At 75.9% G+C, this 57,438-nt stretch carries 48 protein-coding genes (2 of these 48 running past the window's edge); 14 read left to right on the forward strand and 34 right to left on the reverse strand.

What is annotated here, in order from left to right; all coding sequences use genetic code 11:
* The 3 genes from U5M74_RS03620 to U5M74_RS03630 all read right to left on the reverse strand — a co-directional run.
* Positions 1-347: the 5' portion of a ComEC/Rec2 family competence protein gene (locus U5M74_RS03620; RefSeq protein WP_410906226.1), read on the reverse strand. 2,200 nt of this gene lie to the left of the window's left edge; 347 of the gene's 2,547 nt are visible here — the first part of the coding sequence; its start codon is at positions 345-347; its stop codon lies off the left edge, out of view.
* Positions 344-1,504: a ComEA family DNA-binding protein gene (locus U5M74_RS03625; protein WP_410906228.1), complete on the reverse strand. Its 1,161-nt coding sequence runs from the start codon at positions 1,502-1,504 to the stop codon at positions 344-346. Before U5M74_RS03625 ends, U5M74_RS03620 begins: the two co-directional genes overlap by 4 nt.
* A 122-nt stretch (positions 1,505-1,626) precedes the next feature.
* A complete protein-coding gene (locus U5M74_RS03630; RefSeq protein WP_410906230.1) occupies positions 1,627-2,508 on the reverse strand; it encodes a DegV family protein in 882 nt (293 codons plus the stop codon).
* A gap of 69 nt (positions 2,509-2,577) precedes the next feature.
* Between U5M74_RS03630 and U5M74_RS03635 the strand changes: the two genes are divergently transcribed.
* Positions 2,578-4,425 carry a helicase HerA-like domain-containing protein gene (locus U5M74_RS03635; protein WP_410906232.1) on the forward strand — a complete coding sequence of 616 codons (1,848 nt, stop codon included), beginning with the start codon at positions 2,578-2,580 and terminating at the stop codon, positions 4,423-4,425.
* A 68-nt stretch (positions 4,426-4,493) separates the two neighbouring features.
* On the opposite strand, the gene aztD is transcribed toward U5M74_RS03635, so the two are convergent.
* The 21 genes from aztD to uxaC all read right to left on the reverse strand — a co-directional run bounded on the left by aztD (position 4,494) and on the right by uxaC (position 34,696).
* A complete protein-coding gene (gene aztD, locus U5M74_RS03640; protein ID WP_410906234.1) occupies positions 4,494-5,852 on the reverse strand; it encodes a zinc metallochaperone AztD in 1,359 nt (452 codons plus the stop codon).
* Positions 5,853-6,064: 212 nt separating this feature from the next.
* Positions 6,065-6,337 (reverse strand): type B 50S ribosomal protein L31, encoded by a 273-nt coding sequence (locus U5M74_RS03645; protein WP_410906236.1) that lies wholly within the window; start codon positions 6,335-6,337, stop codon positions 6,065-6,067.
* Positions 6,338-6,534: 197 nt separating this feature from the next.
* Positions 6,535-7,890, reverse strand: a complete 1,356-nt coding sequence (locus U5M74_RS03650; RefSeq protein ID WP_410906238.1) for a dipeptidase — start codon at positions 7,888-7,890, stop codon at positions 6,535-6,537.
* Complete coding sequence (locus U5M74_RS03655) at positions 7,887-8,387, reverse strand: hypothetical protein (RefSeq protein ID WP_410906240.1); 501 nt, start codon at positions 8,385-8,387, stop codon at positions 7,887-7,889. Before U5M74_RS03655 ends, U5M74_RS03650 begins: the two co-directional genes overlap by 4 nt.
* The gene (locus U5M74_RS03660; RefSeq protein WP_410906242.1) at positions 8,384-9,886 is read right to left on the reverse strand and encodes an APC family permease; all 1,503 of its coding nucleotides are present in this window, start codon (positions 9,884-9,886) and stop codon (positions 8,384-8,386) included. The genes U5M74_RS03655 and U5M74_RS03660 overlap by 4 nt, the downstream gene beginning before the upstream one ends.
* Before the next feature lie 173 nt (positions 9,887-10,059).
* Positions 10,060-11,193, reverse strand: a complete 1,134-nt coding sequence (locus U5M74_RS03665; RefSeq protein WP_410906244.1) for an aminopeptidase P family protein — start codon at positions 11,191-11,193, stop codon at positions 10,060-10,062.
* A gap of 12 nt (positions 11,194-11,205) precedes the next feature.
* Positions 11,206-12,744, reverse strand: a complete 1,539-nt coding sequence (locus U5M74_RS03670) for an MFS transporter (protein ID WP_410906246.1) — start codon at positions 12,742-12,744, stop codon at positions 11,206-11,208.
* Positions 12,745-12,831: 87 nt separating this feature from the next.
* Complete coding sequence (locus U5M74_RS03675; RefSeq protein WP_410906248.1) at positions 12,832-15,309, reverse strand: glycogen/starch/alpha-glucan phosphorylase; 2,478 nt, start codon at positions 15,307-15,309, stop codon at positions 12,832-12,834.
* A gap of 43 nt (positions 15,310-15,352) precedes the next feature.
* Positions 15,353-15,640, reverse strand: a complete 288-nt coding sequence (locus U5M74_RS03680) for a hypothetical protein (protein WP_410906250.1) — start codon at positions 15,638-15,640, stop codon at positions 15,353-15,355.
* Between the two features lie 57 nt (positions 15,641-15,697).
* On the reverse strand, positions 15,698-19,081 hold the full coding sequence (locus U5M74_RS03685; protein WP_410906387.1) for an ATP-binding protein: 3,384 nt from the start codon (positions 19,079-19,081) through the stop codon (positions 15,698-15,700).
* Positions 19,082-19,086: 5 nt separating this feature from the next.
* Positions 19,087-19,926 carry a DUF4194 domain-containing protein gene (locus tag U5M74_RS03690; RefSeq protein WP_410906252.1) on the reverse strand — a complete coding sequence of 280 codons (840 nt, stop codon included), beginning with the start codon at positions 19,924-19,926 and terminating at the stop codon, positions 19,087-19,089.
* Positions 19,923-21,509 (reverse strand): DUF3375 domain-containing protein, encoded by a 1,587-nt coding sequence (locus tag U5M74_RS03695; RefSeq protein WP_410906253.1) that lies wholly within the window; start codon positions 21,507-21,509, stop codon positions 19,923-19,925. Before U5M74_RS03695 ends, U5M74_RS03690 begins: the two co-directional genes overlap by 4 nt.
* Before the next feature lie 10 nt (positions 21,510-21,519).
* Positions 21,520-24,483 (reverse strand): leucine--tRNA ligase, encoded by a 2,964-nt coding sequence (gene leuS, locus U5M74_RS03700; RefSeq protein ID WP_410906254.1) that lies wholly within the window; start codon positions 24,481-24,483, stop codon positions 21,520-21,522.
* A 54-nt stretch (positions 24,484-24,537) separates the two neighbouring features.
* Complete coding sequence (locus U5M74_RS03705; protein WP_410906256.1) at positions 24,538-25,221, reverse strand: vitamin K epoxide reductase family protein; 684 nt, start codon at positions 25,219-25,221, stop codon at positions 24,538-24,540.
* A 74-nt stretch (positions 25,222-25,295) separates the two neighbouring features.
* Entirely contained in the window at positions 25,296-26,513 is a 1,218-nt protein-coding gene (locus tag U5M74_RS03710) for an MFS transporter (RefSeq protein ID WP_410906257.1), read from the reverse strand.
* An 83-nt stretch (positions 26,514-26,596) separates the two neighbouring features.
* The gene (locus U5M74_RS03715) at positions 26,597-27,334 is read right to left on the reverse strand and encodes a metal-dependent transcriptional regulator (protein ID WP_410906258.1); all 738 of its coding nucleotides are present in this window, start codon (positions 27,332-27,334) and stop codon (positions 26,597-26,599) included.
* Between the two features lie 10 nt (positions 27,335-27,344).
* Positions 27,345-29,081: a metallophosphoesterase family protein gene (locus U5M74_RS03720; RefSeq protein WP_410906260.1), complete on the reverse strand. Its 1,737-nt coding sequence runs from the start codon at positions 29,079-29,081 to the stop codon at positions 27,345-27,347.
* 51 nt (positions 29,082-29,132) lie between these two features.
* On the reverse strand, positions 29,133-30,200 hold the full coding sequence (locus tag U5M74_RS03725; RefSeq protein WP_410906261.1) for a Ku protein: 1,068 nt from the start codon (positions 30,198-30,200) through the stop codon (positions 29,133-29,135).
* Positions 30,201-30,204: 4 nt separating this feature from the next.
* Positions 30,205-31,695 (reverse strand): tagaturonate reductase, encoded by a 1,491-nt coding sequence (locus U5M74_RS03730; RefSeq protein WP_410906263.1) that lies wholly within the window; start codon positions 31,693-31,695, stop codon positions 30,205-30,207.
* A complete protein-coding gene (locus U5M74_RS03735) occupies positions 31,692-33,236 on the reverse strand; it encodes a UxaA family hydrolase (protein ID WP_410906264.1) in 1,545 nt (514 codons plus the stop codon). Before U5M74_RS03735 ends, U5M74_RS03730 begins: the two co-directional genes overlap by 4 nt.
* Positions 33,233-34,696 (reverse strand): glucuronate isomerase, encoded by a 1,464-nt coding sequence (gene uxaC, locus U5M74_RS03740; RefSeq protein ID WP_410906266.1) that lies wholly within the window; start codon positions 34,694-34,696, stop codon positions 33,233-33,235. Before uxaC ends, U5M74_RS03735 begins: the two co-directional genes overlap by 4 nt.
* Positions 34,697-34,837: 141 nt before the next feature.
* Here uxaC and U5M74_RS03745 point away from each other — a divergent pair, with 141 nt between their 5' ends.
* On the forward strand, positions 34,838-35,869 hold the full coding sequence (locus U5M74_RS03745; RefSeq protein WP_410906268.1) for a LacI family DNA-binding transcriptional regulator: 1,032 nt from the start codon (positions 34,838-34,840) through the stop codon (positions 35,867-35,869).
* Between the two features lie 4 nt (positions 35,870-35,873).
* Here U5M74_RS03745 and U5M74_RS03750 read toward each other — a convergent pair whose 3' ends face one another.
* From U5M74_RS03750 to U5M74_RS03760, 3 genes are all read right to left on the reverse strand, one after another.
* Positions 35,874-36,092: an SCO4848 family membrane protein gene (locus U5M74_RS03750; RefSeq protein WP_410906270.1), complete on the reverse strand. Its 219-nt coding sequence runs from the start codon at positions 36,090-36,092 to the stop codon at positions 35,874-35,876.
* An 8-nt stretch (positions 36,093-36,100) separates the two neighbouring features.
* A complete protein-coding gene (locus U5M74_RS03755; protein WP_410906272.1) occupies positions 36,101-36,376 on the reverse strand; it encodes a glutaredoxin family protein in 276 nt (91 codons plus the stop codon).
* A 103-nt stretch (positions 36,377-36,479) separates the two neighbouring features.
* Positions 36,480-37,205: a GTP pyrophosphokinase family protein gene (locus tag U5M74_RS03760; RefSeq protein ID WP_410906388.1), complete on the reverse strand. Its 726-nt coding sequence runs from the start codon at positions 37,203-37,205 to the stop codon at positions 36,480-36,482.
* A gap of 212 nt (positions 37,206-37,417) precedes the next feature.
* Here U5M74_RS03760 and U5M74_RS03765 point away from each other — a divergent pair, with 212 nt between their 5' ends.
* The 3 genes from U5M74_RS03765 to U5M74_RS03775 all read left to right on the forward strand — a co-directional run bounded on the left by U5M74_RS03765 (position 37,418) and on the right by U5M74_RS03775 (position 41,600).
* Positions 37,418-40,012, forward strand: coding sequence for an ATP-dependent DNA ligase (locus U5M74_RS03765; protein WP_410906274.1), 2,595 nt, complete (start codon positions 37,418-37,420; stop codon positions 40,010-40,012).
* A gap of 101 nt (positions 40,013-40,113) precedes the next feature.
* Complete coding sequence (locus U5M74_RS03770) at positions 40,114-40,632, forward strand: VOC family protein (RefSeq protein WP_410906276.1); 519 nt, start codon at positions 40,114-40,116, stop codon at positions 40,630-40,632.
* 44 nt (positions 40,633-40,676) lie between these two features.
* Complete coding sequence (locus U5M74_RS03775; RefSeq protein WP_410906278.1) at positions 40,677-41,600, forward strand: NADP-dependent oxidoreductase; 924 nt, start codon at positions 40,677-40,679, stop codon at positions 41,598-41,600.
* 67 nt (positions 41,601-41,667) lie between these two features.
* On the opposite strand, the gene U5M74_RS03780 is transcribed toward U5M74_RS03775, so the two are convergent.
* On the reverse strand, positions 41,668-42,084 hold the full coding sequence (locus U5M74_RS03780; protein WP_410906280.1) for an MFS transporter: 417 nt from the start codon (positions 42,082-42,084) through the stop codon (positions 41,668-41,670).
* A gap of 288 nt (positions 42,085-42,372) precedes the next feature.
* Between U5M74_RS03780 and U5M74_RS03785 the strand changes: the two genes are divergently transcribed.
* Positions 42,373-42,837, forward strand: coding sequence for a hypothetical protein (locus U5M74_RS03785; protein WP_410906282.1), 465 nt, complete (start codon positions 42,373-42,375; stop codon positions 42,835-42,837).
* An 18-nt stretch (positions 42,838-42,855) separates the two neighbouring features.
* Here U5M74_RS03785 and U5M74_RS03790 read toward each other — a convergent pair whose 3' ends face one another.
* Together U5M74_RS03790 and U5M74_RS03795 are read right to left on the reverse strand one after the other, a co-directional pair.
* On the reverse strand, positions 42,856-44,265 hold the full coding sequence (locus tag U5M74_RS03790) for a hypothetical protein (protein ID WP_410906284.1): 1,410 nt from the start codon (positions 44,263-44,265) through the stop codon (positions 42,856-42,858).
* A gap of 57 nt (positions 44,266-44,322) precedes the next feature.
* Positions 44,323-44,700 (reverse strand): PLDc N-terminal domain-containing protein, encoded by a 378-nt coding sequence (locus U5M74_RS03795; RefSeq protein WP_410906286.1) that lies wholly within the window; start codon positions 44,698-44,700, stop codon positions 44,323-44,325.
* Positions 44,701-44,986: 286 nt separating this feature from the next.
* On the opposite strand from U5M74_RS03795, the gene U5M74_RS03800 reads away from it, so the two are divergent.
* Positions 44,987-47,791 (forward strand): cation-translocating P-type ATPase, encoded by a 2,805-nt coding sequence (locus U5M74_RS03800; RefSeq protein WP_410906288.1) that lies wholly within the window; start codon positions 44,987-44,989, stop codon positions 47,789-47,791.
* A 19-nt stretch (positions 47,792-47,810) separates the two neighbouring features.
* Here U5M74_RS03800 and U5M74_RS03805 read toward each other — a convergent pair whose 3' ends face one another.
* Positions 47,811-50,471 carry a LuxR C-terminal-related transcriptional regulator gene (locus U5M74_RS03805; RefSeq protein ID WP_410906290.1) on the reverse strand — a complete coding sequence of 887 codons (2,661 nt, stop codon included), beginning with the start codon at positions 50,469-50,471 and terminating at the stop codon, positions 47,811-47,813.
* 126 nt (positions 50,472-50,597) lie between these two features.
* Between U5M74_RS03805 and U5M74_RS03810 the strand changes: the two genes are divergently transcribed.
* From U5M74_RS03810 to U5M74_RS03820, 3 genes are all read left to right on the forward strand, one after another.
* Positions 50,598-51,059 carry a hypothetical protein gene (locus U5M74_RS03810; RefSeq protein ID WP_410906292.1) on the forward strand — a complete coding sequence of 154 codons (462 nt, stop codon included), beginning with the start codon at positions 50,598-50,600 and terminating at the stop codon, positions 51,057-51,059.
* 141 nt (positions 51,060-51,200) lie between these two features.
* On the forward strand, positions 51,201-52,112 hold the full coding sequence (locus U5M74_RS03815; protein WP_410906294.1) for a DUF6325 family protein: 912 nt from the start codon (positions 51,201-51,203) through the stop codon (positions 52,110-52,112).
* A 49-nt stretch (positions 52,113-52,161) separates the two neighbouring features.
* Complete coding sequence (locus tag U5M74_RS03820; RefSeq protein ID WP_410906296.1) at positions 52,162-52,521, forward strand: SHOCT domain-containing protein; 360 nt, start codon at positions 52,162-52,164, stop codon at positions 52,519-52,521.
* Between the two features lie 22 nt (positions 52,522-52,543).
* Here U5M74_RS03820 and U5M74_RS03825 read toward each other — a convergent pair whose 3' ends face one another.
* Positions 52,544-53,029, reverse strand: a complete 486-nt coding sequence (locus tag U5M74_RS03825) for a DUF1269 domain-containing protein (RefSeq protein ID WP_410906298.1) — start codon at positions 53,027-53,029, stop codon at positions 52,544-52,546.
* Positions 53,030-53,142: 113 nt separating this feature from the next.
* Here U5M74_RS03825 and U5M74_RS03830 point away from each other — a divergent pair, with 113 nt between their 5' ends.
* Both U5M74_RS03830 and U5M74_RS03835 read left to right on the forward strand, forming a co-directional pair.
* Positions 53,143-53,655 (forward strand): hypothetical protein, encoded by a 513-nt coding sequence (locus U5M74_RS03830; protein WP_410906300.1) that lies wholly within the window; start codon positions 53,143-53,145, stop codon positions 53,653-53,655.
* Between the two features lie 41 nt (positions 53,656-53,696).
* Positions 53,697-54,167: a GNAT family N-acetyltransferase gene (locus U5M74_RS03835; protein WP_410906302.1), complete on the forward strand. Its 471-nt coding sequence runs from the start codon at positions 53,697-53,699 to the stop codon at positions 54,165-54,167.
* A gap of 26 nt (positions 54,168-54,193) precedes the next feature.
* Here U5M74_RS03835 and U5M74_RS03840 read toward each other — a convergent pair whose 3' ends face one another.
* Complete coding sequence (locus tag U5M74_RS03840) at positions 54,194-54,754, reverse strand: YbhB/YbcL family Raf kinase inhibitor-like protein (protein ID WP_410906304.1); 561 nt, start codon at positions 54,752-54,754, stop codon at positions 54,194-54,196.
* A gap of 168 nt (positions 54,755-54,922) precedes the next feature.
* Here U5M74_RS03840 and U5M74_RS03845 point away from each other — a divergent pair, with 168 nt between their 5' ends.
* Positions 54,923-55,492, forward strand: a complete 570-nt coding sequence (locus tag U5M74_RS03845; RefSeq protein ID WP_410906306.1) for a GNAT family N-acetyltransferase — start codon at positions 54,923-54,925, stop codon at positions 55,490-55,492.
* A 17-nt stretch (positions 55,493-55,509) separates the two neighbouring features.
* On the opposite strand, the gene U5M74_RS03850 is transcribed toward U5M74_RS03845, so the two are convergent.
* Positions 55,510-57,042 carry a SulP family inorganic anion transporter gene (locus U5M74_RS03850; protein ID WP_410906308.1) on the reverse strand — a complete coding sequence of 511 codons (1,533 nt, stop codon included), beginning with the start codon at positions 57,040-57,042 and terminating at the stop codon, positions 55,510-55,512.
* Positions 57,043-57,108: 66 nt separating this feature from the next.
* On the opposite strand from U5M74_RS03850, the gene U5M74_RS03855 reads away from it, so the two are divergent.
* Positions 57,109-57,438, forward strand: partial view of a MerR family transcriptional regulator gene (locus U5M74_RS03855; protein WP_410906310.1) — the 5' portion only. The gene runs 84 nt beyond the window's last position; 330 of the gene's 414 nt are visible here — the first part of the coding sequence; its start codon is at positions 57,109-57,111; its stop codon lies off the right edge, out of view.

Genomic DNA, 57,438 nt, shown 5'->3' on the forward strand with positions numbered 1-57,438 from the left:
GCCTCCGAGGCGACGCGGCCGGTGAGCTCGGCGACCGGCTGCTGCTCGGCCCACCGGGCCAGCGGCGCGCGTCCCGCGGTCTGCACGTGGGCGGACAGCACGACGGCCGCCGCGCACGCGGCGGCGAGCAGGACGTGCGCGGCGACGACACGGGTGGCCCGAGCCCCCGGACGGGCCCGGCGGGCGGTCCGGCGGGCGGTCACGGCGAGCACCGCGGCGCAGGCCACCACCGTGGCGGCGGCCAGCACCGCCGCCGTCCACGGCTCCGCGGGCCCGGTCGCGGCCCACGCCGCGGCCCAGGCGACGAGCACCGCCGGCGCGAGACGCAGGTCGACCGCGCCGCTCACACGCGGACCAGGTCGCGCAGGCGCTCGAGCACCGCCGGCCCGATCCCCGACACCTCGTCGAGCTCGCCGACCGAGGTGAACGGCCCGTTCTCCTCGCGCCAGGCGAGGATCCGCCCGGCGAGCGCCGGGCCGATGCCCGGCAGCGTGTCGAGGGTGGCCTCGTCGGCGCTGTTGAGGTCGACGACGGCGCCGCCCGCCGCGGCCTCGCCGCCGGTGCCGCCTCCGCCGCCTGTACCGGCCGGGGCCGCCGGCACCTCCTCGCCGGGCGCGAGGACCCGCAGCTGCTCGCCGTCGACGACGGTGCGCGCGAGGTTGAGCGCGGACAGGTCCGCCTCGTCCGTGGGGCCGCCGGCCGCGTCGACGGCGTCGGCCACGCGGGCACCGTCGGGCAGCGTGACCAGGCCCGGTGCGGTGACCTGCCCGACGACGTGCACGACGACGCCGGCTTCGCCCGCACCGGCGGGCGGCGCGGTCCCGGCGGCCTCCGACGCGGCGGACGCCGCCGGTGTGCCCGCTCCCGGCACCTCGACGGCGGCCGGACCGGGCGCGGCGGCGCCCGCCGACGTCGTGGTGAGCGGTTCGACGGCGCCGCCGCCGGGCCACGCCAGCAGCGCCGTCCCGACGGCGACGGCCAGCACCGCCACCGCGGCGACGAGCGCGGTGCGGCCGCGCAGCGCCCACCGGCGCGCCCGGCCCGCGTCGCCCTCGCCGAGGACGTGGCCGTGCGTGGCGGCGTAGGCGGTGGCTGCGTGCCGCGCCGCTGCCCCGGCGGCGCGGCGGGCGACGAGGCGCGTGGCGAGCTCGTCGGCCGCCGGGTCCTCGCTCGCGGGCGCCCCCGCGGAGGGCGGCGGGCCTGGCTCGTCCCCCGCCTGCTCCGGGGGCCCTCCCTCCATCAGCTCTCCCGTCAGCTCTCCCGGCAGCTCTCCCGGCAGCTGCCCCGGCGGGAGCTCGGCCGGGTGCACCGCCGGCGGCGCCGCCGGGCCCGCCGAGCCCCGGGCGGCGTCCCAGCGGGCGAGCGCGGCGGCCAGCGGGTCGCGGCCGTCGTCCGGCGCGCCCAGCGGCGTCGGCTGCCACGCCGGCGGCGACGACGGCAGCAGCGCCGGCTGCGGGCCGGGACGCGGCCCGGCGGGCGGCCCGGGCGGGACGGAGGTGCTCACGTCCGGGACGCTACGGACCACCTGCACCGCGCCGTCGCCCTGCGGCGGCGGCTGTGGACCTGCGCCGCGGAGCCGCTCCTGGGGGCGGCCTCCCGGTCGCGGTCGTCGGCGGTCGCGGCCCGTCAGTGCGGGTGCCCGCCCAGGTCGGCGATCACCACCGCGAGCGCCCCGGGCCCGGCGTGCGCACCGAGCACCGCGCTGACCGGCGTGACCACCGGGGCCAGGTCCAGCTCGTCGGCGAGCCGCTGCGCGACGGCATCGGCGCGGTCCTCGGCGCCGAGGTGGTGCACCGCGACGGCGGGCGCCTCGCAGCGGCCCGCGTGCTCGACGGCGAGCGCGACGAGCCGGTCGAGCGCCGCGGCGCGGGTGCGGACCCGCTGGACCGTCTGGATCCGCCCGTCGCGGATCTCGAGCAGGGGACGCACCCCGAGCGCCGTCCCGAGCGCCGCGGCGCCCGCCGACAGGCGACCTCCCCGCCGCAGGTGGTCGAGCGAGTCGACGAGGAACAGCGTCCGGCTGGAGCCGGCGACCTGCGCGGCTCGGTCGGCCACGTGCGCGGCGTCGGCGCCCGCGGCGGCGCACGCCGCCGCGGCCTGCGCGGCGAACCCGAGGCCCATCGCGACGGTGCGCGAGTCGACGACCCGCACCGGCACCATGGCGCGCTGCCCGGCCCGCGCGGCGGCGTCCACGGTGCCCGACAGGGCGCCCGACAGGTGCACCGCGACGACGGCGCGGGCCCCGGAGGCCACCGCGTCGCGGTAGGCGACGGCGAGGTCCTCGGGAGGCGGCTGGGACGTGGTGAGCCGCTCGCCGGCCTCGATCCGCTCCGCGACGGCGGCCGGGGCGAGGTCGACGCCCTCGCGGTGCTCGCCGTCGGGCGCCAGCACGCGCAGCGGGACGACGACGGGCCCGGCGGTGCCGGGCGCCGCCGGGGGCAGGCACGCCGTCGAGTCGGTCACCACCCGCACCGGGGGCAGGGGCGTGGAGGGGCGGGCGTCGGTCATGGCAGGGTCACCCTACCGACGCCCGGCGCTCGCGCGGCGCCGTCGGAGGGCGCGCGCTACGTTGCGACCATGTCGGACGACGCCCGGTCCCCCGCCCCGTCCGCCGCCGAGCTCGCGGCGCTGCGCGCGGCGGCCGCGCAGGCCGCCGCGGAGGCGGCCGAGGCCAGGGCGGCGGCCGCGCAGGCGGCGCTCGACGCCGCCGAGGCCGCGGCCGGCGTCACGCCGCCGCCCCCCGCGGTGAATGCGGCTGCCAGCACGGCGGCGGGCACCGCGGACGCCGCACCGATACCGGACGCCGCACCGGGCCTGACCGGGTACGCGGCTGAGGTCGCGGCCGCGTACGCCTCCCCCGGCGGCACGCTGCCGCTCGGCGCGCTGCTGGAGGGCGAGGTGGGCGGCGATCCCCGCCCGAACGCCGGCGCCCAGGTGGGCCTCGCGCTGCGGATGCTCAACCGCCACGGGCTCGTCGCGGGCGCGACCGGCACCGGCAAGACGAAGACCCTCCAGGGCATGGCCGAGGGGCTCTCGGACGCGGGCGTGCCGGTGTTCCTCGCCGACGTCAAGGGCGACCTGTCCGGCCTGGCCGTCCCGGGCGAGCACAGCGACGCGATCGCGCGCCGGGCGCAGGGCATCGGCCAGCCGTGGCGCCCCACCGCCTACCCGGTGGAGCTGTACTCGCTGGGCGGCCTCGGCACGGGCGCGCCGATCCGCACCACGGTCACGGACTTCGGGCCGCTGCTGCTCAGCAAGGTGCTGGACCTCAACGCCACCCAGGAGTCGAGCCTGGGCCTGGTCTTCCACTGGGCGGACTCCCAGGGCCTGGCGCTGCTCGACCTCGAGGACCTGCGGGCCGCGATCGCCCACCTCGCCTCGGACGACGGGAAGGCCGAGCTCAAGGGCATCGGTGGCGTCTCCTCGGCCACCGCCGGGGTGATCCTGCGCGAGATCGTGGCGCTGCAGGCGCAGGGCGCCGACGTGTTCTTCGGCGAGCCGGCCTTCGCGACGTCGGACCTGCTGCGCACCACCGCCGACGGCAAGGGCGTGATCTCCTGCCTCGAGCTGCCCGCCGTCGCCGACCGCCCGGCGCTCTTCTCGACGTTCCTCATGTGGCTGCTCGCCGACCTGTTCCAGGAGCTGCCCGAGGTGGGCGACCCCGACCGGCCGCGGCTGGTGTTCTTCTTCGACGAGGCGCACCTGCTGTTCACCGGCGCCTCGAAGGAGTTCCTCCAGCAGGTCACGCAGACGGTGCGGCTGGTCCGGTCCAAGGGGGTGGGCGTCTTCTTCGTCACTCAGTCACCCAAGGACGTGCCGGCCGACGTCCTCGCCCAGCTCGGCAACCGGGTGCAGCACGCGCTGCGGGCGTTCACCCCTGACGACGCGACCGCCCTGCGCCGGGCGGTGCGCACGTTCCCCGAGTCCCCCTACGACCTCGAGCGGCTGCTGCAGTCGCTCGGCACGGGCGAGGCCGTGGTCACCGTGCTCACCGAGGCGGGCACCCCTGCCCCGGTCGCGTGGACGCGCGTCCGGGCCCCGCAGTCGGCCATGGCGCCCGCGCCGCCGGACGTCGCCGAGCGGATCGTGGCCGCCTCCCCAGGACAGCGGGCCTACGGCACGGCGGTCGACCGGGAGTCCGCGGCCGAGCTGCTCCAGGTCCGCGCCCAGGAGCAGGCCGCCGCGCGGGCCGCGGCGGAGGCGGCGGCCGAGCGCGCCGAGGAGGCGGAGCGGGCGCGCAAGGAGCAGGCCGAGCTGGCGGAGCGGCGCGCCCGTCTCGAGCGCGAGGCGGCCCGCGGGCGCTCGCGCGGCACGCGCACCACCTCGCGCCGGTCCGGCAGCCCGCTGGACGCGCTCCTGCGCTCGGCGGGGACCGCGCTCGCGCGGGAGATCACCCGGACCGTCTTCGGCACCCGCCGGCGCTGACCGCCGGCGCGCACCGTGCGCGACGACGGCGGCGTCGCACCCGTGGTGCGGCGCCGCCGTCGCGGGGGTCACTCGGCGTGGTCGTGCTCGCCCTCCGCGTGCTCGCCCTCCGCGTGCTCGTGCTCGTGCTCGTGGTCGTGCTCGTGGCCGTGCTCCGCGGCGACGTCGCCGGTGACGCCGCTGATCTCGTTCGGCGTGACGTCCAGCTGCGCGCTCTTCCAGACCTCGCCGGACTCGACGTCCACGGCGTGGACCGACTGCGTGGCGGGGTCGGTCACGTAGACCGAGCCGTCGAGGGTGAGCACCGCCGGGCGCGGCTCCTGCCACTCGAGCGGCTCCTCCCAGGCGTCGATCACCGGGATGGACCTCACGAGCGTGCCGGCCTCGGGGTCGATGACGTGCAGCTGCCCGTCGGTGCCGAGCACGAGCGCCTCGCCGTCCTCGCCCCGCGCGAGGGAGCGGAACGTGTAGCTCGAGGGGAGGTCGACCAGCGTGAGCGACGCGTCGCGGGTGTCGACGAGGGAGACGCGCGTGGGGCGCTCCAGCTCCGCCTCGGGGTCGGTCTTGTAGTCGCCGAGCACGACGGGCGACGCCTCGCTGCCCGCCTGGTTGCCGATGCGGCCGTAGGCGTCGGGCGCCTGCACCTTGGTGATGGTGCCGCCGGCGTAGACCAGCGCGCCGTCCTCGCAGCCGATGACCACGGCCTCCTCGGCGGCGACGGCCTCGCCGTGCACCCCGGGGCACTGGTCGCTCGCCGCGACCTCGGCGCCGTCGGCGTCGAGCACACGGATGCCGGTGCGGGCGTCGGCCGTGCCCTCGGAGACGACCATGGTGTCGTCGGACAGCGGCACCGCGACGCCGTGGTGCGCGGCCGGGAGGGTGAGCCGGTCGACGACGGCGTCGGCGGGCTCGGCGACGTGGGCCGGGTCGAGCACGGTGACCTCGCCGGTGCCGTCGGCGAAGAGCGCGGTGCGGCCGGCGTGGTGGACGGCGTGCCCGGGCTCCTCCGCGGCGTAGGTGACGTCCAGCAGGGCCGGCGCGGACGTCCAGTAGTGCGCGTGGTCGCCGTGCGCCTCGGCCCACGTGCCGGCGTCGAGCACGCGGAAGCCGCCGGTCGTGGACACCAGCAGGTGCCGGCCGTCCCCGGCCGGGTTGAGGCGGGTGAAGCCGTCGACCTCGAGGTCACCGACCTCCTCGAGCGTCATCGCGTCGAGCACGCGGACGCCGCCGTCGTAGGTCACCGCGATGCGGGGCGTGCGGGCCTGCTCCTCGGTGGCGGCCGGGGCCTCGGCGGACGAGGAGGCGGCGGAGGGCGCTGCGGAGGACGCGGCGCCGTCGGAGCCGGGGCCGGCACAGGCCGCGAGCGCGAGCGCCCCGAGCGGTACGAGGGCGAGCGCCGACAGGCGGCGGGGGGTCGTGCGATGCATGCGTGGTCCTTCTGCGTCGTCGGATTGTGAGAACAGTTCTCACGTGCAAACCACAGCGAACCAGAAGTGAGAACGATTATCAACCGCATGTCGCCGCGCCCTGACCTGGCGCGACACCGTCGAGACCCCTGGACACGGCGAGGGGCGCGGCACCCTGCGGTGCCGCGCCCCTCGCGCGCCTCTGTCCCGGGCCGCCGGCCCGGGCGGGGTCCTCAGCGCTTGCCGTAGCGCTGGCGGAACTTCTCCACGCGCCCGGCGGTGTCGACCACGCGCGCGCTGCCCGTCCAGAACGGGTGGCTCGCGCTGGAGATCTCCACGTCGACGACCGGGTAGGTGTTGCCGTCCTCCCACTCGATCGTCTTCGTCGGCCGGCCCGGGCCCGCGGCGGTGTCGCCGGCCAGGGTCGAGCGGGTCAGGAAGGCGAAGCCGGCGCTAGCGTCGCGGAACACGACCAGGCCGTAGGTGGGGTGGATGTCCTTCTTCATCTGAGCGCTCCTCGCGGATGTCGACGTGCTGTCGTGAGAACTGTTCTCATAAGGAGGGGCGACGTCCTGGTATTCCCGGCCCGGCGGCCACTCCCCGGTGGTCGTCCCGCCGGTGACCGCCCCTCCCAGGGGACGCCGACGGCGCGCCACCCGCCAGGCGGGGCGCGCCGCCGGTGCGGGGCATCCCGCGGCCGGCGCTACGCCGCGCCCCCGCGGTAGTCCTGCAGGAAGAGGCCGACGGCCACGGCGAGCCGCTCGATCTCGTGCGGGTCGACGCTCTCGTTCGGGGCGTGGATCAGCGCGAGCGGCTCCTCCACGCCCATCAGCACCACCTCGGCGTCGGGGTAGGTCTCGGCGAAGACCGTGCACAGCGGGATGGACCCGCCCTGGCCGAGCAGCACCATGTCGTGCCCGAACGCCTCCCGCATCGCCGCGGCCATGGCCGCGTACGCGGGCCCGTCGGTGGCGGCTCGGAAGGGTGCTCCCTTCGACTCGGGCCGGACGGCCACCCGCACGCCCCACGGCGCGGCCTTGTGCAGGTGCTCGGTCAGGGCGGTCTCGGCCTGGTCCGGCGCCGTGCCCGGCGGGATGCGGAGGTTCAGCCGGGCGCTCGCCCTCGGCACGATCGAGGCGGACGACCCGACGACCGGCGGGCAGTCGATGCCCAGGACGGTGAGCGCCGGGCGCGCCCACAGCATGTCCGAGACGGTGCCCGAGCCCAGGAGCGACTCGGCCGGGGCGACGCCGGCGTCGCGGCGGAACGCGTCGGGGTCGTAGGGCGCACCGGGCCAGGTCTGGGTGTGGTCGAGGCCGAGGACCGTCGTGTCGCCGTCGGCGTCGCGCAGCGAGGCGAGCATGGCCAGGAGCGCGGCGAGCGCGTCCGGGGCCGGCCCCCCGAACATGCCGGAGTGCAGCTCCGACGGGAGGGCCTCGACGTCGACGACGACGTTCACCATGCCCCGCAGGCTCACGGTGGCCGCGGGCCGGCCGACGGCCGCGTTCCCGGTGTCGCAGACGAGGATCGCGTCGGCCCGCAGCAGGTCGGCGTTCCGGGGCAGGAAGTCCTCGAGCCCGCCGGTCCCCTGCTCCTCCGAGCCCTCCACGACCAGGCGGAGGTTCACCGGCACGTCGCCTCCGAGGGCACGCAGGGCGGTGAGGAGCATGACGATGTTGCCCTTGCAGTCGGCCGCCCCGCGCCCGAACCACCGGCCGCCCACCTCGGTCAGCTCGAACGGCGGCGTGCGCCAGGCCGCGTCGTCGAGCGGCGGCTGCACGTCGTAGTGGGCGTACAGGAGCACCGTCGGGGCGCCGGGGCCGCCGCCCGGCCGGGACCCGATCACCGCCTGGCTGCCGTCGGGCGTGTCGTGCAGCGCGACGTCGGCGAACCCGAGCTCCCGGAACGCCTCGAGCACCCAGCGCGCCGCGCGGGAGCACTCCTCGGGCGGGAACTGCCGGGCGTCCGCGACCGACCGCATCGCGACCAGGTCGGCCAGGTCGGACCGGGCCCGCGGCATCTGCGCGCGGACCCGCGCCCCGAGGCCGGCGGCGGTCATCCGTCCACCACCACGTCGGCCAGCTCGAGGCCGGCGACGGTCTCCTGGAAGTCCTCCAGCTCCTCGGGGCAGTAGATCTCGACGATGAGCAGCTCGCCCTGCACCACCCGGCTGTCGGCGAGCACGGGCCGCACCCCCGGGCCCGAGGCGCCGTTCGTCAGCTGGGAGAACAGGGTGGCCTTGCGCAGCGCGTTGCCCGGGTCCTGGCAGGCCGCGCCGCCGTCGTCGCCGAGCACCCGCACGATCTGCTCGCGCGACGGGGGCGTGGCGCCGGCGTCCTCCAGGGCGGCGACGAGCTGGTCCGCCTTCTCCTGCGCCTGCGTGGTCGACCGGGCCGCCTCGAACGTCAGCAGCGCGACCACCGCCAGCAGGACGAGCAGCCCGAGCGCGACCCAGTAGACGACCCGGCGCCAGGGGTCCGGGCGCTCCGCTGCCGCGCTCCCCACCTCGTCGGCGCTGCGGACCGGCCCGTCGCCGGTCCCGTTGTCCTGTCTCATGACGACGACACCTCCTCCCCGGCCGGGGCCGGCTGCTTCCACGACGGCTTGCGGAACCGGTAGAACAAGAACGGCACGAGGAGCCCCAGCCCGAGCGCCCCGCCGCCGACGATCAGCAGGTAGACGAACGGGTTGCTCCCGCCGAACTGCGACGGCGGGATGAAGCCCACCAGCAGCGCGGCCAGGGAGGCGACGAACCCGACGACGCAGATGGTGACGAGCATCGGCGCCCGGTACCCGCGCGGGTGGTCCGGGTCGTTGCGCCGCAGCCGCGCGGCGGCGACGAACATCAGCAAGTACATGATCAGGTACACCTGCGTGGTGATCACCGAGAAGATCCAGTAGGCGCTGGAGACGTTCGGGATCAGCGCGTACCCGAGGGCGATGACGGTGGTGATGACGCCCTGGGTGACGAGGATGTTCTGCTGCACCCCGTGCTTGTTGAGGCGCTGCAGGAACGGCGGGAGATAGCCCTCCTGCCGGGAGATGAGCAGCAGGCCCTTGGACGGTCCGGCCAGCCAGGTGAGCATGCCGCCGAGGGACGCGGCCACCAGCATGACGCCGAAGACCGGCGTCAGCCACTGCGTGCCGAACTGGGCGAACACCGCGTCGAACGCCTGCATCACGCCGGCGGTCAGGGACAGCTGCTCGGCGGGGACGACCCAGCTGATCGCCAGCGCCGGCAGGATGAAGATCAGCAGCACCAGCCCCATCGCCAGGAACATCGACCTCGGGAACTCCTTGCCGGGGTTGCGCAGGGAGCCGACGTGGACGGCGTTCATCTCCATGCCGGAGTAGGACAGGAAGTTGTTCACGATCAGCACCAGGCTCGCCAGCCCGGCCCACTGGGGCAGCAGGTGCGAGGCGTCCATCGGCGCGGCCGACGGGTTGCCCTGGCCGAGGAACACGGCCCCGAGCGTCACGAGCACGACGCCGGGGATCAGCGTCCCGATGATCAGCCCGCCGCTCGCCAGGCCCGCGACGCCCGAGGTGCCGCGCGAGGAGACCCAGACCCCGGTCCAGTAGACGACCACGATCACCAGCGCCGTCCAGACGCCGCTGGCGGCCAGCGCCGGGTTGATCACGTACGCGAGGGTGCTCGCCACGAACCCGAGCAGGCTCGGGTAGTAGAAGATCGTCATCGCGAACTGGCACCAGACGGCGAGGAACCCCATCGGCGCGGAGATTCCCTGCGACACCCACCGGTAGACCCCGCCCTTCCAGCCCGAGGCCAGCTCGGCCGAGACCAGCGAGGTCGGGATGAGGAAGATGATCGCCGGGACGATGTACAGGAAGACGCACGCCAGGCCGTAGACCGCCATCGTCGGCGCCGCGCGGAGGCTGGCCACCGAGCTCGTCGTCATCAGCGCCAGCGCGACCCAGGAGATCACCGTCGTGGTCGCCGCGGTCTTCATCGCCGCCGGTGCCGCCGGGCGCGACGTCGGCTGGGACGCGCGCCCGGGGACCGGTCGGTCGGCCGGCAGGTCCATCGCGCTCATCGGGCCCCACCTCCCGGCTCGGTGCCCGGCCCCTGGGGCAGGGTCTCGCAGTGCACGGACATGGCAGGACTCCTCACCGTCGAGCAACCCGCGGGCCGCACGGCCCATGGTCATGCTGGGTCCCGCCCCCCGGCCCGTGCCTCACTCGCGGCGGGTAGTCGGCCGGGAGCGGCTCAAGCGACCGTGCGCAGCCCGCGGTTCGTGGTGTTCAGGCGCCGGCCGCCGTCCTCGGTGACGGTGACGATGTCCTCGATGCGCACGCCGAAGCGGCCCGGGAGGTAGACCCCGGGCTCGACGGAGAAGCACATGCCCGGCACCATCGGCCGCTCCTCGCCCTCGATCATGTACGGCGGCTCGTGCGTCGTGAGCCCGATGCCGTGCCCCGTGCGGTGGATGAACCGCTCGCCGTAGCCCGCCTCGGCGATCACCCGGCGTGCGGCGCGGTCGACCTCCTGGCAGGCGACCCCCGGCCGGACGGCCGCCACGCCGGCCTGCTGGGCCTGCCGGACGACCTCGTGCACCTCGCGGACCTCGTCGGTGGGCTCGCCCACGCACACGGTACGGCTGGTGTCGGAGCCGTAGCCGGACATCAGCCCGCCGAAGTCGAGCACGACGCAGTCGCCGGGCTCGATGACCCGCTCCCCCGCCTCGTGGTGCGGGTTGGCGCCGTTCGGTCCCGAGCCCACCACGGTGAAGTCCACCTGCTCGTGCCCGAAGCCGCGCAGCAGGTCGGCGAGGTCGGCGGCCACCTCCGTCTCCCGGCGCCCGGCGAACCGCACGCCGAGGATCTCCTCGTACGTCGCGTCGGCGGCCCGGGCCGCGGCGTCCAGCCGGGCGAGCTCGTCGGCGTCCTTGACCGCCCGCAGCATCGGCAGCCGCGCCGTCATCGCGTGGTACCGGCTGGCAGGCAGCGCCGCCTGCAGGCCGAGGAGGTGCATGGCCCAGGCGCTGTCGGACACGGCGTAGCGCCCGTCCGGGCGCAGCAGGGCGCTCGCGGCGGCGTACGGGTCGGCGCCGTCGGTCCAGTCGACGAGGGTCGCCGCCGCAGCCCCCTCGGCGGCCTCGGCGTCGGGGCGCTCCAGGGTGGGCACCAAGAGGGTCGGCTCCCGGTCGGCCGTCAGCACGAGCGCGGTGAGGCGCTCGGTGAGCGCCGTCGGCCGGTAGCCGGTGAGCCACACGAGGTCCGGCCCGGGCGTGACGAGCAGCCCGTCGAGCCCGGCGGCACGGGCCGCGTCGACGGCCCGGCGCATCCGGGCGGCGTAGTCGTCACGCGTGAACGGGGCCGGGACGGCCGCGGTCGCGGTCATCGCCGCCTCCTCTCAGGTCGTCTGGTGGGCGGGGCGCTCCCGACGGCGGTGCCGTCCCGGCGCGGACGGGGGGATCGTGTGCAGGTGGGCGGCGGCCGCGGCGGCGGAGTCCTCCAGCGTGGCGCGCCCCGCCGCCCGCTGGCGCCGGATCGCGACGACGGCGAGCAGGAGCCCCAGCACGCACATCACCGCCATCACCCACGACGCGGCGGCCAGGCCGGTCGCGAGCGCGTCCGCCGCGGGTGCGCCCCGCGCCTGCCGCCCGGCGGTCACCGAGCCGTAGATCGTCGCGGCGAGCGCGGTCGCCACCGCGGCACCGACGTAGCGCGCCATGTTGGAGACCCCGGACGCCTCGCCCACCTGCCGCTCGGGCACCGAGGCGGTCGCCGCGGCCGAGGCCGGGCCGTTGGTCAGGCCCATGCCGACGGCGATCGCGACCAGGGGCAGCAGGAACGCCGCGTACCGCCAGGAGCCCTGCGCGAAGCCGACGGCGACGAAACCGGCCGCGGTGAGGGCGAAGCCGGCGCCGATCGTCTGGCGGGGGCCGATGCGCGCCGCGACCTGCGGCACGAGCGGGGCGACCACCACGAGGCCGACCGTGGCCGGGAGCGTGGCGAGGCCCGCCTGCAGCGGGGTGAACCCGAGCGTGGCCGGGTCCTGGAAGTACAGGCTGAGCAGGTACATCAGCGCGTTGATGGTGCCGGCACCGATGAGGATGACGAGCGTGGAGCCGACCAGCACGCGGTTGCGCAGCAGCGCCAGGTCGAGCAGCGGGACGCGTACCCGCCGCTCGACCGCCACGAAGGCCAGGCCGGCCGCGACGGTGACCACGAGGCAGGCGACCGTCCCCACCGACAGCCAGCCCCACTCGCCGCTCTGGCTGACCCCCAGGATGAGCGGCACGAGGGTGAGGGCGACCAGGACCGTGCCGGCGTAGTCGATGGACCGGGGCCGGCCGGGGTCGCGCGACTCGGCGACCGTGGCGTAGGTGAGCAGCATGCACGCCACGGCGACCACCGCGTCGATCCAGAACAGGCCCTGCCACCCGGTGAGGTCGACGAGCACGCCGCCGAGCAGCGGTCCCGCCGCGGCACCGACCGCGGCCGCGGCGCCCCACAGCGACACGGCGCGCAGCCGGGCCTTCTCGTCGGCGATCCCCACCGAGAGCAGGCTCAGTCCGCAGGCCAGGATCGTCGCGCCGGCGGCGCCCTGGACGACGCGGCCGGCGATGACCATCGCCCCCGACTGCGCCAGGGCGATGAGCACGCAGGAGGCGACGAACAGCAGCAGGCCGAGCTGGAAGATCCGCTTCCGGCCGAACACGTCGCCGAGCGAGCCGGAGGTGACGATCACCGCCGCACCGACCAGCGAGTATCCGGTGACCGCCCACTGCAGGGTCTGCACCGAGGTGCCGGTGTCCTCGCTGATGGCCGGGAGCAGGATGCTCACGGCCGAGGTGTTGGCGTTGACCACCAGCGTCGACAGGCAGGTCGCCGCCAGGACGCCCCTGGCGGTCGTCCCGGCAGACGTCCCCGTGCTCGTCCCGACCATGCGGCCACCTCCGCTGCGAACGATGGCCGCCACGCTAGGGCCCGCCCGGCCCGGTCGGCTCACCCGTGCCGGGCGAGCCGGGGCCGCTCAGGCGGTCATCGCCACCGGGCGGGCGTGCCAGATCCGGTCGAGGTAGTCGCGCATCGAGCGGTCGGAGGAGAAGAAGCCCGAGCGGGCCACGTTGAGCACCGCCGACCGGCTCCAGGCGTCGGCGTCGGCGTACGCCGCCTCCACCCGGTCCTGGGCGTCGAGGTAGGACTGGAAGTCCGCCAGCACCATGAAGCGGTCCTCGTGCAGCAGGTTCGAGACGATCGGCTCGAACACGCTGCGGTCCCCGCCGGAGAACTCCCCCGACGCGACCAGGTCGAGCGCCCGGCGCAGGGTCGGGTCCTGCTCGTAGTAGGCACCGGGCCGGTAGCCCGCCTCCTGGATGGCGCTGGCCTCCGGCTCGGTGAGGCCGAAGAGGAAGAAGTTGTCGTCGCCGACGAGCTGGCGGATCTCGACGTTCGCGCCGTCGTCGGTGCCGATCGTCAGGGCGCCGTTGAGGGCGAACTTCATGTTGCCGGTGCCGGACGCCTCCTTGCCGGCCAGGGAGATCTGCTCGGACAGGTCGGCGGCCGGGATGAGGGTCTCGGCGACGGTGATGTTGTAGTTCGCCGGGAAGGCGACCCGCAGCACCTGCGAGACCACGGGGTCGGTGTTGACGCGTGCCGCGACGTGGTTGATCAGCGCGATGATCTCCTTGGCCATCCGGTAGCCGGGCGCGGCCTTGGCGCCGAAGACGACGGTGCGCGGCGTGACCCGGGCCGGGTCGAGCTCGCCGGAGCGGATCCGCTCGTAGAGCGACACCACGTGCAGGAGCTTCAGGTGCTGGCGCTTGTACTCGTGCAGCCGCTTGACCATGACGTCGAGCATCGTGGCCGGGTCGATCTGGATCCCGTCCCGCGCGGCGAGGAAGCCCACGAGGCGGGCCTTGTTCGCGGCCTTGACCTCGCGGAAGCGGCGGCGGAACTCGGCGTCGTCGGCGAGCGGCTCCAGCTCGCGCAGGCGGTCCAGGTCGGTGACCCAGCCGTCGCCGATGGCCTCGGTGATGAGGCCCGACAGGCCGGGGTTGGCGAGCCGCACGAACCGGCGCGGGGTGATGCCGTTGGTGACGTTGATGAACTTCTCCGGGAAGAACGCGGCGAAGTCCTGCAGCACCTTGTCGCGCAGCAGCTGGGAGTGCAGCTCCGCGACGCCGTTGACCTTGGTGGACGCCACCGTGGCGAGGTAGGCCATGCGCACCGCGCGCTCGGGGTGCTCGGCCACGATCGACATGCGGCGCGCGAGCATCTCGTCGCCGCCCGAGCGCTCCCGCACCTGGGCCAGGAACTCCTCGTTGATGCGGTAGATGATCTCGAGGTGGCGCGGCAGCAGCCGCCCGAGCAGCTCGACCGACCACACCTCGAGCGCCTCCGGCAGCAGCGTGTGGCAGGTGTACGCGAAGCACTGCTGGGTGATCGCCCACGCCTCGTCCCAGCCGAAGCCCTTCTCGTCCACGAGCAGGCGCATGAGCTCGGGGACCGCGATGACGGGGTGCGTGTCGTTGAGCTGGAAGATGATCCGCTCGGGCAGGCGGTGCAGGTCGAAGCCCTCGCCCAGCACGGTGTCGATGAAGTCGCGCAGCGAGCAGGCCACGAAGAAGTACTGCTGCTGCAGCCGCAGCTCCTTGCCCTGGGGCGTGGAGTCCTCCGGGTACAGGACCTTGGAGATGTTCTCCGCGAACGTCTGGGAGCGCACGGCCTCGGTGTAGTCGCCGTAGTTGAAGATCCGCAGGTCGAAGGCGCGCGTGGCCCGCGCGCTCCACAGCCGCAGCGTGTTCACGCGCCCGTTCTGGAAGCCGGGGACCATGTAGTTGTGGGGCACGCCGAGCACCTCCCAGCCGGGCACCCAGCGCGAGCGCTCCGTGCCGTCGTCGGCGGTGTACGTCTCGGTGTGCCCGCCGAAGCCGACGGTGACCTCCTGCTGCGGGGCGGCGAACTCCCACGGCGAGCCGTTGTCGAGCCAGTTGTCCGGCTCCTCGACCTGGCGGCCGTCGACGAAGGTCTGGCGGAAGATGCCGTACTCGTACCGGATGCCGTAGCCGATGGCCGGCACGTCCATCGTGGCCAGCGAGTCCAGGAAGCACGCGGCCAGGCGGCCCAGGCCGCCGTTGCCCAGCCCGGGCTCGACCTCGGCGGCGCGCAGCTCGTCGAGGGAGATGCCCAGGCGCGCCAGGGCCTCGGCGGCGATGTCCTGCAGGTCGGAGGCCAGCAGCGCGTTGTCGAGCTGGCGGCCCAGCAGGTACTCCGCCGACAGGTAGGCGACGCCGCGGGAGTCGTCGCTGGAGAGGAAGCTGTCCACCGTGCGGTTCCAGCGGGAGATGAGGTAGTCCCGCACGGTGCGCGCGAGCGCGAGGTACTTGTCGTGGGTCGTGGCGCGCTCGAGCGTGGTGCCCTGCGAGTACGTCAGCTCCCGCAGGTACTGCCGGACGAAGCCGTCGACGGAGTGCTCGGGCGTGGCGATGACTGGGGTCGAGTCGGTCACGTCACGACATTACAAGCGAACGACGAGCCACGTCAGACGGGTGTCAGACAGGTGTGGCGGTCCCGAGCAGCACCATGCCGGGCGGGAACTGGCCGTCCGCCACCTGCTGCACCCGGCGCTCCGCGTCGTCCGCGTCGGCGGCCTCGACCCGCAGCTCGAACGTGGCCGGGCCCGGGTCGGGCCGCGCCGCGTCGTCCTGCGCCTCGTCGTCCGGCACGCCGACGAGCTCGGCGGTCAGGCCCGCCGTGCGCAGCGCGTCCTGGAACGAGCCGGCGTCGCGGGTGGCGGTGTCGAGGTTCGGGAACGTCACGGGGACGATGAAGGTGTCCATGGCTCCATGCTGCGGGCGGGCGCCGGCCTGGCAACCGGGACAGGCGACCGGGCGGGGTCAGCCGACGACGTCCGGCAGGCCCTCCGCCAGCCCCTCCTCCGCCAGCCCCACCACAGGCACGGCGCGCGAGCGGCCGCCCTCGTCCTTGACCACCACGTACTCGGCGTCGACGTGCGGCTCCAGCGCGCTGACCTTGTCCAGCGGGGCGCCGATCACCAGCTGGAAGCCCAGCCCGCGCCACGCCCGCACGGCCCGCCCGGAGAACTGGGCGTCGGCCTTGATGAGCGCCTCGTCGAGGAACACCGGCGCGTACCGCGGCCGCTGCGCGCCGGCGTCCCCGAGCTGGTAGCGCAGCGCGGCGCCGACGATGAACGCGACGAGCTCCTGCGACTCGCCGCCGGACTTCTCGCCGATGTGGTCGTACAGGGCCACGTGGGTGCCGGCCAGGTCGACCTTCTCGGCGCTGATGCGCACGTGCCGGCGCACGTCCACCAGGTCGGTGAAGTCCGGGCTGGTGCGCCGGATGCGGTCGATGACGCGCTCCATGCGGGCGAACCGGGCCTCGCGCTCGGCGTCCGTGGCGTCCGGGCCGAGCGAGCCGCGCGCCTCGCGCAGGTCGCGCCGGAACCGGGCGATGACGGCGGACTGCACCGGGCGCGGGTCGATGCGCAGGCGGTGGTCGTCGTCGGCGAACGGCAGCTGGCCGAGGATCTCGTTGACCGGGTCGATGCGCTCGGAGATCTCCCGCAGGGCGCGGCTGATCGCGGCGTCGAGCGCCGTGAGGTCGTCGCCGGACAGCCGCGCGAGGTTGCGCGACCAGTGCGCCTCGAGCTCGTGCAGCCGCTCCGTCTCCAGCGCGGTGAGCACCCGCTCGAAGTCCGGGTAGGACGCGTCGGGGTCCGTGCCGAGGTTGGGGTCCGGCCACTGGCGGGTGAACGTCTCGAACACGGCGCGCAGGGCGTCCAGGCCCGCGGCCGCGGCGCTCGCGGCCTGCTCGCGGTCGAACACGAGCCGCTGCCCCACCGACTGCAGCGCGGCGTCGAACGCCGGGAGCGTGAGGCCGGCGTCCCCGCGCCCGTCGCCGCCCGACGCGCGCCCCAGCAGCTCGTCCAGGTAGGCCCGGTGCGCGGGGGCCAGCGCCGTGCCGCGCGCCTCGGCGGCGTCGAGGGCCGCCTGCGCGACGTCGACCGCCTCGGACACCTCCTCCCAGCGGGCGTCGAGCGCGGCCTGCGCGTCACGGGCGCGCACGAGCTGAGAGTGCAGCTCGTCGGCCGCGGCGGACTGCGTCGCCACCCGGTCGCGCAGGTCGCGCACGTCGGTGTCGCCGTCCTGCAGATCGGCCAGCACGGTCTCCCACTGCTCGAGCTCGGCCTGGGCCGCCGCCACGTCGACGTGCTCCCAGACCAGCTCCACCACGCGCTCGTGCGCCGCGGTCTGCTCGGCCAGGGCGGCGTCGCGCAGCTCGGCGCCGGCGCGCGCCTCCGCCGCCCGGCGCTCCGCCTCGCGGGCGGCCGCCAGCCGGTCGTCGAGGTCGGCGAGGCGGCGGGAGTTGGTGAACCCGAGCACGTTCTCGCGCCCGTGGCCGCCGTGCGCGCCGCGGGCGCCGTCCGACGCCTGGCCCGTGCGGGTCAGGGCCTTGGCGTGCCGGCCGAGGTCGGCCGGGTCGTCGACGCAGACGTAGTCGTACGCGGTGGCCAGCCGGCCGGCGAGCCACCCCGCGAAGGGCCCGGGCTTGACGTCGAGGCGCCCCGGCAGCGTCCGCTCGTCGAGCGCGACGTCGTCGGCCAGGTCCACCGGGACGCCCTCGTACCGCAGGCGCACCGCCGACGGCACCCGGTCGACGGCGGCGCGGAAGCCGGCCAGCCGCCGCTCGCCGACCAGCAGGGTGAGCGCGAACCCGCCGAGGGCCAGGTTGGCCGCCTCGCGCCAGTGCTCGTGCTCGGGGCGCACCTCGAGCAGCTCAGCCACGAACGGCAGGTCCTCGACCTCCAGCCCCGCCGCCTGGGCGAGCGCCACGCGGGCGCGGTGGTGGCCGTCCGGCACGTTGCCGCGGCGCCGGGCGAACGACTCGCGCTCGCGCTCGAGCCGCTCGACCTCCTGGCGCGCCTCGCGGGCGGTGTCGCTCGCGGCGTAGAGCGCGTCGAGCGAGCGGCGCCGGGCGCCGGCGACGTCGTCCAGCGCCGCGCGGGACGCCGCGGCCTGCCGGTCGAAGTCGGCGCGCGTGCCGACGGTGGCGCCGAGGCGCTCGAGGGCGCCGTCGAGCACCGCGCGGGCGCGGCGCACCTCGGCGACCCGGGCGCGGGCGGCGGCGATCTCCCGCTCGGCCGTGGCGGCGCGCTCGCCGCCGGCGGCCCACAGGGCCTGGCGCAGCCCGTCGAGCGCGGCGGCCTGCGTCTCGTGCGCGGCCTGCAGCGACGCCACGTCGGCCTTGGCCTCGCGCGCCCGCCGGCGCACGTCCTCCTCGGCGGAGCGCAGCAGCCCCAGCCGCCGCTCGTGCCGCCACAGGCTCGCCGGGGACGCCGCGTCGTCGAACGTGCCGACCTCGGCGATGACGGCGAGCCGCTCGCGGGCGGCGTCGACGGCGGCGCGGTGCTTGCGGATCGGCGACAGCACGCGGACCTGGTCCTTGGCGACGAGCATGCGGGTGCGCGTGCCGGCGAGGTCGTCGAAGTGCGCCACGGCGGCGTCGGCGACGGCGAGCGTCTCCGGCTCCTCGAGCACCATCGACTTGTAGAGCGCGTCGACCGTGGTGATCTGCTGGCCGGCCTGGATGCGCCCGAGCAGCGCCACGGCCTTGGCACCGCCGCCGGCCGCGCCGATGCCGAGCGTGCTGTGCAGGCGGGCGGTGAAGTCGCGGTCGGTGTCGTGCAGCGTCAGCCCGAGGTCGGCGAGGGCGCCGCGGGCGAGCCGGCGACCGGCGGCGGCCTCCAGGTCCCGGGCGTCGAACGCGCCGTCCACGGTGGCCCGCACGGCCACGAGGTCCTCGGTGCGCTGGGCGTCCGCGGGCACGTACCAGGCCCGCAGCGCGGTGAAGAGGCTCCCGGCCTGGTCGGCCCACGTCATCGCGATGGCCGACCACGTGTCGGTGCCGTCGCCGCGCAGCACCGTCTCGCGGGTGCCCTCGGCCGTGCGCGACTCGTCGACCTTGCCGCGGGAGTAGGAGATGACGTTGCGCTGGTCCTTGCCGCGCGGCCGCCCGACGACGCCGCCGTTGGAGGCGCCGTTGAACGGCGTCGTGTGCGGCATGAGCAGGGCGATGTAGGCGTCCAGCAGCGTGGACTTGCCCGAGCCCGACGCGCCGGACAGCAGCGTGGCCGTCGCGGCGAACCGCACCTGGTGCCAGCCGGAGTACCCGCCCCAGTTGACGAGCTGCAGGTCGCGCGCCACCCACTGCTGGCCCGTCGAGGCCGCGGGGATCAGCCCGAAGAGGGTGTCGGCCATGAGCGTCACAGGTCGCCCTCCTCGTCGGTCGGGTCGTCGGTCGGGTCGTCGGTCGGGTCGTCGGTCGGGTCGTCGGTGAGGTCGGTCGCGGCGTCGGGGTCCGGGTCCGCGGGCTCGCCGGCCGACGCTCCGTCGTCGCCGCCGCGCGCGGCGTCCTCGCGCAGCCACCGGGCGAGCTCGGCGAGGCGGTCCACCGAGAGGATCACCTCGATCACCGGCAGGACCCGGTAGCGGCCCGGGGTCTCCTCGGCGAGCACCCGCTCGCGCACGAGGCGCGCCACGGCGGCCTGGATCTCCCGCTGCCGCGCCGCGACGTTGGTCTCGCCCGGCGGCAGGAAGCTCAGCACGGTCTGCTCGAGCTCCTCCGCGTCGACGCGCACCTGCTGCTCGCCCACGCCGTGCTCCCGCTGGAACACCGCGCGCAGGTGCACCAGCAGCACCGTCTCCAGCCGGGTGTACGGCTCGTCGCGCAGCAGCACGGGCACGTCGACCTCGGCCTCGCGGACCTGGCGCTTGTACGCCAGGCCGCGGTCGTGGTCGACGACGAGGTCCACGAACAGGTCGTGCAGCCGCGACTCGACGGTCGCCTGGTGCACCAGCAGCGTGCGCCACAGCCGGGGCTGCTCCGCCGCGGACAGGTGGCGCTGCCGCAGCAGCCGCGCCAGCACCTGGCGCACGGGCGCCTCGAGCGTGCCCGTGTCGCCGGGGAACAGGGCCGGCAGGTCCTCCTCGGCGGGGACGGGCGCGATGAACGCCTCGCTCCCGGGCGCGGCCTCCGCCGCCGGGGCGTCCGCGCCGCCGTCCGTCGCGTCCTGCGTGCGCAGGTGCTCGGTCTCCACCGTCACGGCTGCTCTCCCGTCCTGTCGTCCTGCTGGTCCTGCCTCGCCCCGCCGTCCGCACCGCCGCCGTCGTCCGCACCACCGTCGTCCGCGCCGACGTCGTCCACGGCGCCGGGCCGCACGCCGGTGCGCGCGAACGCGAACCGCCGCCGGGTGCCGTCGGGCCGCACGGCGGTCACCACCGACACGGGCGCCCCGTCCGACGGCCCCGCGGACCGCGTCGCCAGCTCGAGCAGCCCCACGAGGTCCACCGGGCGGCGCAAGGCGGCCGGCGCGCTCTCGAACGCCTCCGCGACGTCGACGGCGGCGCCGGCGGCACCGGGCCGCCCGGCGGCGAACCGCCGCAGGTGCGCCTCGAGGTCCGCGTACTGCGGCCCGCCCCACGCGCGGGCCTCCTCGAGGGACACCTCGAGGTCGTCGTCCCACCCCGTCGCGCCGGCCAGCGGCGCCGGCGGCTCGTCGGGGCGCAGGTCGTGCAGCGTGCGGCGCAGGCGGCCGAGCTCGGCGCGCGGCAGGCGGCGCAGCGCGTCCACGCCCTGGCTGCGCCGCGTGCCGGGCACCCAGGCGGCCAGGGCGGTGACGACGTCGCGCAGCAGGTCGTCGACCTGCCGGTCGCGCAGCGGGTCGTGGTGGCGCACCTGCGTGGTGATGACGTGCGAGGCCCGCCGCTGGGCGGTCAGCACGTCGTCCAGGCCCTGCTCGATCTGGCGCGTGATGCCGCGCAGCTCGGCGCGCTGCTGCGGGTCGAGGTCCCCGGCGAACGGGTGGCGCAGCACCGCCTCGAGCTGCGCGGCGAGCGCGTCGAGGCGGTCGGCGTCGCCCAGCAGCCGCACGGCGCCGGCGAACGCCCGGCCCTCCGCCGTCGACTCGAGCAGGTGCTCGGCCTGCTCCAGGTACTCGGCGAGCACCTCCCCCGTCGGCCGGTCGTCCTGGCGCAGCGCCGTGACGACCCGGCGCTGCAGCCCCTTGATGCTCTCCGCCACGCGCGCGAAGTCCGCAGGCAGCTCGCGCACGAGGAACAGGACGTTCTCGGCCTCCTCGAGCAGCTGCTCGGCGTCGACCGTCTCCACCTGCCCGCCGGCCTCCAGCCGCTCGAGCTCGGCGCTGGCGCGCGCGACGTCGGCGCGCAGCCGCGCCTTGCGGGCCTCGACGTCCGGGTCGACGTCCTGCGCCAGCCGCTCGACGGCGTCGAGCAGCGTGCGCACGCGCGAGCGCGTGACGCGGGTGCGCGGCCCGCCGGCGCGGGCGGCGACGTCGAGCGCGTCGACGGCGTGCGCCGTCAGGCGGTACTCCTCGTCGCCGCCCTCGGGCACCTGGCGCACGAGCCAGCTCTCGGCGACCCACTGGCGGCACAGGTCGCGGGCGCTGCCCTCGGGCAGGTCCGCGTGCCCGGCCGCCCGCAGCGCGCGCAGCGCCTCGTCCAGCTCGGTGTGCGCGTCGGCCACCGGCACGGCGGAGCGCTCGGGCGTGAACAGGGCGCCGAGCAGCGCCACGACCAGCGGGGCGTGCCGCTTGTGCAGCAGCGCCAGCATCGGGCCCGCGAACGCGCGGCGGGCGCGCTCGTAGGCCCCCTCGACGGGGGACGTCACGACCGGTGCGTCAGACGACGACGTTGACGAGCTTGGGCGCGCGCACGACGACCTTGCGGATGGCGCGCCCGTCGATCGCCTTGACCACGTTCGGCTCGGCCAGCGCCGCCGCCTCGAGGTCCGCGTCGCTGATCGACGGCGGCACCTCGACGCGCCCGCGCACCTTGCCCTGGACCTGCACCACGCAGGTGACGGTCTCCTCGACCAGGTACCGCGGGTCGGCCACCGGGAACGGCTCGTGGGCCAGCGACTCGGGATGGCCCAGGCGCTCCCACAGCTCCTCGGCGACGTGCGGCGCCACGGGGGCGGTCATGAGCACCAGCGGCTCGATCGCCTCGCGCGGCACCGCGTCGAGCGAGGTGAGGTGGTTGTTGAGCGTGATCAGCTTGGCGATCGCCGTGTTGGGGCGCATGCCCTCCATCTCGGCGGTCACCTCGGCGATGGTGCGGTGCAGCACGCGGCGGGTGGCGTCCGACGCGGGCGCCTCGGTGACGGTGACCTCACCGGTCTCCTCGTCGACGACGTTGCGCCACAGGCGCTGCAGGAACCGCTGCGAGCCGACGACGGCGCGGGTCTCCCACGGGCGCGAGAGGTCCAGCGGGCCCATCGACATCTCGTAGACGCGGAAGGTGTCGGCGCCGTACTGGGCGTACATCTCGTCCGGCGTCACGACGTTCTTCAGGGACTTGCCCATCTTCCCGTACTCGCGCTGGACGGGCTCGCCCTGCCAGGTGAAGCCGGCCTGCTCGTCGCCCTCGACCTCCGCGGCGGGCACGTACGCGCCCCGGGCGTCGGTGAAGGCGTAGGCCTGGACGTAGCCCTGGTTGAACAGCTTGCCGAACGGCTCCAGCGCGGTGACGAAGCCCAGGTCGTACAGCACCTTGTGCCAGAACCGGGCGTACAGCAGGTGCAGCACCGCGTGCTCGACGCCGCCGACGTACAGGTCCACGCCGCCGGCCGGGCCCGAGGTCGGGTTGTGCTTCGGCCCCAGCCAGTACCGCTCCAGCTCCGGGTCGACGACGGCGCCGTCGTTCGAGCCGTCGGTCGGGTCCAGGTAGCGCAGGTAGTACCAGCACGACCCGGCCCAGTTGGGCATGGTGTTGGTGTCGCGGCGGTAGGTCTTCGGCCCGTCGCCCAGGTCCAGCGTGACGTTCACCCAGTCCTCGTCGCGGCCCAGCGGCGCCTCCGGCGCGGAGTCGACGTCGTCCGGGTCGAAGGTGCGCGGGGCGTAGTCCGGCACGTCCGGCAGGTCGACCGGCAGCATGCTCGCCGGCAGCGCGACCGGCCGGTCGTCGGAGTCCCACACCACCGGGAACGGCTCGCCCCAGTAGCGCTGGCGGCTGAACAGCCAGTCGCGCAGCCGGTAGGTGGTGGTGCCCGCGCCGACACCGGTGTCCTCCAGCCAGGCGATGGTCGCCGCCTTGGCGGTGGCGACGTCGTGGCCGTTGAGCTCGAGCGGCGCGTCCTGGCCCTCGGCCGGGCTGTTGACCACCACGCCGTCGCCGGTCCAGGCGCCCTCGTGGCCCTCGGGCAGGCCCTCGGCGGGCAGCACGGTGTGGACCACCGGCAGGTCGTACGCCTCGGCGAACGCGAAGTCGCGGGCGTCGCCGCCCGGCACGGCCATGATCGCGCCGGTGCCGTAGCCCATGAGCACGTAGTCGGCCGTGAACACCGGGATCGACGTGCCGGTCAGCGGGTTGACCGCCAGGTGGCCGGAGAACACGCCGGTCTTCTTGCCGGCGTCCGCCTGGCGCTCGACGGCGGTCTTGGCCGCGGCCTCGCGGCGGTACGCCGCGACGGCCTCGGCCGGGCTCGCGTACCCGCCGGTCCACGCGTCGCGCGTGCCCTCGGGCCACGCGCCCGGCACCTCGTCGAGCAGCGGGTGCTCCGGCGCCACGACCATGAACGTCGCGCCGAAGAGCGTGTCGGGGCGCGTGGTGAAGACCTCGAGGGTCTGCGCCGCGCCGGCCGCGTCGTGGTCGGTGGTGCCCACCACGTCGAAGCGCACCTGGGCGCCGGTGGAGCGGCCGATCCAGTTGCGCTGCATCGCCTTGACCTTCTCGGGCCAGTCGATCAGCGCCAGGTCGTCGGTGAGGCGGTCGGCGTACGCGGTGATGCGCATCTTCCACTGGCGCAGCGACTTGGTGAACACCGGGAAGTTGCCGCGCTCGGAGCGGCCGTCCGCGGTGACCTCCTCGTTGGCCAGCACGGTGCCCAGGCCGGGCGCCCAGTTCACCGGGGACTCGTCGACGTAGGCCAGGCGCTGGGCGTCCAGCACGTCGCGCTGCTCCTGGGTGCTCAGCGCCCGCCACACGGCGCCGCCGGAGTTGTCGCCGTCGTGGCCGGGCACCGGCCGCGTGCCGGCGGCCAGCTCCTCGGCCAGCTCCGCGATCCGGCGGGCGCGGCCGCGGCCGCCGTCGGGCCGCACGGCCTCGGCGTCGTACCAGGAGTCGAAGATCTGCAGGAAGATCCACTGCGTCCAGCGGACGTACTCCGGGTCGATCGTGGCGAACGTGCGGCGCGGGTCGTGCGCCAGGCCCATGCGGCGCAGCTGGCGGCGCATGGTGGCGATGTTCTGCTCGGTGGTGACGCGCGGGTGCTGGCCCGTCTGCACGGCGTACTGCTCGGCGGGCAGGCCGAACGCGTCGTAGCCCAGCGCGTGCAGCACGTTGTCGCCGCGCATGCGGCGGAAGCGCCCGACGACGTCGGTGGCGATGTAGCCCAGCGGGTGGCCCACGTGCAGCCCCGCCCCGGACGGGTACGGGAACATGTCCATGATGAAGAACGGGTCGCCCTGCGCGGCGCCGCCCGCCGGGCCGGTGAGCTCGCCCGTCGGGTTCGCGGCGTGGAAGGTGCCGCGCTCCTCCCAGCGGTCCTGCCAGCGCTGCTCGATCTGCTGCGCGAGTGCCGGGGTGTACCGGAACGTCGGCTCCTTCGGAGCGTCGGTCGTTGCGGGGGCGTCAGGCGTGCTCACCCGGACGATCTTAGTGCCGCCGCGGGGCGCCCCCTCCCCTTTTCGGGGGTGGCCTCAGCCCAGGAACGACGCGACCAGCAGGCGGCCCATGGTCAGCGCGACCCACAGCGCGGAGACCACGTAGCCGAGGCCGAGCACCAGGCCGCGGTTGCCCACGGCGAACCGGCGCAGCCCGTCGGGCGCCGGCAGGGCGCGGGTCTGCAGCGCGTGCACCACCTGGAACCACAGCAGCGGCCACATGCACGTCCACACGACCGCGCAGTACAGGCAGATCGAGTGCAGCTCGTGCAGGATCGTGAACATCAGGAAGAAGATCAGCGCCTGGCCCAGCACGGTGCCGCCCAGCAGCGACAGGCGGTACCAGCGCGGCGGTCGGTAGCCGGTCAGCCACAGCACGCCCGAGGTGATGACCACGGGGAACGCCACCAGGCCGAGGTAGGGGTTCGGGAAGCCGAGCAGCTTGCCCTGCCACGAGCTCATCGCGGGCCCGCAGTCGACCAGCGGGTTGAGCGTGCAGCTCAGCGCGTGCGTCGGGTCGACCAGCGTGAGGTACCGCTCGATCGCGAGCTCGCCCGAGGCGAGGAACGCGATCGCGCCGAGGACGACGAGGACCACCGCGAGCGTGCGGTCGCGCAGCGGGCGGACGCCCGCCAGGGCGGCGTCGCCCGCGGCCTCGGGAGTGAGGTCCGGGGCGTCGAGGTCCGAGGCGGTCGCGGCGCCTGCGGGGGTCCGGGTCACGGGGGCAAGGTATCGCACCAACCTGTCACGCCCCCGGGAGCCGCCCGCCCGCGGAGCCCCCGCGGGCCCTGCCGTCAGGCCGCGTGGTGGTGCGCGGCCTTCTGGCGCCCGAAGGCCAGCAGCAGCACGAGGCCGAGCCCCGTGAGCGCCGCGCCGGTCCACGCCGGGGCGAGGTAGCCCCAGCCGGCGGCGATGACCAGGCCGCCGAAGAAGGCGCCGGCCGCGTTGCCCGTGTTCAGCGCCGAGTGGCACAGCGCCGCCCCCAGCGACTGGGCCTGCGGCGAGAGGTCCATCAGGCGAGTCTGCAGCGCGAGGCCGAGCACCTGCGACGTGACCCCGAGCAGGAACAGCGCGCCCACGGCCGGCGCCGGCGAGCCGCCGACGAGCGCGAAGAGCACCAGGGCGACGCCGGTGGCGACGAACCCGCCGACGACGGTGCGGAGCACGTCGCGGTCCGCCAGCCGCCCGCCGAGCAGCGTGCCGACGGTCATCCCGACGCCGAACACGGCGAGCACCCACGGCACGTGGCCCTCGGCGATGCCGGAGACCTTCGTCACGGTCGGCGCCACGTAGGAGTAGACGGCGAAGAGGCCGCCGAAGCCGATCGACCCGGCCGCGAAGCCGATCCACAGCGGGCCGTTGCGCAGCGCCTGGACCTCCCGGCGCGCCGAGGAGTCGACCGGCCCGTCGTGCGGCACGAACGCGAGCAGCCCGACGAGCGTGGCCGCGCCGAGCACGCCGATGAGCAGGAACGCCGCGCGCCAGCCGAGCACCTGGCCCACCCAGGTGGACAGCGGCACCCCGACGACGTTCGCGATCGTCAGGCCCGTCATCATCATCGACACGGCGTGGCCGCGGCGCCCGGGGCCGGCCACCGCCGCCCCGACGGCCGCGCCGACGCCGAAGAAGGCGCCGTGCGGCAGGCCGGCGAGGAACCGCCCCGCGACGAGCAGCTCGATGCTCGGGGCCGCCGCCGAGAGCAGGTTGGCCGCCGTGTAGACGCTCATGAGCAGCAGCAGGAGCCGCTGGCGGGACATCCGGGCCGCGGCCACGGTGAGCAGCGGCGCCCCGACGACGACGCCGAGGGCGTAGGCGGTGATCGCGTGCCCGACCACGGGGTCGCTCGCCCCGAGGTCCGCCCCGATCTGGGGCAGCAGGCCCATGGTGGCGAACTCGGTGGTGCCGATGGTGAAGCCGCCGACGGCCAGGGCGAACAGCGCGGCGCCGACGTGCGGCGACCGGCCGCGGCTCGGCGTGGCAGCGGGTGCGGCCGTGGTCGTGGGTGCGGTCACGGGGTCTCCTCCGGGAGGCGGCTCGTATCGTTTCGACCGCGCGCCCCACCAGGCACGCACGGCCTCGTGGGGATGCCCGAAGGCTACGCCGGGACCACCCAGATGCGCGACGCGGCGAGCGCGTCGAGCTCCGTGGCGCGCGCCACGCCCTGCGCCTGCCAAGCGAGCGCGAGGGTGCCGGCGCGCTCGCGGCGCCCCGTGACCGTCACGGGCACGTCGAGCTCGATGCCGAGGCCCGCGAGCCGGCGCAGGGCGTCCGGGTCGGCGTCGGAGATGCGGGCGACCACCCCGCTCGCGCCGTCGGCCAGCGCACCGAGCGGCACGGCGTCGGGGCGCACCACGCACCCGTCGGCGGTGGGGATCGGGTCGCCGTGCGGGTCGCGCACCGGGCGGCCGAGCCGGTCGTCCAGCCGCTCCACGAGCAGGTCGGAGACGGCGTGCTCGAGCCGCTCCGCCTCGTCGTGCACCTCGTCCCAGGTGTACCCGAGCTCGCGCACCAGCCAGGTCTCGATGAGCCGGTGGCGGCGCACCATGACCAGCGCGTGGGCGCGGCCCAGCGCGGTCAGGCCGACGCCGCGGTAGGGCTCGTGCTCGAGCAGCCCCTGGTCGGCCAGGCGCCGCACGGTCTCCGAGACGGTCGACGGCCCGACGCCGAGCCGGTCCGCGAGCTGGCCGGTGGTCACCCGGTCGTCCGACCACTCGAGCGCCGACCAGACGGCCTTGAGGTAGTCCTGCGCGACCGGGGTCAGCGTGTCGGGGTCCGGCCGGTCGGGACCGCTCGGGTCGGGTGCGCTCGGGTCGGTGCTGAGCTCGGGTGCCACGGCCCCGAGCCTACGGCGACGGGCTCGGGGTGGTGGAGGGCGACGGGGTGGCGGGCGACGGGCTGACGGCCGGCCCGGTCCCTGCGGGCCCGGGCAGGAGGCCCGGCGGGGTGGCCTGCGGGGGCACCGGGGCCGGCACGTCCCGCCACGGCCCCACGGACGCCGTCGCGTCGCGCCGGACCTCGACGAGCTTCCAGCGCGCGACCCGCCCCTGCGCGGGGTCGTACTCGAGGAGCGTCATCTCGGCGGTGCCGCGCAGCGGGCCGACGGTCGGCTCGCCGGGCGCGGCCCCCGCCGTCGAGCCGTTGACGTACCGCACGCCCTGGCCGAACGGCACCGGGTCGTAGCGGGTGTGCGTGTGGCCGGACACCTGGAACGGCACGCAGCCGGAGTGCATCGCCGCGTCCCCGACCGACGGCGTGTGGATCAGCAGCAGGTCGACGTCGCCGTCGTCGCACGCCACGTCCCGCAGCCGGCGGCCCTCCTCGACGTCGGACTCGACGGTCGTGGTCCCGCCGCCCACCCGCGTCTCGTGCGGGTCGCGGTCGCCGAGGACGCGCACGCCGGCCACCTCGACGACCTGGCCGTCGAGCACGGTCTCGCCGTTCGACCGTTCCGCCTCGGACACCGTCACGGAGTCGTGGTTGCCGTCGGACACGACCATCGGCACGCCGGGCGGCCGGGCCGACGCGAACGCGTCGACGCAGACCTTCTCCACCGCCGTGCCGTTCATCGTCGTGTCGCCGGCGTTGAGGACCACGTCCACGTCGGCCCGCGTCGCGACCTCCCGGATCAGCGGGGCCATGCTCGTGTTGCAGTGCAGGTCCGAGACGACGAGCAGGTGCACCGGCTCCTCCGCCCCGGGCGCCGACGGCGAGGGCGAGGGCGACGCGCCGGGGCCCGGCGTCGCCGCGGGGCCCGCGCCGAGCGCACCGAGCGCCTCGGTGCCGGCGCCGAGGGCGTCGCGCAGGGCCTGCTGCGCCTCGGCGGTCTGCTGCTCCTGCCACGCCGCGACGAGCGCCGTGCGGGCGTCGTCGTAGAACTTCTCGTTCTGCCGGTACAGGCCCAGCAGCTCGGCGCCGTAGGTGTCGATGACGCCCGCGAGGCGGCCCGTGATGCGGGCACCCTCGAGGGCCGTGCCGGCGAAGACGGGCGACGTCGGCGCGCCTCGCTCCCCCGGCTCGACGTCGTCGGCGCTCAGCGCCCCGACCACGAGCGCGACGACCACGACGCCCACGGTCACCTCCGTGGCGCGCGGGGCGAGCCGCGCGGCGAGCTCGCGCCGGCGCTCGCGACCCAGGAGCGCGCGCAGCCCCAGGCCCAGCAGCACGACCACCACCGCGGCCACGAGCGTGCGCCGCGCGGCGTCGACGACCAGGGCCCGGACCACCGAGGCGACGGTCGTCTCGGGGTTGCCGAAGAACTGCAGGTAGCCCTGCAGGTCCTGCTGCAGGCCGTCGAGCGTCGTGGCCTGGTCGATCTCGGTGAGGTCCGCGGGGATCTCCGAGACGGTGACGTCGACGCCGAGGGGCCCGGCGGGCGAGTCGATCCGGAGCGACCCCAGGGGGCCGAGGTCCACGGTCACCTCGCCGCCGAGGGTCGCCTCGTAGCGTGCCGTGTGCGGCCCGAGGGACAGGTCGGCGGTGGCGGTGGTGAGGCCGAACAGGAGGCAGACCAGGAAAGCGCCCGCGGCGGCCACGGTCCACCGCAGCGCACGGGGCAGGGTGTGGTGGGACGGGCGGGTCATCGCGACCACCCTGGACGATCCGCCGGGCCGGCGCCACCGCTCGCGGGCTGGTCAGCCGGTCTTGCGAGCGGTCGTGCGCCGGCGCGAGGACTTCTCGTCGTCGTCCGACGCCTTCGCGGGCGAGCTCTTGGACGAGGACTTCGAGGAGGACTTCGACGACGAAGCCTTGGACGAGGAGGCTTTGGACGAGGACGACTTGGACGCCTTCGACGCGGACGCCTTGGCGCCGGACGACCTGCCGCCCTTCGACGACGAGCCCTTCGAGCCGGCCTCCTGCTCGCCGTCCTCGTCCTCGTCCTCGTCCTGGTCGGCGCTGCCGGCCCCGCCGCCCTTGCGGGACTTCGCCTCCTGGACGCTCTTGCGCAGCGCCTCCATGAGGTCGATGACCTCGGCGCCCTCCTCGGCCGGCTGCTCGCCGAACGTCTCGGCGGTGTCGACCGACTCCCCCTTCTCGATCTTCGCCTCGATGAGCCGGCGCAGCTGCGCCTGGTACTCGTCGGTGAACTCCTCGGGCGAGAAGTCCGACGCGAAGCTCTCCACCAGCTGGGAGGACATCGCCAGCTCGCGGTCGGAGACCGTCACGTCGTCCTCGAGGGACGGGAAGTCGGCCTCGCGCACCTCGTCGGCCCACAGCAACGTCTGCAGCACCAGGGTCTTGCCGCGCACCCGCAGCACGGCCAGGCGCGTGCGCTGGCGCAGCGCGAACTTCACGACGGCGGAGCGCTCGGTCTCCTCGAGGGTCCGGCGCAGCAGCACGTAGGCCTTGGCGGACTTCGAGTCCGGCTCCAGGTAGTAGGTGCGGTCGAGCATGATCGGGTCGATCTGCTCGCTCGGCACGAACTCGACCACCTCGATCTCGCGGTCGCGCTCGGCGGGCAGGGCGGACAGGTCCTCCTTGGTGAGCACCACGGTGTGCTCGCCGTCGTCGTAGGCCCGGTCGATGTGCTCGTACGGCACGGTCTTGCCGTCGAGCTCGCACACGCGCTGGTACCGGATGCGGCCGCCGTCGGCGTCGTGCACCTGGTGCAGGGGCACGTCGTGGTCCTCGGTCGCGCTGTACAGCTTGACCGGCACGTTGACGAGACCGAACGAGACGGCGCCCTTCCAGATCGACCGCATGCGCTCATGGTCGCCCGGCCTGCGGCGGCGCGCCACCGACGCCTCGGGCGGGCGCGGCCCCGGCGTCGCCCAGCAGCGCCGCGAGCGCCCCGCGCACCCCGTGCGCGCGGATCGCACCAGCGGCGTCGGCCACCTCACGCGCGAGGCGCTCGGTGAGGTCCGCGCCGAGCCCCGCGTCGCGGACCAGGCCCGCGACCGCGTCCGCGACCGCGCCGTCGACGACACCGTCGACGGCGCCCGCGTGCTGCGCGGGGCCGTCGGCGGTCAGCAGCGCCGCGAGGCCGAACGCGGTGAGCGGGGCGTCGCCGCCGGCGCGTACCCGGTCGGCCCACACGGGCAGGCTGCGTGCGCGCCACTTGGCCGAGGCGTGCAGGGCGATGTCGGCGAGCCGGTGGTGCAGGGCGGGGTTGGCGAACCGCTCCAGCGTGGCGGCGGCGAACGCCTGCGCGGCGGCGCGGTCGCCCGGCACGGTGGGCACGACCTCGTCGGCGAGCAGCCGGCGCAGGTACCGCCCCAGCAGGGGGTCGGCGCAGGCCTCGTCCACCGTGGTGGCGCCGGCCGGCAGCCCGACGGCGCTGAGGGCCGTGTGCGCGCCGTTGAGCACCCGCACCTTGGTCTCGCGCACCGGCCGCACGTCGTCGACCAGCTCGACGCCGGGCACGGCGCGGTGCAGCGGCAGCGCCGCCGCCACCCGGCCGCCGGGGTCGGTGATGGCCCAGCGCAGGTACCGCTCGCCCGCCACGACCGCCTCGTCGCGGAAGCCCAGCCCGGCCTGCACCCGCGCCCGCTCGGCCGCCGGCACGCCGGGGACGATGCGGTCCACGAGCGTGTCGTGGAACGAGCACGCCTCCTCGACCCAGGCGGCGAACGCCGGGTCGAGCCCCGCCGCGGCGGCGTGCCGCAGCACCAGCTCGCGCAGGGTCGCGCCGTTCGCCTCCACCAGCTCGCACGGCAGGAGCACCAGCCCGGCGGCCGGGTCCCCGCCGTGGTGGCGCCAGCGGTCGTGCAGCATCGCGGCCACCTTGGCGGGGAACGACGCCGGCGGGCGCGCGGCCAGGTCGTCGTCGGCCCACACGAGCCCGGCCTCGGTGGTGTTGGAGACGACGACGCGCAGGTCGGGCGACAGGTACAGGGCGCGGTAGCGCTCGAGCTCGTCGTGCGCGGAGACGACCTGCTGCACGCAGTCCACGAGCGTGGTCTCGCGCACCGGCACGCCGTCGTCCACCCCGTCGAGCAGCACGTGGAACAGCCCGTCCTGGCGCCGCAGCGCCGCGGTGACGGTGTCCGGGCGCGGCGTCGCCTTGACCACCGCGACGCCCGCGTCGGTGACGCCGGCGTCGTTCGCGCGCTGGATCGCCCAGTCGACGAACGCGCGCAGGAAGCCCCCGGCGCCGTACTGCAGCACCCGCACGGGCCGCGGCCGGCGCTCCACCGTCGCGCGGTCGAGCGTGGCGAGCGCCTGCACCGAGGGATGGGCCGGCACGGGGACCGTCACGTGACCACCCCGAGCTGCCACGGCACGAACTCGTCCTGCCCCAGGCCGAGCTCCTCGCTGGCGGTCCGCTCCCCCGACGCCACGGCGACGACGCGCTCGAAGATCTCCTCGCCGACCTGCTCGAGCGTGGCCGTGCCGGCGACGATCCGGCCGCAGTCGACGTCCATGTCGTCGCGCATCCGAGCGAACGTCTCCGAGCTGGTCGCCAGCTTGATGGTCGGGGCCGGGCGGGTGCCGAGCACCGACCCGCGGCCGGTGGTGAAGCACACGACGGTGGCGCCGCCCGCGACGAGCCCGGTGACGGACACCGGGTCGTAGCCGGGGGTGTCCATGAACCCCAGGCCGGGCTCGCTGATCGGCTCGGCGTACTCGTAGACGGCCGCGAGGTCGGCCCGGCCCGCCTTGGCCACGGCGCCGAGCGACTTCTCGAGGATGGTGGTCAGCCCGCCCGCCTTGTTCCCGGGCGACGGGTTGTTGTCCAGCGAGCCGCCGCCCTCCTCGGCGTACCGCGTCCACCACGCGACGCGGTCCAGCAGCCGCTGCGCCACCTCGGGCGTGCGCGCCCGGCGGGTGAGCAGGTGCTCGGCGCCGTAGACCTCGGGCGTCTCGGCGAGCACCGAGCGGCCGCCGGCGGCCACCAGCAGGTCGGACGCGTGCCCCAGGGCCGGGTTGGCGGTGATGCCGGAGTACCCGTCGGACCCGCCGCAGTTGAGGCCGAGCACCAGCTCGGACACCGGCACGGGCTCGCGCCGGCGCGCGTCCACCGCCGGCAGCATCTCGAGGACCGCCTCGACGCCGGCGGCCACCGTGGCGCGGATGCCGCCGGTCTCCTGGATCGTCAGCGCGCGCACGATGGTGTCCGAGCGGACCGGCAGCGTGTCGACGATCGACTGCACCTGCACCATCTCGCAGCCCAGCCCCAGCACGACCAGGCCCGCGAAGTTGGGGTGGCGGGCGTAGCCGTGCAGCGTGCGCTGCAGCACGCCGCCGCCCACCGACGACGGGATCAGCCCGCAGCCGGACTGGTGCGTCAGCGCCATGACGCCGTCGACGTTCGGGAACTGCGCCAGCAGCGGCTCGACCTTCGCCGCGATCATCCTCGCCGTGGACGCCGAGCAGTTCACCGAGGTGAGGATGCCGACGTAGCTGCGGGTGCCCGCGGCGCCGTCGGCGCGCCGGTAGCCGAGGAACGTGCGGCCCGGGTCGCGCGGCGCGGGCAGCTCGGTGTGCACCGTGGCGAGCTCGTGCTCCCGCGCGCCGGGGTCGAAGCCGAGGTTGTGCGCGTGCACGTGCTCGCCGACGGCGATGTCGCGGGTGGCCACGCCGATCACCTGCCCGTACTTGTGCACCGGGGCGCCGGCGGGCACCGCCGTCACGGCGAGCTTGTGGCCCCGGGGCACGTCCCCGACGACGACGACGTCGCCGCCGGGCGCACCGTCCGGCGCGGCCAGCCGCGTCCCCGCGGGCAGGTCGGCGGTGGCGACCACGACCTCGTCGGCGGCGGCCAGCCGCAGCGTGCGCGGCGCGGTCTCGGCCGTCACCGCGCGTCCCGCGCGGTCGCCGTGCGGGCGTACGACTGCCGCGGCAGCTCGTACGCCAGGTCGCGGGCGGTCTCGACGGCCTCGTCGAGGGTGAGCCGGTGCTCGAGCACCAGGCGGGACAGGTACCCGGCGTCGACCCGCCGCGCCAGGTCGTGGCGGGCGGGGATCGAGCAGAACGCGCGGGTGTCGTCCACGAAGCCGGAGGTGTTGTAGAAGCCGGCGGTCTCCGTGGCCGCCTCGCGGAAGCGGCGCATGCCGTCCGGCGAGTCGAGGAACCACCACGGCGCCCCCAGCCGCAGCGACGGGTAGGCGCCGGCCAGCGGGGCGAGCTCGCGGCTGTAGGTGGTCTCGTCGACCGTGAAGAGGATCGCGCGGAACCCCGGGTGGGTGCCGAACGCCTCGAGCAGCGGCCGCAGGGCCCGGGTGAACTCCGTGGCCACCGGGATGTCGAAGCCCCTGTCGGGGCCGTGGGCGGCCAGGACCGGGGTGTGGTGGTCGCGCAGCACCCCGGGGTGCAGCTGCATGACCAGCCCGTCGTCGCACGCCATGCGCGCCGACTCGAACAGCATGTGGCCGGCGAACGCCTCGGCCTGCGCCGCGGTGACCGCGCCGGGACCGCCGTGCAGCGCCGCGGCGTACAGCTCCGCCGCGACGCGCGGCTCCAGCGGCTGGGTGCTCGCGGCGAGGTGGCCGTGGTCCGAGGCGAGGGCGCCGGCGGCGACGAACGCCTGGCGCCGCTCGCGCAGGGCCGCGAGGTAGCCGGCGTAGTCGCCGGTGTCGACGCCGGCGACGCGGCCCAGCTCGGCGACGTCGGCGCGCCAGCCGGGCCGCCCGAGGTGCACGACGGCGTCGGGCCGGAAGGTGGGTACCACCCGGTCCCCGAGGCCGTCCGCGGCGAGGCGGGCGTGGTGCTCCAGCGGGCTGCCGGCCGGGTCGGTGGTGGCGAGCAGCTCGATGCCGAACCGGTCGAGCAGCGCCCGCGGCCGGAAGCCCGGCTCGGCGATGCGGGCGGCGACGCGGTCGTAGATCGCGTCGGCGGTCTCGGCGGAGGGCACGAGGTCGACGCCGAACACCTCGACCAGCTCGTGCTCGAGCCAGTACCGCGACGGCGTGCCGCGGTAGAGGCGCCAGCCGGCGCAGAACCGCCGGAAGATCGCGCGCGGGTCGGCCTCCGCCGGGCCGCCGTCGACCCGCGGCACGCCGAGCGCCTCCGGCGCGACGCCCTGGGACACCAGCATGCGGGTGACGTAGTGGTCGGGGACCACGAGCAGGTGCGCCGGGTCGGCGAACGGCGCGTCGTCGGCGAGCACCTCGGCCTCGACGTGGCCGTGCATCGCCACGATCGGCAGGTCCTTCGTCGCGGCGTAGACCTCGCGCGCGACGGCGCGCTGGCGCTCGTCGAGCGGCAGGGCGCGGTCGGGGTGCAGCTGCAGCGCGGGAGGCGCGGCGACCGTGGGCATGGGACTCCCTCGTCCGGTGGCGGCGGTGCGATGTACACGATTGCACGCGTCGGCCACGACGGTCAACGACACCGCCTGCAGCGGCGCCGCGACGTCCGTGGCGGCGTCCGTGTCATCGTGTGCACGCCCGCTACCCTGGCGGTGACGACCCCGAGCGCTCCTGGAGGACCGGTGCCCGCGACGATCCGCGACGTGGCCGCCGCCGCCGGCGTCTCGACGGCCACGGTGTCGCGCACGTTCGGGCGTCCCGAGAAGGTCGAGGAGGCCACGCGCCGCCGCGTGCTCGACGCCGCCCAGCGGCTCGGCTTCGCGCCCAGCGGCGCGGCGCGCACGCTCCGGACCGGCCGCACCGGGGCGCTCGGCGTCGTGGTTCCCGACCTGTCCAACCCGTTCTTCCCCGACGTGGTGCGCGGCGTGCAGCACGCGGCGCACGAGCACGGCTACCCCCTGCTGCTCGCCGACTCCGAGGAGGACCCGGCCGCCGAGCTCCCGCTCGTGCGGACCCTGGCCCGCAACGTCGACGCCCTCGTCCTGTGCTCCCCGCGGGCGTCCGACGACGACCTCGCCGCGGCGGCGGCCCTGCGGCCCGTGGTGCTCGTCAACCGCGAGCTGGCGGACCACCCCGGCGCGGCGGTGCCGCCGGTCGCCATCGACAACGCCGACGGCGTGCGCCAGGCGGTGCGGCACCTGCGCGCGCTCGGCCACGCCCGCGTGGGCTTCGTCGCGGGCCCGGGCACGAGCTCGTCCGTGGCGGCGCGCCTCGCGGCGTTCCGGGCCGCCACGGCCGACGCCGGGGCCGAGGGCGTCGTCGTCGGCGGGTACGAGCCGACGCTGGCCGGCGGCGAGCGGGCGGCGGACGACGTGCTGGTCGCCGGCGTCACGGGCGTCGTCGTCTACAACGACGTCATGGCCGCGGGCCTGGTCGGCCGGCTCCAGCGCTTCGGCGTCGACGTGCCGGGCCGGGTCAGCGTGGTCGGCTTCGACGACATCGCCGTCTCGGCGCTCCTGACACCGCCGCTGACCACGGTGCGCATCCCGCGCGCCGAGGCGGGGCGGCGGGCGGTGCGGCGGCTCCACGCCGCCCTCACCGGCGCCGACCCGGCCGCCGTGGCGCCGGGCCCGCTGCCCACCGAGCTGGTGGTGCGGGCGAGCACGGGCCCGGCGCCCCGCTGAGCGCTCAGACGAGCGCGACCACGCCCAGCACGCCGACCGCGAGGGCCAGCAGCAGGGACACCCCGATGAGCACGGCGTGCACCGTGTAGAAGCGGGTGGGGCGCCCGGCGGTGTCGCGCGCACGCGGGTCCTTGGCGACCCGCTGGAAGAACCGCGGCCAGATGAGCAGGTTCCACAGGGCGGTGACGACCAGCACCACGGCCCACGCGACGGGCAGCTGCACGCCCACGGTCACAGCCCCACGGCGTCGAGCTTCGCGGCCAGCTCCGCGTCGGTCGGCTCGACGAAGTGGTCGCCGTCCGGGAAGACGACGACGGGGATGTTGGTGCGGCCGGAGATCGCGTGCGCGTCGTCGGCCTTGGTGGGGTCCGCCTCGAGGTCCACGTACCGGTAGTCCACGCCGCGGGCGTCGAGCAGGCGCTTGCTGCGGCGGCAGTCGCCGCACCAGGCGGCGCCGTACATGGTGAGCGTGGCGGGGCGGGCGGGGTCGAGCGTGCCGTCGGTCATGGCGGCGATGGTAGGCGCGAGCACCCGTCCGGCGCTGTCTCGTGCGCCACGTCCGCGAGCGTGACGTCCGCGACGGTCATGCCCGCGGCCGTCACGCCGACCGTCAGTCGCCCTGGTGCCGCGCGACGTCGTCGGCCGCCTCCGCCGTGCGCCAGAACGCCTCGAGCATCTCCTGGGCCATCTCGGGGGCGCTGAACAGCGAGTCGCGGTGCTCCGCCGGCTCCCGCTCCCCCGCGATGGCGCGGACCTCGTCGTGGATGCGCTCCATCGAGCTGTCGAGCGACCACGCGACGTCGGCGGCCAGCTTGAGCGAGTCGGTCAGGTGGCGCGGCACGTCCCGGTCGTACTTGTAGTAGATCTTGTGCTCCAGGCTCGCCCAGAAATCCATGGCGATGGTCCGCAGCTGGATCTCGACGACGACGTCCTCGACCCGGTCGGACAGGTACACCGGCACCTGCACGATGAGGTGCAGGGACTTGTACCCGTTGGGCTTCGGCTTCGCGATGTAGTCGCGCTCCTCGAGCAGCGTCAGGTCCTTCTGCGCCACGAGCATGTCCCGCACCCGGTAGATGTCGGAGACGAAGCTGCAGGTGATGCGCACGCCCGCCACGTCGAACATCCGCGACCGGATGCCGTCGGGCGTCAGCGGGATGCCCTTGCGGCGGCACTTGTTGGCGATCGAGTCGAGCGACTTCAGGCGCGAGCCGACGTGCTCGATCGGGTTGTAGTCGTGGATGTGGCGGAACTCGTCGCGCAGGATCGAGATCTTCGTCATGATCTCGTCGATCCCGAACTTGTAGCCCAGCACCAGGCGGCGCAGCTCCTGCATGCGCTCCCGCACCGCGACCGGGTCCCGAAGGACGCGGTCCGGGAGGTCGGGGTCCGGGGGACGCAGGGCTTCGGCGGCGAGCGGCTCGGTCACGCCCTCCACCGTAGGGCCGCGGCCGGGCGGGGACTGTGAACGTCCGGTGTGAGACGCGTCCGCGACCACCTGGCACGCACCCGGCGCGCGCTGGTCACCGTCCCGGCACAGGATGAGGCATGGCCGCCGCGCAGACCGTCACCGTCGAGGGGCACCGCGTCCAGCTGACCAACCTCGACAAGGTGCTCTACCCCGCCACGGGCACCACCAAGGGCGAGGTGCTGCAGTACCTCGCGCAGGTCGCGCCCGTGCTGCTGCCGCACGCGCGCCAGCGCCCCGCCACGCGCAAGCGGTGGCCGGACGGCGTCGACGGCCAGGTGTTCTTCCAGAAGAACTCCGACGCCTCGACGCCCTCGTGGGTGCGCACGCGCCGAATCCAGCACAGGTCGTCGGCCAACGACTACGTGCTGGTGAACGACCTGGCGACGCTCACCTGGCTGGGGCAGACCGCGACGCTCGAGATCCACGTGCCGCAGTGGCAGTTCGGGCGCACGGGCGTGGCCCACCCGCCGGACCGGCTCGTGCTCGACCTCGACCCCGGCCCGGGCGCCGGCCTCGCCGAGTGCGCGCAGGTGGCCCGCTGGGCGCGCGCCATCCTCACCGGGATGGGGCTGGACCCCGTGCCGGTGACCAGCGGCTCCAAGGGCATCCACCTCTACGCCGCGCTGGACGCCTCCGGCGGCAGCTCCGGGACGGCCGGCGCCGGCTCGTCGGACCAGGTCTCCGCCGTGGCCCACGAGCTCGCCCGCTACCTGGAGGCGGAGCACCCCGACCTCGTGGTGAGCGACATGAAGAAGTCGTTGCGCCAGGGCAAGGTGCTCGTCGACTGGTCGCAGAACAACGGCAGCAAGACGACGATCGCGCCGTACTCCCTGCGCGGTCGCGACCACCCCACCGTGGCGGCGCCGCGCACGTGGGAGGAGCTCGAGGACCCCGGCCTGCGGCACCTGACGTACACCGAGGTGCTGGAGCGCGTGGAGCGGGACGGCGACCTGCTCGCCGGGCTCACCGCGGGGCACCTGTCGCAGCTCGAGCCCACGCCCGAGCACATGGCCCGGTTCGAGCGGCTCGAGGTCTACCGCGCCAAGCGCGACCCGCAGAAGACCCCCGAGCCGTTCGGGGCGGCCGCCCCGGGCGCCCCCGGCGACGGCGACGGGCGGCCGACGTTCGTCATCCAGGAGCACCACGCCCGCCGGCTGCACTGGGACTTCCGCCTCGAGCACGAGGGCGTGCTGGTGAGCTGGGCGCTGCCGAAGGGCGAGCCGGCGGACCCGCACCAGAACCACCTCGCCGTCCAGACCGAGGACCACCCGCTGGAGTACGGCGGCTTCGAGGGCACGATCCCGAAGGGCGAGTACGGCGCCGGGGAGGTGACCATCTGGGACGCCGGCACGTACGACCTCGAGAAGTGGCGCGAGGGCAAGGAGGTCATCGTGACGCTGCACAGCGAGCGCCGCGGGTCGCGCCGCCTCGCCCTCATCCACACCGGCGGCAGCGACGAGTCTGGCTGGCTGATCCACCGCACCAAGGAGCAGCCTGCCGGCGCGGCGGGCCCCGACGTCGTCGACGCCGGCGCGGGGACCGCCGTCCAGGAGGACGCCGCGGCCGCCCGCGGCGGGCGCGGCGGATCGTCCGCCGGTGCCCCGGCCGTCGACGTGCCGCTGCGGCCGATGCTGGCCACGCCCGCGGACGCCGGCGAGGAGCGGGTGCTCGCCGCGGACGGCCACGACGGGCCGCCCGCCTGGGCCTTCGAGATGAAGTGGGACGGGTTCCGCACGCTCGCCGTCGTAGAGGCCGACGGTGACGACGGAGGCTCCGGCGCCGGCGGCCCCGGCGCGGGCCGCCGCGTGCGGCTCGTCTCCCGCACGGGCCAGGACATGACCGGTACCTACCCGGAGCTGCGGGTCGTCGCCGGGCAGGTCGGCGACGAGCTGCCGGTGGTGCTCGACGGCGAGATCGTCGCCCTGGACGAGGGCGGCCGGCCGCGGTTCCGGCTGCTGCAGCAGCGCGCGAACATCCAGCGCGCCGCCGACGTCGAGGCCGCCCGGGCCAAGGTGGCGGTGGACCTCATGGTGTTCGACGTGCTGCAGGTGGGCGCGCGCACCCTGCTGGGCGACCCGTACGACGAGCGGCGCAAGGTGCTCGAGGACGTGCTCGCCGCCCGCGCGCCCGTGCACCTGCCCCCGGCGTTCGACGGCGACCTGGACGCCGCGCTGGGCACCTCGCGCCGGCTGCGCCTCGAGGGCGTGGTCGCCAAGCGGCGCGACGGCGCGTACGCCCCGGGGCGGCGCTCCCGGCAGTGGCTGAAGCTCAAGCACGCGAGCACCCAGGAGGTGGTGGTCGTCGGGTGGCGCCCGCTGCACGCCGGCGAGCACCGCGAGGACACCCACCGGGCCGGCTCGCTGCTCCTGGCGGTGCCCGTGGACGGCACCCTGCGCTACGCCGGCAAGGTCGGCACCGGCTTCACCGACGCCGACCGCCGGGCGGTCGCCCAGCGCCTGCACGCGCTGGCGCGCAAGACCCCGGCCGTCGAGGGCGTGCCGCGCCCCGAGGCCAAGCACGCCCGGTGGGTCACCCCACGCCTCGTGGGCGAGGTCGAGATGGCGGAGTGGACCGGCGACCCGGCGCAGGACCTGGAGGCGCGGCTGCGCCAGCCGTCCTGGCGCGGCTGGCGGGAGGACAAGTCGCCCGACGACGTCGTCGTCGAGCCGTGAGCCGTGCACCGGGTGGCGGCCCCGGCGCCGAGCGATGAGTCCTGGCGGCGGGCGTCGTCGGACCCGGTGCCCACCCGTCCACGGACCGCGAAGGAGCACCCGTGACCACCGACCTGCCCGCCGAGCCCACCACCGGCGCCCCCACCAGCCTGCCGGCCCCGCCCACCCCGCGGATCGCCGCGTCCACCGTCTTCGTCAACCTGCCGGTGCGCGACCTCGACGCCGCCAAGCGGTTCTACGAGGCGATCGGGTTCGCCGTCGACCCGACGTTCACCGACGAGAACGCGTCGGCGATCGTGTTCGGCCGGTCGATCTACGCCATGCTGCTGCGGCCGGAGTACTTCCGGACCTTCACCAGCCGGCCGCAGACCGACGCGACCCAGGCCATCGAGGTGATCACCGCGCTGGGCCTGGGCAGCCGCGCCGACGTCGACGCCGTCGCCGACGCCGCGCTCGCCGCGGGCGGCACCGAGTCGCGGCCCACCCAGGACATGGGCTGGATGTACTCGCGCGGCTTCTGCGACCTGGACGGGCACCACTGGGAGGTGCTGTCGATGGACGAGGCCGCCGCCGCCCAGGCTTTCGCCCAGGACGCGGGGCACGCGAGCAGCGGCGCCTGACGCGCTCGGGAACATCCGGCCGGGGCCCGACGGTTGCCCCTGTCATGCGAGCGATCACCTACTCCCGGTACGGCAGCGCCGACGTCCTCGAGCTCACCGAGCAGCCCGACCCCAGGGTCGGCGCGGACAGCGTGCTGGTGCGCGTGCGCGCGGCGTCGGTCAACCCCGTCGACACCGGTATCCGCGCCGGCCACCTGGACGCGCTGATGGACGTGACGTTCCCCGTCGTGCCGGGCTGGGACGTGGCCGGCGTCGTCGAGCGCGTCGGCCTGGACACCCCCGAGCTCGCGGTCGGCGACGAGGTGTACGGCTACGTGCGCAAGGACTGGGTGCACGGCGGCACCTTCGCCGAGCTCGTCGCCGCCCCCGTGCGCACCCTCGCGCGCAAGCCGGCGTCGCTGGGCTTCGAGGAGGCGGCGGCCGTGCCGCTGGCCGGCCTGACCGCGTACCAGTCGGTCGCCCGCTCCGGCGTGCGCGCGGGGCAGACCGTGCTGGTGCACGCCGCGGCCGGCGGCGTCGGATCGTTCGGCGTGCAGATCGCCCGCCACCTGGGCGCGCGCGTCATCGGCACGGCCAGCGAGGGCAACCACGACTACCTGCGCGGCCTGGGCGTCGAGCCGGTCGCCTACGGCGAGGGCCTGGCGGACCGGGTGCGCGCGCTCGCCCCGGACGGTGTCGACGTCGTGCTCGACTACGCCGGCCACGGCGCGGTGGCGCAGAGCGCCCCGCTGCTCGCCCCCGGCGGGGTCGTCACCTCGATCACCGACGCCTCGGCGCGCGACGAGCACGGCGGTCTGTACGTGTGGGTGCGCCCGTCGACGGCGGACCTCGACGCGCTGGGCGCGCTGATCGACGACGGCGCCGTGCGGGTGGAGGTGGCGCAGGTGTTCGACCTCGCGGACGCCGCCGAGGCGCACCGCGCCAGCGAGTCGCGCCACGGCCGCGGCAAGATCGTCGTGCGGGTCTGAGCCCGACCGGGACCCGACCCGGACCCGACGGCCGGCAGGCCCGGCGCCCCGCGGGGTGCCGGGCCGGTCAGCCCACGCCGTTGACGGCGTCGCCGACCCGGCGCTCGAGCACCAGCGCCGTCGCGCCGAGCGCGACGCAGCAGGCCACCACCACGGCGACGAAAGCGCCGCCGGTCCCGTGCTGGAGCAGGAGGCCGGCGGCGACCGGCCCGAGGATGGTGCCGCCCTGGAACGCGGCGGCGTTGACGGCGTTGTAGCGCCCGCGCAGGTGGTCGGGCGCCATGTCGTTGACGACGGCGGGCAGCGCCGCCTGCAGGAGGGTCTCCCCCAGCCCGAACACCCCGTGGAAGGCGAGCACGCCCACGACGGCGGCGACGGTGCCCGGCACCAGCCCGGTGAGCCCGAGCAGCACCCACGCGGCGGCCCAGATGCCGGCCATCACGAGCAGCACGCGCGTGCGGCGGTGGCCGCGGGCGCGGTTCATCACCCAGAACTGCAGCTGCCCGTACGGACGTGGTGCCCCGGCACCTGCGGCGGGATCGCCGCGGGCGGTCGGGACGACTGACCCCTCGACCGTAGCCCGCGACCCGCGCGGGGGGCGCGCGGAGGCTCGACGCCGCCAGGCGTCCGGCACGCTGGCGGGCCCCGACCGTCGCGTTACCGTGGGAGGGTCCGAGAGAGCCCGCGGTCGCGGGCGGGGTGGACGCGGCGCGCCGTGGGGGCCGGCGCAGGCGGGAGGTCGGCGATGGCCGTGAGCGGACGTGAAGGACGCGTGGCCCGCGAGGTGCGGACGCGGCTGGTCGGCGGCGCCGTCGGCATCGCGGCCGCGGCGGCCCTGTGCGCCTGCACGACGGGCCCGGCAGGGACCACGGGCTCGGCGCAGTCCTCGGCCCCTAACCTCTGCGCGAGCCTCGACGCCCTCTCGGACCAGGTCGAGCAGCTCGGGGCCGCCGTCGCGAGCGGTGCACCGACGGGTGAGCCGCCGGCCGGGGTGAGCGAGCAGGTCGCCGATGTGGAGGCCGCCCTCCGCCGGGTGGAGGCTGCGGGCGAGGGCAGCCTCGACTCCCCTGCCGCGGCGATGCAGGAGGCCCTCACCGCCTTCGGCGACGAGCTGGCCTCGGGCACCGAGGAGGGCCGTGCCGCCGCCGAGCAGTCCCTGGACGAGGTGCGGCAGAGCTGGGAGAGCATCTCCCAGGCGGCCGACGTGCGGTGCGGCACCGGGGCGAGCCCCGGCTGACGCGCGGTGCGGCCGCGGCTACGCGGCCACCGGCGGCGACGCCCCGGGGGTGCGCGCGGGCCGGGCGAGGAGCTCGAGGAGGCCGAGCACGACGAGCGCCACCACGGCGATGGTGACGATCAGCCCCGGCGTCGGCGGGCTCGCCAGCAGGAGCCACAGCACGGCCAGCCCGACGACGACGGCCCGGGCGAACCCCCGGTGCCGGCCGAGCCACAGCCCGACGGGGCCGGTGGTGACGCCCCGCTCCTCGGCGGCCCCGCGGCCGCGTGCCGCGAGCCGGGAGAAGCCGGCGCGCAGGCTGCGGGCCGAGGCGCTGGCCCCACCGAGGTAGGCGGCCAGCGCGACCACGAGCCCGAGCACGCCGACGGTGCGCATGGTGGCCCGCAGGAACGACACGAGCTGGTCGAAGACCACCTCGGCGGCATCGAGCCGCAGCACACGCCCGCTGAGGGCGTCGAGGTAGATCCCGCGGGCGACGGCGAGCCCGATGCCCAGCACGACCATGGCGGCGGCCAGCGCCAGCCCGGCGACCAGCAGGGCCCGCATCCGGTGGACGGCGACGAGGACGCCCGCGGCCAGCAGCCCGAGGGCGACCCACGGCAGCCACGTCGTGAGCGCCACCACCTGCGCGTACCGGTTCTGCAGCGTGACCAGCTCGCTGGACTGGGCGACCGTGAAGGAGGCGCTCACCTCGGGGATCCGCGCCGCCACGTCCAGACCGCGGTCGACGAGCCGCTGCTTGAGCAGCTCGATCACGCCGGCCAGCTGGATCGTCAGCTGCCCGTCCTGCCCCACCTGCAGGACCTCGCCCTGGTCGCCGCGCATCACCTGCAGGAGCTGCTCGTGGGCGACCCGGTTCGCCTGCACCCAGGCCTGCTCGAAGGCGTCGCTGCGCACCACCTCGTCGGCAGCCCGGCGGACGAACGACTCGACGCCGCTCGTCAGGGGCGCCTGCAGGGCGCCGATCGCCTCGGTCGCCCGCGGAGGCACGCCCCGCTCGGCGAGGCCGCTCGTGACTTGACCGAGCAGGGCGGCGACGTCGATCCGCGAGACGACCTCCTGCGTGATGCGCCCGGCCACCGCCGACTGCACCACGGGGTCGCCCGCCAGCGGCCCGACCGTGGCGACGTACCGGTCGGTGTCGGTGAGCTCGCGCTGCGCCCACGCCGCGACGGCGCCGGCCGGAGCCAGGAGAGCGCCCAGCACGATGAGCACCACTGCTGCGGCGGTGCGCAGCCGCCGGGGGCCGCGCGCCGTGGCCACGCGCTGGCCGTCGCCGCCCGGTGGGAGGACGCCGAGCAGCCGCGCCCGAAGCTCGGCGTTCTCCCGCTCGAGCGCGGCGAGCCGGTCGGCGACCGACGTGTCCTGCGCGGCTCCCGTCGGCGCTCCCTCAGGGGTCCCTGCCGGCAGCCCGGTCGTTCCGCTCACGTCGAACCCCCGTGCTCCTCGGGGCGCTCTGGGACGCGCCGCTCGAATGGACCACGCTCAGGCGAGCGCCTTCTCCTTCAGGCGCGTGTACTCCCGCTCGTCGAGGACCCCGGCGTCGTACAGGGCCTTCGCCTGGGCGATGTCGTCCGCTGCCGACCGGCCGGCGGTGGTGCGGATGTACTCGTCGGTCGCCTCCTTCGCCTCGGCCATGGCCTTGGTCTGGCGCTCGGCCATCCCCTTGCCACGGGCGATGACGTAGACGAGCGCGGTGAGGAAGGGCAGGACGATGAGGGCGACGATCCACAGCGCCTTGAGCCAGCCGTTCGTCTGCCGGTCACGGAAGAGGTCGCCGACGATGTGGAACAGCAGGATGAGGTACGCGATGAAGAAGAACCACCACACCATGAGCCAGAACCAGTCCCAGAAGGTGTCCATGGCGCGCTCCTCCAGTCAGGGCCGCGGGGTCGTCGCGGCCGACTCCACTGTCGGTGGGCGCCCCGAGGCCGGTCCTCACCCGTCCCGGGTAGTCGCCGCCGCGCGCAGGCTGGTCACGGGGCAGGAACGGTGCGGCCGCCGCGTGCCCGGGACGGGCCGGTCGCCGTACCGCGCACCCTGGTCGCGCGCCCCGGGCGGCCGGTGCGAGCAGGTCACCCCGGCCGGGTGAGGCCTGCCGTCGGGCGGCCTTGTGACGGTGGACGGGAGACCGCCGAGGAGGGCCGTGATGAGCGCTGCGCAGCCCCCTCGGCCGATCCTCCAGGGCTCCGGCGCCAAGCCCGTCGCGCTCGCCGCCCGGCCTGGTGCGGCGCACCCCGCCGACCCGGCCGGGACCTCGCCGCCATGGCACACCGCGCCGGCCCTCGCCGTGTGCGCCGAGCTGGGGGTGGACCCGGCGGCCGGCCTGACATCGTACGAGGTCGTGGGGCGGCGCGTGCACTACGGCCCGAACGCCCTGGCCCTGGAGCGCCGCGAGCGGCCTTGGCAGGCCTTCCTCCGCCAGTACCGCGACCTCGTGCAGCTGGTTCTGCTCGGCGCCGCGGTGGTCAGCGTCGTCGCGCTCGGCGACGTCACCACCGCCGCGGTCCTGCTCGCCCTGACCGTCCTCAACGCGCTCATCGGCCTGCACCAGGAGGGCAGGGCCGCGCAGAGCGGGGCCGCGCTGCGGCAGATGCTCGTCATGACCGCGAACGTCCGCCGCGACGGCCGCCAGCAGCAGGTCCCGGCGGAGCAGCTCGTGCCGGGCGACGTGGTCGGGTTCGAGGCGGGCGACAAGGTGCCGGCCGACGGACGGCTGCTGGTCGCGGCGTCCCTCGAGCTCGAGGAGGCGGGCCTGACCGGCGAGAGCACGCCGGTGGCCAAGACGGCCGAGCCGGTCGCGCGGCCCGACGCCCCGCTCGGCGACCGTACCGACATGGCGTACATGAGCTCCCAGGTGACGCGGGGCCGGGGCGAGATGGTCGTCACGGCCACGGGGATGGGCACCGAGGTGGGCCGCATCTCCGGGATGCTCAGCGGCGTCCAGCGGGACAAGACGCCGCTCACCCGCCAGCTCGACCGCATCACCGTGATCATCACGTCGATGGCCGGCGTCGCGCTGGTGCTCGTCGTCGTGCTCGGCCTCGCGCGGGGCGAGGACTCTGACAGCCTCTTCGTCGTGGCCGTCAGCCTCGCGCTCGCCGCGGTCCCCACCGGCCTGCCCGCCGCCATGACGATGCTGCTGTCCGTCGGCACCCGTCGGCTCGCCGAGGACGGCGCGATCGTCAAGCGCCTGAGGTCCGTGGAGACGCTCGGCTCCACGTCGGCGATCTGCTCGGACAAGACCGGCGCCCTCACGCTCAACCAGATGACCGCGCGGCGCCTGGTGCTCGCCGGGCGCCGGTACACGGTCGACGGCGAGGGCTGGTCGACGGCCGGCCGCGTGCTGGCCGCGGCCGGTGCGGGCGACGTGCCGCTCGAGCCGGTGGCGCTGCCGATGGCGCTGACGAGCGACGCCGTCGTGCGCGACGGCGAGTGCCTCGGCGACCCGACGGAGGGGGCGCTGGTGGTGCTGGCCGCCAAGGCCGGGCTCGACGTCGAGCAGACGCGCCGGGAGCACCCCCGGCTGGCGGAGGTGCCGTTCGACGCGGCGTACAGGCTCATGGCGACCGTGCACGAGATGGACGGGGTGCTGCGCTGCTACGTCAAGGGCGCCCCCGACGTGCTGCTCGCCCGCTCGAGCCGGTACCTCGCGGCGGACGGGACCACGCTGCCGCTCTCCGACGCCGACCGCACCCTGGTCGCCCGGGAGGACGACGCGCTGGCCGGCGAGGGGATGCGCGTCCTGGCGGTGGCGCGCCGCGACGTGACGGAGGCCGACCTCGCGGGCGACCTGCTCGGCGCGGTGCAGGACCTGGAGCTGCTGGCGCTGGTGGGAGTCGTGGACCCGCCGCGCCGCGAGGCGCGGGAGGCGATCGCCGAGTGCCGGGGCGCCGGGATCCGGGTCCGGATGATCACGGGCGACCACGTGACGACGGCGGCGGCGATCGCCGGCCAGCTCGGCATCGAGGGGCGCGCGCTGACCGGCGCCCAGCTCTCCGCCCTGTCCGACGCCGAGCTGGCCGCCGGCCTCGGCGACATCGGCGTCGTGGCGCGCGTGGCGCCGGAGGACAAGGTGCGGCTGGTCGACCTCCTCAAGCGCCAGGGCGCCGTGGTGGCGATGACCGGCGACGGCGTCGACGACGCGCCCGCGCTGACGCGGGCGGACATCGGCGTGGCGATGGGCATCACCGGCACGGAGGTCACCAAGGACGCCGCCGAGATCATCGTCACCGACGACAGCTTCGCCACGATCGTCACCGCCGTCGAAGGCGGCCGCGGGCTCTACGACAACCTCATGAAGTACCTCCGGTTCCAGCTCGTGGTGCTGGTCGGGTTCATCCTCACCTTCGTCGGCGCCGCGATCGTCGACGTCGCCGGCGGCACCCCCCTCACGCCCCTGCAGATCCTCTGGGTCAACTTCGCTGTCGACGTGCCGCTGGCCGCCGGCCTCGGCTTCGACGCGGCCACGCCCGGGCTCATGCGCCGCCGCCCGCGGCCACCGTCCGCCCCGGTGGTCGGCCGCGGCCCGGCCGTGCGCCTCGGCGTCGGCGGCCTGCTCGTCGCGGCCGGCGTGCTCCTCGCCGTGGCGTGGGGCACGGACCCCGCCGACCTCGCCGTGGCGACCACCATGGGACTGACCGCCATGTCGCTGCTGCAGGTCGTGGCGGCGCTCGAGTGGCGCGACCCGCACGCGAGCATCCTGTCGCACGAGACGCTGGCGAACGGCCGGTTCGTGCTGCTGGTCGTCGTCGTGCTGGCGCTGACGTTCCTCGTCTCCACGCTCGACGGGCTGCAGCGCATCTTCGGCACCGTGGAGCTGGACGGCCGCCAGTGGGGGGTCTGCGCGCTCGTGGCGCTGGCCTTCCTGCTCGTCGTCGAGCTCGGCAAGCTCGCCCTACGGGTCGTCGAGCGACGCCGGCAGCGGCCTGCCGAGGCCAGGCAGCGCGCCTGACCCGTGCGGCGCGCAGGCCTCACGGGATGAGGCCGAGCTCCCGCCCGCGCCGCACCGCGTCCCGCCGCGTCGTGACGCCGAGCTTGCGGTAGAGCGCCTTGAGGTGCGCCTTGACCGTGTTCACGGAGACGACGAAGTCCTCCGCGATCTCCTGGTTGCTCTCCATGGTCGGCAGGGCCGCCAGCACGGCGAGCTCCCGCTCGGTCAGCGGCTCGACCGGCTCCGCCGCCTCCGCGGCGCCCGCCCCGACCGGCACGTGCGCCCGCAGCACCTCACCGAGGGTGCCCGGCCGGTGGGCGACGGCCCGGCCGACCGCGGGCCGCAGCTCGGCGGTCGCCACGGTGAGGAAGGGCAGCGCCAGCTGCTCCGGCTCGGCCACGTCCAGCGCGCGCTCCACCGCCCGGTCCGCCTGACGTGTCCCCGCGCGGGCCAGCGCGGACGCCTCCACGAGCGCGGCCTCGACCCGCGTCACCGCGTCCGCCCCGTCCTCCCCCGCGCTCTGCAGCGCTGCCGCCATCCGGGCGGCCGCGCTCGCCCGTCCCGTGCCGAGCATGAGGCGGGCACGGCAGACCTCCGCGACGGCCGGCGAGCACGGCGGCCCGTCGTCGACCTGCCCGTCCAGCGGCTCGCCGTCGAGCACCGCCTGGCCGGTCGCGACGCGCGCCCGCAGGTCGCCCAGCAGCGGCGGGAGGGGTGCCGGGTCGAGCACCCGGCCGGCGTCCGCGAGCGCCCTGCGCGCGGCCCGCGGACGGCCGTGCACGACGGCGAGCAGACCTTGCAGCAGGTGCACCGCCGCCGCCGCCGCGGGGTCCCGTCCGCCCGAGTCCGCCGCGAGGGCGAGCGCGAGCCGGTGGCTCGCGCCGTCGTCGTCGGCGTGCAGCAGCCGAACCCAGCCGAGCGCCGCGTGCGCGCCGCGCGTCTGCACGTGCGCGGCCCAGCCCCGGGCGGCGGCCGTCTCGAGCACGCCGCGGGCGAGCCGCTCGCCGTCGCGCAGGCGGCCGGAGGCGACGGCCTGCAGGGCGACCACGGAGCGCGCGCCGAGGGCGGCGAGCTCCTGCCCGGCCCCCGCCTCGCCGCCTCCGGCACCCGCGTGCGCCGCGACGCCCTGGGGCGCGGTGGCGCACCACGCGAGGCCGGCCCGGCGGTCCGCGGCGGCGAGGCCGCGGTACGTCTCCAGCGCGGGGAACGGGAACGGGACGCGGTCCGCGGCGGCCAGGGCGGCTCGGCCTGCCGACGCCAGGCGCCGGACGTCGCCGCCGGCGCGGGCCGTCGCGGCGTCCAGGACCTCGAGCAGGACGGCGGCCGCCGGCTGGTCCGGCTGTTCGGCGAGCAGCTCGCGGGTCCGGGCGACGTGGTGCTGCGCCGCGTCGAGCCGGTCGGTCGCGAGGGCGAGCGCACCGGCGCACAGGTGGAGCGGCACGTCGAGGGAGAGCGCGGCGTAGGGCACGCGGGCCAGCGCCTCGGTGACGGCCTGCCGGCGCGGGTCGACGAGGTGGGCGGCGGCGGCGTCGACGAACACGTCCCCCACGAGCCCCCAGTCGGCGGACTCGACCGCGTGCTCGAGGGCGCGCAGGGGCTCCCCGTGCCGCGCGAGCCACCGCGCCGCCGCGCGGTGGGCGTCCCGCCAGCCAGCGGCGTCCTCGTGGCGCAGCTGGTGCTGCAGCATCTCCCGCAGCAGGGGGTGGTACTGGTACCAGGTCCCCTGCCCGTCGAGCGCCGTGACGAACCCGTTGGACGCGGCCAGCTCGTCGAGCAGCCGCGCGGCGGGCGCCCCGGGGTCGAGCGCGGCGGCGAGCTCGGCGCACACGGTGGACGTCACGCACGTGCGCAGCAGGAACCGCCGGGCGACGGGGTCCAGCCGGTCGAGCACCTCGGACAGGAGGTACTCCGCCGCCGACCGGTCCGCGCGCGCCAGGTCCGCGGGGTCGGGCGTCGCCTCGAGGCGCAGTCGGACGCCGACGGCCCAGCCGCCGGTGACGGCGAGCAGGCGGTCGACCTCCCCGGCGCCCAGCGAGAGGCCCTGCCGGGCACCGAGCGACGTCACGGTGGGGGCGTCGAACGCCAGCTCCCGCACGCGCAGCTCCGCGACCTCGCCCTGGCCCCGCAGCCGCTGCACGCCCAGCGCCGGGTCGAGCCGGGTGAGCACCACCAGGTGCAGCGGCAGGGGGTAGCGCAGCAGCTCGTCGACGCCCTCGAGCACCTCGGGGTCGGTGACGTGGTGGAAGTCGTCGAGCACCAGGACCACGGGGACGGGCAGCAGGTCCACCGCGGCCAGCAGGCGGCGCAGCAGGTCGGGAGAGATCCGGGGCGGCACCTGCACGACGTCGAGCGGGTGGCCGGGCGGCACCGCGCCGGCGACCCGCAGCGCGGCGAGGACGTCCGCCCAGAACGCCGTGGGCGTGCTGTCGACCGGTTCGAGCGTGAGCCACGCGACCCGCGGTCCCGTGCGGCCCTCCGCGCGAGCCCACGAGGCGACCGTCGTCGTCTTGCCCCACCCCGGGCCCGCCGAGACGAGCGTCAGCCGCTGGGAGACGGCCCCGTCCAGCCGGGCCTCGAGCTCCGGTCTGCGGACCGTGTCCGACGGCGGCGTCGGGACGGTGGTGCGAGCGCGCGCGGGCCCCAGGACCTCCGGGGCTCGTGCAGCCGCCACCGGCTCGGCACGCAGTCGGACCGAGACCATAGGACCAGGCTAGGCCTGCGACCCCGCCCGGGGTCACCCGACCCGGGTGACCCGGACGCCCGGGCGCCGTCCCTACGGTGGGCCTCGACGCCGGCGGGTGACGCCGGCGTGAGCGGGAGGCCGCGGATGGCGCTGCGGGACGGGACGAGGGGCGCCCGCCCGGGCGGGCCGCGCGCGGTCCGCGCCGCGCTCGCGGCCGTGACCGTGGCGGGCCTGGGCCTCACCGCCTGCTCGTCCGACACCGACCCGCAGCTGTGCGCGGGTCTCGACCGGCTCGCCGAGCAGGTCGACGAGCTCGGCGTTGGCGCGCCGAGCGACCTGCCGAGCGGCGTCCCGCAGGAGCAGCTCGACGAGGCGGAGGCGGCCCTCGACGAGCTCGCGAGCCTGGGCGACTCGGCCGACGGCCGCGTCGGCGCCGCGATCGACGCCCTCGAGTCGGAGCTGCGCGACTACGCCGACGCGCTGCGCTCGGGGAGCGCGGACGCCCGCGCGGCCGCCGAGGAGTCCTGGGACCAGGTGCAGGAGGGCTGGGCGGCCCTCGGCCGGGCGATGGAGGCCCACTGCGGCACCGCGGCCACGCCGGGCTGACCGGCCGGCCGTGCGCGGGCCCCGCGCGACGCACCCCCGCCGGGTGATCCCCGGCGGCCGGGGCGCGCGCACGCTGGACGGCGTGCACGAGGAGCCGAGGTCGCAGGACCGGCGCGGGAGCGGGGACGGCGGGTGGTCCGGATGTCGTTGGTCGAGCTGACCGTGGTGGGACCGGTCGGCCGGGGCGGCACCGACCTGAGCGAGCTCGGCGTCCGGCGCACCACCACCTGCACCGTGCTCGAGGTGGCCGTTCGGGACCAGTCGGCGCTGTACGGGCTGCTGCAGCGGCTTTCCGCGCTCGGCCTCGAGCTCCGCGAGCTGCGCACGGTGCCGACCGGGGCGTGGGCCGACGTCGAGGTCGTCGTGCACGGGCCCGTCGGCGCCGTGGTGCGGGCCATGCTCCGCGGCGTCGGCCGCGCCGAGCCGGCCGAGGTGTCCTCCTACCGCCTGCGCGAGGCGGACCTGGCGGCCGTCCTCGCGGTGGCGGACCAGGCCGCCCGTTCACCCGCGCCGGGTGACGACGGGTTCACGGCGTCGGCGCACGGTGGGGCGTCGGACGAGTCGTCCGCGATCGAGGGTCCGGGCGACCGGACGGGAACGGGAGGCCGTGAGATGGACCGGACGATCGACGAGATGGGGCCCGTCGACTACATCGTCGTGGAGTTCCCGCAGAACCGGCTCGACGGCGAGGCGCTGCCGCTCCTGGTCGACCTGGTCGACCGCGGCGTCATCCGCGTGCTCGACCTCGCGTTCGTGCAGAAGGACGCCGAGGGCAGGGTGGCCGGCATGGAGCTGCAGGACCTCGACGTCGACGGCGACTTCGACCTCGCCGTCTTCGACGGCGCGTCCTCGGGGATCCTCGACGAGGAGGACCTCCAGGAGGCGGGCGCCGCCCTCGAGCCCGGCAGCGCGGCCGGCGTGCTGGTCTACGAGAACTCCTGGGCCGCGCCGTTCGCCGCGGCGCTGCGCCGCGGCGGCGGCATGCTCGTCGCCAGCGGGCGGATCCCCGTGCAGTCCCTGGTGGCCGCCCTCGACGCCGCCGAGAGCCGCTGAGACACGCTGAGAGCCGCTCGAGACCACGAGTTCCCGGAAGGAGCACCCCATGCCCGGACTGCTTCGCGGTGTCGCCCGCACCGCCGTCGTCGCCGGGACGGCCAGCGCCGTCTCCGGCCGCGTCCAGCGCCGCCAGCAGGGACGGTGGGCGGAGCAGGACGCCCAGCGCGCCGCGGCGGCCGGTTACGCGCCGCAGTACGCGCCACCCCAGTACGCCCAGCCGCAGTACGCCCAGCCGCAGTACGCCCAGCCCGAGTACGCCGCGCCACAGGCCGCCCCGCAGCCGGAGGCGGGCGGCGGGTCCGACCCGATGATCGCGCAGCTGCGCCAGCTGGCCCAGCTGCGCGACCAGGGCGTCCTCACCGACGAGGAGTTCGCCGCGCAGAAGGCGCGGATCCTCGGCGGCTAGGGCCCGTGGGCACGCCTCGGGATCACACGCCGAACGTCTGCGACAGCGCGCTGCGCTCCGCGGGGGTGAGGTTGGTCTCCACGAGCCGGCCGCCCATGCCGTGGAACCGCTCGCCGAGCCGGTCGAGGTCGGCGCCCTCGGTCACGGCGAAGAGGGCCGACGTCCCCGGGGTCACCTCGGCGCGGATCTTCTCGATCTTCTCCTTGTCGATCCCCACGGCGTCGACCGCCTGCTTCGCCCCGCCCGCCGCCGCGCCGACGGCGGCGCCCGCGACCGGCGCGAGGAACAGGGTCCCGACGAGCGCGCCCCAGAACGCGCCCCAGCCGACCGAGCGCCGGCCCGCGTCGTGCGTGTGGTGGACGGTCGGCTGGTCCTCGCCCGGGGGCCAGGAGACGACCGCGTGGTCGACGACCGTCACCAGGCCCTCCAGGGCCGCGTCCTGCAGGATCCGGGCGGTCCGCTGCGCGGCGTCCGGGTCGTCGTACTTCCACACCGTGAACGTGGTCATGATCAGCTCCCTCGCCGATCCTCACGACAGCGCCGGGCAGGTGTCCCGGCACGACCATGGTGGCACAGCGGCGCCTCGTCCGGCGCTCTCGCGGACCGGTCCCGGAGCGCGCGATGGCTGAGCACCGCCCCGAGCACGGGCGGTCCGGGCACCGTCACCTCGCGCTGCCGCACGTGCCCGAGATGCTGTACGGCGCCGTCGTGACCGCGTCGGTGCTCGCCGTGTTCAGCGCCCACGCGCCCGAGACGGCGGGCGTCGTCGTCGCCACCGCCGCAGTGTCGGTCGTCTACTGGCTCGCGCACGTCTACGTCGACGCCGTCGGCGGCCGGTTCGTCGACCGCGAGCACCCCACGCACGTCCGCCTCGGCACCGCGCTCGCGCAGAACTGGTCGGTGCTGATCGGCAGCGCCCCGCCGATCCTCGTGCTGCTGCTCGCCCGCGCGCTCGGCGCGGCCCCCGAGACGGCGGCGTGGGTCGCGCTCTGGGTCACGATCGCCCTGCTCGTGGCCACGGGCGGGGCCGCGGCCTACCGGGCGGGCGCGCGCGGCGGCGCGCTGGTCATCGAGGCGCTGGTCGCCGGCGCGTTCGGCGTGCTCGTCGTGCTGCTGAAGTACCTGCTGCACTGACGGCCCTCCCCCTGCCCGCCGCGACGCGCTAGGTTCGCGCCGTGACGCAGCCGCCCTCCCCCGCCGACCACGTGACCTTCCGCCCGGCCGTCCGCGCCGACCTCGAGCGCGTCGTCGCGCTCATCGCCGACGACGCCGTCGCCGCCGTGCGCACCGGCGCGTTCGGCCCCGCCCACGAGGCCGCCTTCGCCGCGATCGAGGCCAGCCCGAACGACGAGCTCTGGGTCGCCGAGCTCGACGGGGAGGTGGTCGGCACCATGCAGCTGACGTTCGTGCCGGGCATCTCGCGCGCCGGCGCCACGCGGCTGCTCGTCGAGGCGGTGCGGGTCGACGCCCGGCTCCGCGGCCAGGGCCTGGGCCGGCGGCTCATGGAGCACGCCCACGCCCGCGGGCGCGAGCGCGGGTGCGCACTGGCGCAGCTCACCAGCGACAAGACCCGCGCCGACGCCCACCGCTTCTACCGGTCGCTCGGCTACGCCCAGTCCCACGAAGGGTTCAAGCTGCCGCTGTGACCGGGGCCCGGCGAGGCCGCGGGCCGCTAGCGCTCCTGGGTGCCGAAGTACTCGCCGCGGGCGAGCACGTGGCCGCGGGCCAGCGCCACGACGTCGTCCAGCCGCCGCAGCCGGGCGTCCTGCGGGACGGCGCGGTCCAGGGCGAAGAGGTGGAACCCGTAGGTGTGGCGCCCGTGGCCCGGCAGCGCCCGCGGCCCCTGGTAGCCGCGCAGCCCCAGCGTGCCGGTGACGAACCGCACGCGGCCGCGCCCCACCCGGGCGGGCTCGACGCCGGGGGTCAGCGTCAGCGCCCCCTCGACCGCCCGCTTCGCGGTGGGCTCGAGCAGGGCGACGAGGTGGACGAAGGGCCGCCGCGCCGGCGCGTCCGGGTCCTCCACGACGAGCAGGAGCTGGGCGGTGCCCACCGGCGGGCGCGACCAGGTGAACCCCGGCGCGACGTTGTCGCCCACGCCCCGCCCGGCGTGGCGCGGCGGGATGGGCGCGCCGTCGGCGAAGGCGTCGGTGGTCAGCTCGAGGGTCGCCGGCATGTCCGGCGCGATCAGCGCGACGACGCCCTGGCTGGTGCCGGCGCGCCGGCGCCGCAGCACCCGGCCGACGGTGGCGACGGCACGAGCGGACCCCGGAGCGTGCGCCCCGGACCCTGACGCGGACGAGCTGGACACCGTTCGAGGCTCCCACCGCGACGGGGCGCTCGCCCGGCCGGCGGGGCCGCCGCCGCCGATCCGCGGCGGGGGCCGGCGCGCTACCGTCACACCGTGCCGAAGACCCCGCCGACCACCCCGCCGACCACCCCGCAGGTCACGCTGCGCGACGCCTCGCCGGCCGACGCCGCCGCCTGCGCGGCGCTCTACGCGCCGTACGTGTCGGGGACCGCGGTCAGCTTCGAGGACGTCCCGCCGTCGGGCACCGAGATGGCGCGGCGCATCGAGGCGTACGGCGCGAGCCACGCGTGGCTCGTGGCCGACCTCGACGGCGCGCTGGTCGGCTACGCCTACGCCGGCCCGTACCGCCCCCGCCCGGCCTACCGCTGGACCGCCGAGAGCAGCGTCTACCTCGGGCTCGACGCGCCGCGACGCACGGGCGCCGGCCGCGCGCTGTACGCGGCGCTGCTCGAGCGGCTGGCCGCGCGCGGCTACCGGCAGGTGATCACCGGCATCACCCTGCCCAACGACGCCAGCGTGGGCCTGCACCGCGCGCTGGGCTTCGTCGAGGTGGGCGTCGAGCGGCAGGTCGGCTGGAAGCTCGGCGCCTGGCACGACCTGCTGCGGATGCAGCGCTCGCTGGTGCCCGGGGCGCCGGGCGGCGCGCCCGCCGAGCCCTGCTGACGCCGAGCCCCGGTGGCTCAGTGGCCCGCGCCGAGGGCGCCGGAGAGGCGCTCGAGGCGCGCGGCCGTGTCGGCGTTGGCCCCGACCACGGTGACCGTGGTGCCGCGGGCCGCGTACCTCGTCCGCACGGCGTCCAGCGCCGCCACGGTCGAGGCGTCCCAGACGTGCGCCCCGCTGAGGTCGATGACCACGCCCCGCGGGTCGCCGCTGTAGTCGAACTGGTGCACCAGGTCGTTCGACGAGGCGAAGAACAGCTCGCCGGTGACGGCGTAGACCGCGCGGCCGTCGGCGTCGGGGCCGTCCAGGCGGGTGACGGTCGTCAGGTGCGCGACGCGGCGGGCGAACATCAGCGTGGCGACCAGCACGCCGACGATGACGCCGTAGGCGAGGTTGTGCGTGGCCACGGTGACCACGACGGTGGCGAGCATCACCGCGGTCTCCGACCTCGGCATGCGCCGCAGCGTGGCCGGGCGGACCGAGTGCCAGTCGAACGTGCCGACCGAGACCATGACCATCACCGCGACGAGCGCGGCCATCGGCATGATCGCCACGACGTCGCCGAGGCCCACGACGAGGACCAGCAGGAAGGCGCCCGCGAGGAACGTGGAGATCCGGGTGCGGGCGCCGGAGGCCTTCACGTTGATCATCGTCTGGCCGATCATGGCGCAGCCGCCCATGCCGCCGAAGAAGCCGGTGACCACGTTGGCGACGCCCTGGCCCCACGCCTCGCGGGTCTTGTTCGAGCGGGTGTCGGTGACCTCGTCGACGAGCTTGGCCGTCATCAGCGACTCCAGCAGCCCGACCAGCGCCATGCCGAGCGCGTAGGGCGCGACGGTGCGCAGCGTCTCCAGCGTCAGCGGCACGTCCGGGAAGAACAGCGAGGGCAGCGACTCGGGCAGCGCGCCCTCGTCGCCGACGGTCGGCACCGCGATGCCGGCGGCGACGACCACGACGGTGACGAGCACGATCGCCACGAGCGGGGCGGGCACGACCTTCGTCAGGCGCGGGAAGAGCACCATGATCGCGATCCCGGCGGCGGTCAGCGGGTAGACCGCGAACGGCACGCCCTGCAGGTGCGGCAGCTGGGACAGGAAGATCAGGATCGCCAGGGCGTTGACGAAGCCCACCATCACCGAGCGCGGGACGAACCGCATCAGCCGGGCGACGCCCAGCACGCCGAGGACCACCTGGATCAGGCCGGCGAGGATGACGGCGGCGACGAGGTGGTCGAGCCCGTGCTCGCGCACCAGGGGGGCGACCACGAGGGCGACGGCGCCGGTGGCCGCGGAGATCATGGCGGGGCGGCCGCCGACGAACGCGATCGTGACGGCCATGGTGAAGCTGGCGAACAGCCCCACGCGCGGGTCCACGCCGGCGATGATCGAGAACGCGATCGCCTCGGGGATCAGGGCGAGAGCCACCACCAGGCCGCCGAGCACCTCGGTGCGCAGGGCGCGGGGCGAGCGCAGGGTGGCGCGCACCGAGTGGTCGACGGCGGGGTGGTCGACGGTGGGGTGGTCGACGACGGCGGGGGCGGCGGGAGCGGGCACGTCCACCAACCCTACCCTTACGTGAGGGTAGGGTTCGTGGGCGCCCGTCCGGCAGAATCGACGACCATGAGCACGCCCGCCGCCTCGGGGTCCGCCGCAGGGTCCTCCGCAGGGTCCGCCGCCACCATGCACATCGGCGCCGTCGCCGAGCGCACGGGCCTGTCGCTGCGCTCGCTGCGGCACTGGGACGAGGTGGGGCTCGTGCGCCCCTCGGGCCGCACCGAGGGCGGCTTCCGCCTCTACACCGAGCCCGACGTCGAGCGGATCCTGCTGGTGCGGCGGATGAAGCCGCTCGGCTTCTCCCTCGAGGAGATGGGCCGCCTGCTCGAGCTGGCCGACCGCGTGGCCGCCGGCGACGCGGACGACGCCGTGCGCGCCGAGCTCGCCGGCCTCGTC

Origin of the sequence: Puerhibacterium sp. TATVAM-FAB25, assembly GCF_046535855.1 — a bacterium.
GTDB lineage: Bacteria > Actinomycetota > Actinomycetes > Actinomycetales > Cellulomonadaceae > Puerhibacterium > Puerhibacterium variabilis_A.

Coding starts and splice junctions, on each gene's coding strand:
- U5M74_RS03720 (WP_410906260.1), bottom strand. CDS start 29,081: ATGACCCGCCCGTCCCACCACACCCTGCCCCGTGCGCTGCGGTGGACC.
- U5M74_RS03725 (WP_410906261.1), bottom strand. CDS start 30,200: ATGCGGTCGATCTGGAAGGGCGCCGTCTCGTTCGGTCTCGTCAACGTG.
- U5M74_RS03650 (WP_410906238.1), bottom strand. CDS start 7,890: ATGACCGCCGCCGGCCTCGGGGCGCGGGTCCGCGCGCAGATGCCGCGG.
- aztD (WP_410906234.1), bottom strand. CDS start 5,852: ATGCATCGCACGACCCCCCGCCGCCTGTCGGCGCTCGCCCTCGTACCG.
- U5M74_RS03665 (WP_410906244.1), bottom strand. CDS start 11,193: ATGACCGCGACCGCGGCCGTCCCGGCCCCGTTCACGCGTGACGACTAC.
- U5M74_RS03670 (WP_410906246.1), bottom strand. CDS start 12,744: ATGGTCGGGACGAGCACGGGGACGTCTGCCGGGACGACCGCCAGGGGC.
- U5M74_RS03680 (WP_410906250.1), bottom strand. CDS start 15,640: ATGGACACCTTCATCGTCCCCGTGACGTTCCCGAACCTCGACACCGCC.
- U5M74_RS03800 (WP_410906288.1), top strand. CDS start 44,987: ATGAGCGCTGCGCAGCCCCCTCGGCCGATCCTCCAGGGCTCCGGCGCC.
- U5M74_RS03825 (WP_410906298.1), bottom strand. CDS start 53,029: ATGACCACGTTCACGGTGTGGAAGTACGACGACCCGGACGCCGCGCAG.
- U5M74_RS03765 (WP_410906274.1), top strand. CDS start 37,418: ATGGCCGCCGCGCAGACCGTCACCGTCGAGGGGCACCGCGTCCAGCTG.
- U5M74_RS03630 (WP_410906230.1), bottom strand. CDS start 2,508: ATGACCGACGCCCGCCCCTCCACGCCCCTGCCCCCGGTGCGGGTGGTG.
- U5M74_RS03660 (WP_410906242.1), bottom strand. CDS start 9,886: ATGAGCGCGATGGACCTGCCGGCCGACCGACCGGTCCCCGGGCGCGCG.
- U5M74_RS03655 (WP_410906240.1), bottom strand. CDS start 8,387: ATGAGACAGGACAACGGGACCGGCGACGGGCCGGTCCGCAGCGCCGAC.
- U5M74_RS03685 (WP_410906387.1), bottom strand. CDS start 19,081: ATGGCCGACACCCTCTTCGGGCTGATCCCCGCGGCCTCGACGGGCCAG.
- U5M74_RS03820 (WP_410906296.1), top strand. CDS start 52,162: ATGCCCGGACTGCTTCGCGGTGTCGCCCGCACCGCCGTCGTCGCCGGG.
- U5M74_RS03830 (WP_410906300.1), top strand. CDS start 53,143: ATGGCTGAGCACCGCCCCGAGCACGGGCGGTCCGGGCACCGTCACCTC.
- U5M74_RS03815 (WP_410906294.1), top strand. CDS start 51,201: ATGTCGTTGGTCGAGCTGACCGTGGTGGGACCGGTCGGCCGGGGCGGC.
- U5M74_RS03780 (WP_410906280.1), bottom strand. CDS start 42,084: ATGAACCGCGCCCGCGGCCACCGCCGCACGCGCGTGCTGCTCGTGATG.
- U5M74_RS03635 (WP_410906232.1), top strand. CDS start 2,578: ATGTCGGACGACGCCCGGTCCCCCGCCCCGTCCGCCGCCGAGCTCGCG.
- U5M74_RS03805 (WP_410906290.1), bottom strand. CDS start 50,471: ATGGTCTCGGTCCGACTGCGTGCCGAGCCGGTGGCGGCTGCACGAGCC.
- uxaC (WP_410906266.1), bottom strand. CDS start 34,696: ATGCCCACGGTCGCCGCGCCTCCCGCGCTGCAGCTGCACCCCGACCGC.
- U5M74_RS03645 (WP_410906236.1), bottom strand. CDS start 6,337: ATGAAGAAGGACATCCACCCCACCTACGGCCTGGTCGTGTTCCGCGAC.
- U5M74_RS03760 (WP_410906388.1), bottom strand. CDS start 37,205: ATGCAGGAGCTGCGCCGCCTGGTGCTGGGCTACAAGTTCGGGATCGAC.
- U5M74_RS03810 (WP_410906292.1), top strand. CDS start 50,598: ATGGCGCTGCGGGACGGGACGAGGGGCGCCCGCCCGGGCGGGCCGCGC.
- U5M74_RS03795 (WP_410906286.1), bottom strand. CDS start 44,700: ATGGACACCTTCTGGGACTGGTTCTGGCTCATGGTGTGGTGGTTCTTC.
- U5M74_RS03755 (WP_410906272.1), bottom strand. CDS start 36,376: ATGACCGACGGCACGCTCGACCCCGCCCGCCCCGCCACGCTCACCATG.
- U5M74_RS03775 (WP_410906278.1), top strand. CDS start 40,677: ATGCGAGCGATCACCTACTCCCGGTACGGCAGCGCCGACGTCCTCGAG.